At 48.9% G+C, this 57478-nt stretch carries 59 protein-coding genes and 1 CRISPR repeat array (2 of these 60 only partly in view); of the genes, 15 read left to right on the forward strand and 44 right to left on the reverse strand.

What is annotated here, in order from left to right; translation table 11 throughout:
* Together MTBMA_RS00820 and MTBMA_RS00825 are read left to right on the forward strand one after the other, a co-directional pair.
* Positions 1-1372, forward strand: partial view of an ATP-dependent DNA ligase gene (locus tag MTBMA_RS00820; RefSeq protein WP_013295003.1) — the 3' portion only. Its footprint begins 284 nt before the window's first position; the window shows 1372 of its 1656 coding nt (coding positions 285-1656); its start codon lies off the left edge, out of view; it ends in the stop codon at positions 1370-1372.
* A gap of 48 nt (positions 1373-1420) precedes the next feature.
* Complete coding sequence (locus tag MTBMA_RS00825) at positions 1421-1822, forward strand: exodeoxyribonuclease VII large subunit (RefSeq protein ID WP_148215519.1); 402 nt, start codon at positions 1421-1423, stop codon at positions 1820-1822.
* 1 nt (position 1823) lies between these two features.
* Here MTBMA_RS00825 and MTBMA_RS00830 read toward each other — a convergent pair whose 3' ends face one another.
* On the reverse strand, positions 1824-2342 hold the full coding sequence (locus MTBMA_RS00830; protein ID WP_013295005.1) for a beta-class carbonic anhydrase: 519 nt from the start codon (positions 2340-2342) through the stop codon (positions 1824-1826).
* A gap of 24 nt (positions 2343-2366) precedes the next feature.
* Here MTBMA_RS00830 and MTBMA_RS00835 point away from each other — a divergent pair, with 24 nt between their 5' ends.
* Positions 2367-3794 carry a glycosyltransferase family 39 protein gene (locus tag MTBMA_RS00835; protein ID WP_083772510.1) on the forward strand — a complete coding sequence of 476 codons (1428 nt, stop codon included), beginning with the start codon at positions 2367-2369 and terminating at the stop codon, positions 3792-3794.
* A gap of 71 nt (positions 3795-3865) precedes the next feature.
* Positions 3866-5239: a phosphoglucosamine mutase gene (gene glmM / locus MTBMA_RS00840; RefSeq protein ID WP_013295007.1), complete on the forward strand. Its 1374-nt coding sequence runs from the start codon at positions 3866-3868 to the stop codon at positions 5237-5239.
* Here glmM (MTBMA_RS00840) and MTBMA_RS00845 read toward each other — a convergent pair.
* The 14 genes from MTBMA_RS00845 to MTBMA_RS00910 all read right to left on the reverse strand — a co-directional run bounded on the left by MTBMA_RS00845 (position 5236) and on the right by MTBMA_RS00910 (position 17710).
* A complete protein-coding gene (locus tag MTBMA_RS00845) occupies positions 5236-6369 on the reverse strand; it encodes a tetratricopeptide repeat protein (protein ID WP_013295008.1) in 1134 nt (377 codons plus the stop codon). The two genes, glmM (MTBMA_RS00840) and MTBMA_RS00845, sit on opposite strands and share 4 nt — an antisense overlap.
* A gap of 17 nt (positions 6370-6386) precedes the next feature.
* Entirely contained in the window at positions 6387-7082 is a 696-nt protein-coding gene (locus tag MTBMA_RS00850) for an anaerobic ribonucleoside-triphosphate reductase activating protein (protein ID WP_013295009.1), read from the reverse strand.
* A 5-nt stretch (positions 7083-7087) separates the two neighbouring features.
* Complete coding sequence (hisC, locus tag MTBMA_RS00855; protein WP_013295010.1) at positions 7088-8188, reverse strand: histidinol-phosphate transaminase; 1101 nt, start codon at positions 8186-8188, stop codon at positions 7088-7090.
* A 48-nt stretch (positions 8189-8236) separates the two neighbouring features.
* Positions 8237-8701, reverse strand: coding sequence for a gamma carbonic anhydrase family protein (locus MTBMA_RS00860; RefSeq protein ID WP_013295011.1), 465 nt, complete (start codon positions 8699-8701; stop codon positions 8237-8239).
* Between the two features lie 13 nt (positions 8702-8714).
* A complete protein-coding gene (gene glmU, locus MTBMA_RS00865) occupies positions 8715-9980 on the reverse strand; it encodes a bifunctional sugar-1-phosphate nucleotidylyltransferase/acetyltransferase (protein ID WP_013295012.1) in 1266 nt (421 codons plus the stop codon).
* A gap of 4 nt (positions 9981-9984) precedes the next feature.
* Positions 9985-11328: a phosphoglucosamine mutase gene (gene glmM / locus MTBMA_RS00870; protein ID WP_013295013.1), complete on the reverse strand. Its 1344-nt coding sequence runs from the start codon at positions 11326-11328 to the stop codon at positions 9985-9987.
* Position 11329: 1 nt separating this feature from the next.
* Positions 11330-12559: a 2,3-bisphosphoglycerate-independent phosphoglycerate mutase gene (locus tag MTBMA_RS00875; RefSeq protein WP_013295014.1), complete on the reverse strand. Its 1230-nt coding sequence runs from the start codon at positions 12557-12559 to the stop codon at positions 11330-11332.
* A 31-nt stretch (positions 12560-12590) separates the two neighbouring features.
* Positions 12591-13274 carry a TIGR00297 family protein gene (locus tag MTBMA_RS00880; RefSeq protein WP_013295015.1) on the reverse strand — a complete coding sequence of 228 codons (684 nt, stop codon included), beginning with the start codon at positions 13272-13274 and terminating at the stop codon, positions 12591-12593.
* Between the two features lie 19 nt (positions 13275-13293).
* Positions 13294-13881 (reverse strand): 30S ribosomal protein S3ae, encoded by a 588-nt coding sequence (locus MTBMA_RS00885; protein WP_013295016.1) that lies wholly within the window; start codon positions 13879-13881, stop codon positions 13294-13296.
* 231 nt (positions 13882-14112) lie between these two features.
* Positions 14113-14442 carry a NifB/NifX family molybdenum-iron cluster-binding protein gene (locus MTBMA_RS00890; protein ID WP_013295017.1) on the reverse strand — a complete coding sequence of 110 codons (330 nt, stop codon included), beginning with the start codon at positions 14440-14442 and terminating at the stop codon, positions 14113-14115.
* 1 nt (position 14443) lies between these two features.
* Complete coding sequence (locus MTBMA_RS00895; protein ID WP_013295018.1) at positions 14444-15004, reverse strand: flavodoxin family protein; 561 nt, start codon at positions 15002-15004, stop codon at positions 14444-14446.
* Between the two features lie 8 nt (positions 15005-15012).
* A complete protein-coding gene (gene mtnP, locus MTBMA_RS00900; RefSeq protein WP_013295019.1) occupies positions 15013-15798 on the reverse strand; it encodes an S-methyl-5'-thioadenosine phosphorylase in 786 nt (261 codons plus the stop codon).
* A gap of 15 nt (positions 15799-15813) precedes the next feature.
* Positions 15814-17262, reverse strand: a complete 1449-nt coding sequence (locus MTBMA_RS00905) for an RtcB family protein (protein WP_013295020.1) — start codon at positions 17260-17262, stop codon at positions 15814-15816.
* 25 nt (positions 17263-17287) lie between these two features.
* Entirely contained in the window at positions 17288-17710 is a 423-nt protein-coding gene (locus MTBMA_RS00910) for an archease (protein ID WP_013295021.1), read from the reverse strand.
* 125 nt (positions 17711-17835) lie between these two features.
* On the opposite strand from MTBMA_RS00910, the gene MTBMA_RS09050 reads away from it, so the two are divergent.
* Positions 17836-18006 carry a hypothetical protein gene (locus MTBMA_RS09050; protein WP_013295022.1) on the forward strand — a complete coding sequence of 57 codons (171 nt, stop codon included), beginning with the start codon at positions 17836-17838 and terminating at the stop codon, positions 18004-18006.
* Here MTBMA_RS09050 and MTBMA_RS00915 read toward each other — a convergent pair whose 3' ends face one another.
* The gene (locus MTBMA_RS00915) at positions 18007-19131 is read right to left on the reverse strand and encodes an ORC1-type DNA replication protein (protein ID WP_013295023.1); all 1125 of its coding nucleotides are present in this window, start codon (positions 19129-19131) and stop codon (positions 18007-18009) included. It lies immediately after the preceding gene.
* A gap of 332 nt (positions 19132-19463) precedes the next feature.
* Complete coding sequence (locus MTBMA_RS00920) at positions 19464-20162, reverse strand: 6-hydroxymethylpterin diphosphokinase MptE-like protein (RefSeq protein WP_013295024.1); 699 nt, start codon at positions 20160-20162, stop codon at positions 19464-19466.
* Between the two features lie 203 nt (positions 20163-20365).
* Between MTBMA_RS00920 and MTBMA_RS00925 the strand changes: the two genes are divergently transcribed.
* A complete protein-coding gene (locus MTBMA_RS00925) occupies positions 20366-21523 on the forward strand; it encodes a pyridoxal-phosphate-dependent aminotransferase family protein (RefSeq protein ID WP_013295025.1) in 1158 nt (385 codons plus the stop codon).
* 56 nt (positions 21524-21579) lie between these two features.
* On the opposite strand, the gene MTBMA_RS00930 is transcribed toward MTBMA_RS00925, so the two are convergent.
* Positions 21580-23154 (reverse strand): thiamine pyrophosphate-binding protein, encoded by a 1575-nt coding sequence (locus tag MTBMA_RS00930; protein WP_013295026.1) that lies wholly within the window; start codon positions 23152-23154, stop codon positions 21580-21582.
* A 69-nt stretch (positions 23155-23223) separates the two neighbouring features.
* Between MTBMA_RS00930 and acs the strand changes: the two genes are divergently transcribed.
* Positions 23224-25185, forward strand: coding sequence for an acetate--CoA ligase (gene acs, locus MTBMA_RS00935; RefSeq protein WP_013295027.1), 1962 nt, complete (start codon positions 23224-23226; stop codon positions 25183-25185).
* A 5-nt stretch (positions 25186-25190) separates the two neighbouring features.
* On the opposite strand, the gene MTBMA_RS00940 is transcribed toward acs, so the two are convergent.
* Positions 25191-25643 (reverse strand): dCTP deaminase, encoded by a 453-nt coding sequence (locus MTBMA_RS00940; protein WP_013295028.1) that lies wholly within the window; start codon positions 25641-25643, stop codon positions 25191-25193.
* Between the two features lie 90 nt (positions 25644-25733).
* Here MTBMA_RS00940 and dmpI point away from each other — a divergent pair, with 90 nt between their 5' ends.
* On the forward strand, positions 25734-25919 hold the full coding sequence (dmpI, locus tag MTBMA_RS00945; RefSeq protein ID WP_013295029.1) for a 4-oxalocrotonate tautomerase DmpI: 186 nt from the start codon (positions 25734-25736) through the stop codon (positions 25917-25919).
* 9 nt (positions 25920-25928) lie between these two features.
* Here dmpI and MTBMA_RS00950 read toward each other — a convergent pair whose 3' ends face one another.
* The 15 genes from MTBMA_RS00950 to MTBMA_RS01020 form a co-directional block, all read right to left on the reverse strand.
* On the reverse strand, positions 25929-26906 hold the full coding sequence (locus MTBMA_RS00950; RefSeq protein ID WP_013295030.1) for a GAF domain-containing protein: 978 nt from the start codon (positions 26904-26906) through the stop codon (positions 25929-25931).
* A 111-nt stretch (positions 26907-27017) separates the two neighbouring features.
* A complete protein-coding gene (gene ftsY, locus MTBMA_RS00955) occupies positions 27018-28097 on the reverse strand; it encodes a signal recognition particle-docking protein FtsY (protein WP_013295031.1) in 1080 nt (359 codons plus the stop codon).
* Positions 28098-28523, reverse strand: a complete 426-nt coding sequence (gene pfdA, locus MTBMA_RS00960; RefSeq protein WP_013295032.1) for a prefoldin subunit alpha — start codon at positions 28521-28523, stop codon at positions 28098-28100.
* A 4-nt stretch (positions 28524-28527) separates the two neighbouring features.
* Complete coding sequence (gene rpl18a, locus MTBMA_RS00965; protein WP_013295033.1) at positions 28528-28758, reverse strand: 50S ribosomal protein L18Ae; 231 nt, start codon at positions 28756-28758, stop codon at positions 28528-28530.
* 3 nt (positions 28759-28761) lie between these two features.
* Positions 28762-29430: a translation initiation factor IF-6 gene (locus MTBMA_RS00970; protein WP_013295034.1), complete on the reverse strand. Its 669-nt coding sequence runs from the start codon at positions 29428-29430 to the stop codon at positions 28762-28764.
* Between the two features lie 14 nt (positions 29431-29444).
* Entirely contained in the window at positions 29445-29690 is a 246-nt protein-coding gene (locus MTBMA_RS00975) for a 50S ribosomal protein L31e (RefSeq protein WP_013295035.1), read from the reverse strand.
* A 13-nt stretch (positions 29691-29703) separates the two neighbouring features.
* Positions 29704-29859, reverse strand: coding sequence for a 50S ribosomal protein L39e (locus MTBMA_RS00980; RefSeq protein WP_010877221.1), 156 nt, complete (start codon positions 29857-29859; stop codon positions 29704-29706).
* Positions 29860-30462 carry a DUF7411 family protein gene (locus MTBMA_RS00985; RefSeq protein WP_013295036.1) on the reverse strand — a complete coding sequence of 201 codons (603 nt, stop codon included), beginning with the start codon at positions 30460-30462 and terminating at the stop codon, positions 29860-29862.
* Positions 30459-30794 carry a DNA-binding protein gene (locus MTBMA_RS00990; protein WP_013295037.1) on the reverse strand — a complete coding sequence of 112 codons (336 nt, stop codon included), beginning with the start codon at positions 30792-30794 and terminating at the stop codon, positions 30459-30461. The genes MTBMA_RS00985 and MTBMA_RS00990 overlap by 4 nt, the downstream gene beginning before the upstream one ends.
* 30 nt (positions 30795-30824) lie before the next feature.
* Positions 30825-31259, reverse strand: coding sequence for a 30S ribosomal protein S19e (locus tag MTBMA_RS00995; RefSeq protein ID WP_013295038.1), 435 nt, complete (start codon positions 31257-31259; stop codon positions 30825-30827).
* Between the two features lie 10 nt (positions 31260-31269).
* A complete protein-coding gene (locus tag MTBMA_RS01000) occupies positions 31270-31503 on the reverse strand; it encodes a YhbY family RNA-binding protein (protein WP_048901160.1) in 234 nt (77 codons plus the stop codon).
* Positions 31448-31867: a ribonuclease P protein component 4 gene (gene rnp4 / locus MTBMA_RS01005; protein WP_013295040.1), complete on the reverse strand. Its 420-nt coding sequence runs from the start codon at positions 31865-31867 to the stop codon at positions 31448-31450. The genes MTBMA_RS01000 and rnp4 overlap by 56 nt, the downstream gene beginning before the upstream one ends.
* 122 nt (positions 31868-31989) lie before the next feature.
* Positions 31990-32514, reverse strand: a complete 525-nt coding sequence (locus tag MTBMA_RS01010; RefSeq protein ID WP_013295041.1) for an adenylate kinase family protein — start codon at positions 32512-32514, stop codon at positions 31990-31992.
* Complete coding sequence (locus MTBMA_RS01015; RefSeq protein WP_013295042.1) at positions 32514-33290, reverse strand: sulfide-dependent adenosine diphosphate thiazole synthase; 777 nt, start codon at positions 33288-33290, stop codon at positions 32514-32516. The genes MTBMA_RS01010 and MTBMA_RS01015 overlap by 1 nt, the downstream gene beginning before the upstream one ends.
* 62 nt (positions 33291-33352) lie before the next feature.
* On the reverse strand, positions 33353-34447 hold the full coding sequence (locus MTBMA_RS01020; protein WP_013295043.1) for an OBG GTPase family GTP-binding protein: 1095 nt from the start codon (positions 34445-34447) through the stop codon (positions 33353-33355).
* Positions 34448-34577: 130 nt separating this feature from the next.
* Here MTBMA_RS01020 and MTBMA_RS01025 point away from each other — a divergent pair, with 130 nt between their 5' ends.
* Positions 34578-34955, forward strand: coding sequence for a CBS domain-containing protein (locus tag MTBMA_RS01025; protein ID WP_013295044.1), 378 nt, complete (start codon positions 34578-34580; stop codon positions 34953-34955).
* Between the two features lie 73 nt (positions 34956-35028).
* Here the strand turns inward: MTBMA_RS01025 and MTBMA_RS01030 are convergent, their stop codons facing one another.
* The 5 genes from MTBMA_RS01030 to MTBMA_RS01045 all read right to left on the reverse strand — a co-directional run bounded on the left by MTBMA_RS01030 (position 35029) and on the right by MTBMA_RS01045 (position 42056).
* The gene (locus MTBMA_RS01030) at positions 35029-37569 is read right to left on the reverse strand and encodes an STT3 domain-containing protein (protein WP_013295045.1); all 2541 of its coding nucleotides are present in this window, start codon (positions 37567-37569) and stop codon (positions 35029-35031) included.
* A 135-nt stretch (positions 37570-37704) separates the two neighbouring features.
* The gene (topA, locus tag MTBMA_RS01035) at positions 37705-39840 is read right to left on the reverse strand and encodes a DNA topoisomerase I (RefSeq protein ID WP_013295046.1); all 2136 of its coding nucleotides are present in this window, start codon (positions 39838-39840) and stop codon (positions 37705-37707) included.
* Positions 39841-39857: 17 nt separating this feature from the next.
* Positions 39858-40013 (reverse strand): hypothetical protein, encoded by a 156-nt coding sequence (locus tag MTBMA_RS09055; RefSeq protein ID WP_171770388.1) that lies wholly within the window; start codon positions 40011-40013, stop codon positions 39858-39860.
* 10 nt (positions 40014-40023) lie between these two features.
* On the reverse strand, positions 40024-41499 hold the full coding sequence (gene serB, locus MTBMA_RS01040; RefSeq protein ID WP_013295047.1) for a phosphoserine phosphatase SerB: 1476 nt from the start codon (positions 41497-41499) through the stop codon (positions 40024-40026).
* An 11-nt stretch (positions 41500-41510) separates the two neighbouring features.
* Positions 41511-42056 (reverse strand): TATA-box-binding protein, encoded by a 546-nt coding sequence (locus tag MTBMA_RS01045; RefSeq protein WP_013295048.1) that lies wholly within the window; start codon positions 42054-42056, stop codon positions 41511-41513.
* A 256-nt stretch (positions 42057-42312) separates the two neighbouring features.
* Between MTBMA_RS01045 and MTBMA_RS01050 the strand changes: the two genes are divergently transcribed.
* The 6 genes from MTBMA_RS01050 to fen all read left to right on the forward strand — a co-directional run bounded on the left by MTBMA_RS01050 (position 42313) and on the right by fen (position 47661).
* Positions 42313-42708, forward strand: a complete 396-nt coding sequence (locus tag MTBMA_RS01050) for a hypothetical protein (protein WP_013295049.1) — start codon at positions 42313-42315, stop codon at positions 42706-42708.
* A gap of 3 nt (positions 42709-42711) precedes the next feature.
* Positions 42712-43245, forward strand: a complete 534-nt coding sequence (gene cyaB, locus MTBMA_RS01055; protein ID WP_013295050.1) for a class IV adenylate cyclase — start codon at positions 42712-42714, stop codon at positions 43243-43245.
* A gap of 279 nt (positions 43246-43524) precedes the next feature.
* Positions 43525-44700 carry a homocitrate synthase family protein gene (locus MTBMA_RS01060; protein ID WP_013295051.1) on the forward strand — a complete coding sequence of 392 codons (1176 nt, stop codon included), beginning with the start codon at positions 43525-43527 and terminating at the stop codon, positions 44698-44700.
* Positions 44701-44764: 64 nt separating this feature from the next.
* Positions 44765-46021 carry a homoaconitase large subunit gene (gene hacA / locus MTBMA_RS01065; protein WP_013295052.1) on the forward strand — a complete coding sequence of 419 codons (1257 nt, stop codon included), beginning with the start codon at positions 44765-44767 and terminating at the stop codon, positions 46019-46021.
* Between the two features lie 100 nt (positions 46022-46121).
* A complete protein-coding gene (locus MTBMA_RS01070) occupies positions 46122-46664 on the forward strand; it encodes a chorismate--pyruvate lyase family protein (protein WP_013295053.1) in 543 nt (180 codons plus the stop codon).
* 10 nt (positions 46665-46674) lie between these two features.
* Positions 46675-47661, forward strand: a complete 987-nt coding sequence (fen, locus tag MTBMA_RS01075; RefSeq protein WP_013295054.1) for a flap endonuclease-1 — start codon at positions 46675-46677, stop codon at positions 47659-47661.
* A 120-nt stretch (positions 47662-47781) separates the two neighbouring features.
* On the opposite strand, the gene MTBMA_RS01080 is transcribed toward fen, so the two are convergent.
* The 5 genes from MTBMA_RS01080 to MTBMA_RS01100 all read right to left on the reverse strand — a co-directional run.
* On the reverse strand, positions 47782-49746 hold the full coding sequence (locus MTBMA_RS01080; protein ID WP_013295055.1) for an IGHMBP2 family helicase: 1965 nt from the start codon (positions 49744-49746) through the stop codon (positions 47782-47784).
* Positions 49747-49820: 74 nt separating this feature from the next.
* The gene (locus tag MTBMA_RS01085; protein WP_013295056.1) at positions 49821-50441 is read right to left on the reverse strand and encodes a DUF2119 domain-containing protein; all 621 of its coding nucleotides are present in this window, start codon (positions 50439-50441) and stop codon (positions 49821-49823) included.
* A gap of 10 nt (positions 50442-50451) precedes the next feature.
* Positions 50452-51705, reverse strand: coding sequence for an adenosylhomocysteinase (gene ahcY / locus MTBMA_RS01090; protein WP_013295057.1), 1254 nt, complete (start codon positions 51703-51705; stop codon positions 50452-50454).
* 632 nt (positions 51706-52337) lie between these two features.
* Positions 52338-54689: a CRISPR direct-repeat array (repeat unit 30 nt; unit sequence GTTAAAATCAGACCAAAATGGGATTGAAAT).
* 81 nt (positions 54690-54770) lie between these two features.
* Positions 54771-56960, reverse strand: coding sequence for a CDC48 family AAA ATPase (locus MTBMA_RS01095; RefSeq protein WP_013295059.1), 2190 nt, complete (start codon positions 56958-56960; stop codon positions 54771-54773).
* A 267-nt stretch (positions 56961-57227) separates the two neighbouring features.
* Positions 57228-57478 carry the 3' portion of a prephenate dehydrogenase gene (locus tag MTBMA_RS01100; RefSeq protein ID WP_013295060.1) on the reverse strand. It continues 1054 nt past the right edge of the window, so 251 of the gene's 1305 nt are visible here — the last part of the coding sequence; the start codon falls outside the window, past its right edge; its stop codon occupies positions 57228-57230.

The following is a 57478-nucleotide window of genomic DNA, read 5'->3' on the forward strand; positions in this document are numbered from 1 at the left end:
GAAACTCTTCTCAAAGAAAACCCAAACTACCTTCTTTTCGCAACCACTCACGGTTGAATTTGTTTATGATAAACTGCGCTCACTGGCATTTGTAACAGGTGAAAGGGCCCAGTCAAGGAAGATAGGTATACTTGTTGAGGTCCTATCCCAGGCAAAGCCACTTGAGGCACGTTACATCACCAGGACGGTCCTTGAAGAACTCCGGGTGGGGGTTGCAGAGGGAATTATAAGGGATGCCATCTCCAGGGCCTCAGGAGCCGACCCTGCGCTTGTTGAGAGGGCCCACATGCTCACCAATGACCTGGGTATGGTGGCTGCCGTTGCAATGGAGGAGGGTAATCCGGGCCTTGAAAAGCTGAACCTTGAACCTGGAAGGCCTGTAAAGCCAATGCTTGCACAGCTTGCTGAGAGCATAGAATCTGCGATAGAGGATCTTGGAAGGGCATTCTGTGAGACAAAGTATGATGGTATAAGGGTCCAGATACACCGAAAAGGGGACGAGATATCTATTTTCACACGGAGACTTGAAAACATAACCGCGGCGGTCCCTGACATCCTTGAGGGCGTTGAAAGGGCGCTCCCGGATGAAGACTACATAGTTGAGGGTGAGATCATCGTTACAATTGAGGGCAGACCCGCTTCCTTCCAGTACATACTCCAGAGGGTCAGGAGAAAGTATGATATAGAACGATTGAGGAGGAAGGTTCCCCTTTCCCTCTTCCTCTTTGACGTCCTCTATTATGAAAGACCCCTTATCGACGAACCACTTAGGGAGAGGAGGAGGGTTCTTGAGTCAATCATCTCTGAGATTCCAGGGGAGATTGAGGCGAGCCGGATGGTTGATGTGGGCCCTGATAACGTTGATGAAGCCCTGTGGCTCTTCAGGGAATCAATAAGGGAGGGTCATGAGGGTATAATGATAAAGGACACAGAGTCACCATATATACCGGGTATAAGGGGTAAAAAGATGCTTAAATTCAAGGCCGAACCCGAAACACTGGACCTCATTGTGGTTGGTGGCACCTATGGCCGCGGAAAAAGGGCCCACCTTATTGGTTCATACCTTCTGGCTGCAAGGGATGATGATACAGGGGAGCTTGTGACGGTGGCTCATGTTGCAACGGGACTGGATGATGAAACCCTCCAGGAACTCTCAGAGAGGATGGAGAACCTTGCCATTGAGCGGAAGGGCAGGAAACTGAGTGTCAGGCCTGAGATAATACTTGAGGTGGCCTACAGTGAAATAGTCCGGAGCCCTGAGTATGAGAGCGGCTACTCCCTTCGTTTTCCTGTTGTAAAACGCATAAGGGACGATCTAAGCCCTGAGGACATTGATACGGTTTCCCGTATAGAGTCAATGTTCAGGGCTTGATGCGGAACTCCAGTAATATTTAAATATTCATATGTATTACATAATATCATGGGTTTCATGCTGGATGACAGGGCACTGCTTATCATCTCGGTCTTACTTGGAATCGCCGGGTTTATTGGAATGATAGTATCATCAGCATCACTCACACCCCCCGTCGTTAGAGTGTCAGATCTGGACAGGGCCATGATGGACAGGGAGATTACGGTTGAGGGTACAGTGATGGCGGTTCATGAACTCGAATCCGGGACTTTACTTTTAAAAATAAATGATGGGACAGGGACGGTAACAGCTGTTGCATTTAAATCCGTCTCAAAGGACATGGAACTGAGTCCTGAAATCTTAAGTGGAATGAGGATCCAGGTAACAGGAAGGGTTAAGGAGTATCATGGATCACTGGAGATCGTTGTTGAGAAACCATCATCCATCATGCCAAAATCATTTGGGAGTTAGTTCACTCATCGATGTGCAATGGTTTCAGTTCACCTGTGGCTATGTCAATTATAAGACCATGGACCTTTACTGATTCAGGTATAAGTGGCGATGAACGCAGCCTCCTGATGCCCTCAATCACGTTTTCCTCCTCATCGACTATGGGGTTCAGTGTGCTGAGGCTGAAATTTTCAATGACATCCTCATCAACACCAAGTTTCCTCATCTCTGATACTATGCGGTCCCTCTCAAGGCGTGTCATACCACAGTCTGTGTGCCCCACTATGATTATCTCCCGCACACCAAGGGCGTATATGGCCACTGCAGCTGACCTCACAGCACCATCATCCACGATGTTACCTGCATTCCTTATTATCTTTGCATCACCCCTGCCTATGCCGAGGGCCTCCTCAAGGAATCCTGTGAGCCTTGAGTCCATGCAGGTGATGATACAGAGACCCTTCGCTGGGTTTGCGCTCAGAAGGGATCCTTCTTCCTTAACAAATTTTCTGTTTTCAGAGAGGATATCCTTAATAACCATGATAACCAACCTCATTCTATGCCCATGAAAAGCATAGCGGGAATACCGATAGAGATTGTCAAGAGGAACTCCAGTGTGATATTGACCCTTCTACCTCCAGTCTTTGCATTCCTCCTGGCACTCGTACCATCCCTGAAGTACAGCACCCCACTTACATGGGATATCTACTACCACGTACATAACGCTATGCTTTACATGGATAGGGGCATCGTGTTCTGGGATCCACTTACATGTGCCCCTTACGGGAGACCCATCTGTTATCCCCCCCTCTTCCATATAATGCTGACTCTCCTTGTTAAAATCACCGGTCTTGGTTTTTTAACTGTGGCAAGGTTCATACAGCCTGTGATGGCATTCCTGATTATTCTGTCATTTTCTTATATTGCAGGAAGGTTCTATGGATCTCTCGCAGGATTTTTGACCGGAATGCTTTCAATTTCAAGCCTGTTCTTCTTAAGGATAATCATGCCCATTCCAGAAGCCCTGGCCATGATATTCTTGCCCTTTTTTGTTTATGGTTATTGCATTTCTATGGAAAATGATTCTAAACTTTATCCGGTCTTCACAGGCATCATCCTTGGCGTGCTGATGTTAACACATCTCTTATCCGCCGCAATGGCCCTTGCAGCGGTGTTAATCTCAGCGCTGGCTTTTCGAATCAGCAGGCACGCTGTAAAACCTCTAAATCTCCTGTTAATTATCCTAACGGGTTTCGTGCTGGCGATTATCTGGTACGCGCCTCTTCTAATTAAATATGGGTTTTTCTTCAGGCCACCACCGGCAGACCCACTTTCCATTGTGGGGTACCTGAACCATTTAGGGGCGTTGCTCACAGTGCTTGCACTGACAGGATTAATCTGCGCACTTAAAAGAAGAGAGAGGAGGGATATTCTTATGGCCAGCTGGTTCATATTTGTTCTGGCCCTGAGTGCCGGTTACACTGTTGGATTGAAGGTCCTATCGGATAGAATACTGTACTTCGCACTCTTTCCTGCAGCAGCAATGGGGGCCAGCATATTCAATTCAATGAAGGTGGCTGATAGCAGGTGGCCTGTTTATGTTCTGGTCCTTTTCATCTCAGTTTACTCCCTCTGCAGCGGCTACGGAATTGCAAGCACCGTGAAGCCGGAGGTTTCTGAATCTGAACTGGAAGTTGCCCAGTGGTTCAAGTATAATGGGGACCATAAAACCGTTGTAGTGTCTGATTACCATATTCAGCCGTTAATAGTTTCTATTGCAGGGCAACCGGTATCTGCAGGTGGCTATGCCCCGGGATCTAAGGACACGATTGATGCCCGGAAATATACTATCACCTTTGATTATACAGAGGATGACATCAGAATAGATAGGGTAGGTTATATAATTCTTGACACTAAAAACAGGAAAACGCCCCCGTATTCACGGAAGGTCTACAGAAACATGGATTTTGTGGTTTATAGAGTGGAAGTTTAGGATATTTTGTGGTTTATGTGGCGGAAGTCTATCAGGCTCCTTGCGATCAATAATCATATGAGGTTATAAAAATGAAGAGGCTCTTCGGTACATTTGGTGTTAGGAGACTTGCAAATGAGGTTTTAACCCCTGAATTCGCATCTAAACTTGCAGCAGCATATGGTTCCATTGTAGATGGAAAAATTGCTGTTGGAGGAGATACAAGGACATCCACTGTCATGATAAAAAATGCTGTTATATCCGGCCTTCTATCAAGTGGATGTGATGTTGTTGACCTTGGGATACTGCCGACACCAGCGGTCCAGTATGCGGTGAGGAATTACTATGATGGGGGTGTTATCGTAACCGCTTCCCACAACCCCCCAGAGTACAATGGGATAAAATTCGTTGACGGTGACGGTATAGGGATCCCTGATGATATGGAGGAGGAAATAGAGGATATATTCTTCCAGAAAAAATTTAAGAGGGCTTCATGGAATGAGATAGGCCATCTAACAGTCAATCAGGGCATAATAGATGAGTATCAGGAGGAGGTTATAAGGAGGGTCGATGCAGAGGCCATCAGAAAGAGAAACTTCAGGGTGGTGGTTGACTGTGGCTGCGGCGCTGGATCCTACACAATGCCATACATCCTCAGGAAACTGGGCTGCAGTGTTGTAACCCTTAATTCCCAGCCTGATGGGTTTTTCCCTGGTCGTGACCCTGAACCTGTCCCTGAGAACCTTTCTGAGCTCATGGAGACTGTCAGATCAACCGGGGCTGATCTGGGGATAGCCCATGATGGCGACGCCGATAGAACAATATGTATAGATGAGAAGGGCGAATTCGTCCTCGGTGATAGGACCTTTGCCCTTGTTGAGAAGAGGATGCTCCAGGAGAACGGCGGCGGAATAATAGTTACGACAGTCGCGACATCCTCAGCAATATACGACGTGGCAGAGGAGAACAACGGTGAGGTGATTGCAACCGCTGTGGGGGACCTCCTTGTGGCCAGAAAACTTAAAGAGACAGGGGGTCTGTTTGGGGGCGAGGAGAACGGTGGTCTGATATTCCCTGACTTTGTATATGGAAGGGACGCTGCCCTTACAGCCGCAAAAATCCTTGAGATAATGGCACATGAAGGAAGGCCCCTCTCTGAACTTGTGTCAGAGCTTCCATCATATTACTCCGAGAAAAAGAAGGTAAAATGTCCCGATGAAATCAAGGGGGATGTCATGAAACTGGTGGCTGAAATGGTGAGCACTGAACCTGGTGTGAGGGATATAGATACAACCGATGGCGTTAAAATCTTCAGGGACAGTGGTTGGGTTATAATAAGGCCTTCAGGTACAGAACCAATATTCAGATGCTTTGCAGAGTCAGACACCCAGAAAAATGCCACTAAAATGGCTGAATGGGGAATATCCCTGGTGGAAGAGGCCATTGAGAAACTCGGGAAGGTCTAGAGGTTTTCAAGGCACTCCTCCATGAGTATCTCTGCATCCTCATTTTCAGGGTTTAACTGGAAGGCCCTGCTGAATGAATCCAGGGCCTCCTCAAATCTTTCAAGTTCCAGCAGCGCAACACCCAGGTTGGTCCAGTAGACATCATTCTCTGGATCCATTTCAATGGCCCTTCTGTAGCATTCAGCGGCCTCTTCAAATCTTTCAAGCTCAAGAAGGGCGTTGCCCTTACGGTTCCAGAGATGGGGGTCCTGTTCATCTTCAAGGGCCAGTTCAAGGGCATTGTTGTAGGATTCAAGGGCATCCTCCATCCTTCCAAGTTCTGAGAGCAGGTTTCCCCTTGCTGTCCATAATTCAGCATTCCGGGGGTCCCTTTCAATTGCCTTCTCATAGAATTCAAGGGCTTCAACCGGTTTTTCAGCCACCTCGAGCATAACACCCCTCCAGTAAAGCAGGGCAGGGTCATGGGGCCTTATCTTCAGGGCCCTTGAACTGGCCTCAAGCGCCTCATCCACTTCACCCGCATTCAGGAGGGTTATGGCCATGTTGTTCCATATATATGGATTTTCGGGATCTATTCTTATGGCTCTCCTGTAGTTTTCAAGGGCTTCATCGAATCTCCCAAGCCTTGTGAGATTGTCTGCCAGTCTGTTGAGCACGTAAACATCGTCAGGGTCAATGCGGAGGGCTGCAGTATAACAAAGGCGGGATTTATTGAATTTTCCTGAATCAAAGAGTATGTCAGCCCTCCGGGTTATCATGGCCTTTTCATCGATCTTTTTGCCCTCCCATTCCTCCACTGGCAGTTTCCTGAACCTTATAACCTGGAATTCGGTTTCATCATCCACGTCACCCTGATACATCCTTTTGAATTCTTCCTCCAGTTCCCTGGCGTCCCTGAAACCATCCTCCCTTGCCAGTTCATCGTTTTTCCTGAGCTCACCGAACCTGACGGTTTCAACGTCTGTGACCACTGCCTCGAATACCTTCTCTCGGTCCTTGGAGACAAGGTTCCAGTAACAGTGAAGGCGATCACCCGCCCTGAGGGGTCTCTTCCATTTCCGGCGTATTGTCATGGTCCTTTTTCCGGTTACAAGGTCAATGTCCCTGCTGCTGAATGATAGTATGGGCAATTTGGTATCTCCCCCGATTACTGAATTTCTTCCTCTCCAAACTCCTCGGTACGTATCTTAACCTTCCGGAAATATTTTTTAATCTTCAGGGCAAGTTCCCTGAGCATGCGTGGTGATGGGGGCTCAAGGTCCTTCAGTTCTTCATCCAGGACAACCCTGTTTCTGAACTGCTGGATAACGTAGATGTCACAGTCTATGGACTCTGCGATAATCTTAAGGTCCTCCCCGTCCATGAGGCCAGGCACAAAGGTTGTCCGGCACTCAACAGTAACATCTGAGCCTGCAAGAAGACGGAGACTCTCCCTCACACCATCACATCTCGCACCTGCAAGTTCCCTGTAACGGTGGAAGGGGGCCTTCACATCCACTGCAACATAATCAAGTAAGGGCAGCAACCTCCTGAGGGCCCCAGGGGAGTAACCGTTGGTGTCAAGCTTTGTATGGAGTCCCAGGGAACGTGCGTGCTGTAGTACTACCTCAACATCGTCCACCTGGAGGAGGGGCTCGCCACCACTCACCACGACGGCATCAACAAAGTCTGTGTATTTCTCCATATCCTCCAGGATATCTGAGAGATCAGCCTCCACCCCTCCATCTATGAGTTCAGGGTTATGGCAGTAGGGGCACCTGAAGTTACACCCTGCTGTGAATATCACAAGGGAGAGTTTACCTGGATATTCGAGGGTTGAAACTGCCATTGAACCTATTTTCATTGAAATCACGAAATGATCTCAGCGAGAACCTCAAGGAACCTTTTATCCTCCTCAAGGGTTCCAACACTCACCCTTATCCAGTACTCATCGAGACCTGAAAATGAGGTACAGTCCCTCACGATGATCCCCCTCCTTAGAAGCTCCTCTGCAAGTTCAGCGGCGGTTTTACCCGTACCCCTCACATCAAGGAGGATGTAGTTTGCATATGATTCAAATACCCTGAGGCTTTCAAAATTTTTAAGTTCCCCATACAGGTATTCCCTGCTCCTTATGGAGTACTCTGCAGATCTTTCCAGGTATTCCCTGTCCTGAAGGGTTGCAAGGGCCGCTGCATGGGATGGCCTTGTGAGGCTGAATACCGGTTTAACCCGGTGCATGTAATCTATAACCTCGGGGCTTCCGAGGCCGTAACCTATCCTCATGCCTGCAAGACCCATGACCTTCGAGAAGGTCCTCATTATAAAGATGTTCTCATGGTCAGATAAGAGGTCCACGTTGCTGACACCTGCAAATTCAAAGTAGGCTTCGTCAACAACCACAAGGGCGTCTGTGGACTCTGCAACAGCCTTTATATCCTTCTTATCTATAAGACCGCCTGTGGGGTTGTTGGGTGTGCATAGAAAGACCAGACGTGTTGAGTCATCAATCGCATCAAGGACCGATTCAAGGTCAAGGCGGTTCTCCTCAACATCCCACCGCGCATGAACGGGTCTCGAATCATGTGCCTGGAGGGTGTATTCATAGTACATGTATGATGGCATCGGCACAACGAAGGCTTCTCCCGGGTCAATGAATGTTCTACCCAGTACATCAATGATCTCATCTGCACCGTCACCACCCACTATGACCTGGTCTCCATCTACGCCGGCATAATCTGCTATGGCTTCATGGAGGTCTTCAAGGTTTGATTCAGGGTACCTGTGGGCGGATTCGAGTTCCCTCTCCATCGCCTTAACCGCGGCTGGCGATGGACCCAGGGGGTTCTCATTGGACCCCAGCTTGATTATATCACTCTCTCTGAGGCCATAATTCTCTGCTATCTCCTTTATGGATCTTCCAGGTACATATGGCTCCATTTTATCAATTACCGGACGAACTCTGACCATAGAATCACTCTTCAACTCATGTTTACAGTTATAGACCCTGTTCGATTTTCAGTCTTTATATTCCTGCGCAAGGTGGAAGTACCTCTCTGCATTCTCCCTTATGGACTCTATCTCATCATCATTGAGCTCCCTGACGGCCCTTGCAGGAACACCCATGATGAGACTTCGGGGCAGGAAACCCTTACCTGAGGTAACAACCGCGCCTGCACCGACAATTGAATTTTCAGCCACAAGGGCTCCGTTGAGGATGGTTGAATTCATGCCCACCAGCACATTATCCTGTATGGTGCAGCCATGGAGAACCGCGGCGTGACCCACAGAGACGTAATCCCCCACCTTCACAGGGTATCCTCTGCTTGCATGGACAACACAGTTATCCTGAATATTGGAACGGTATCCTATCCTTATGGGTTCTATGTCACCCCTCAAAACAGCGTTGTACCACACAGATGAGCCATCACCTATCTCCACGTCCCCGATTATTCTGGCGCCTTCAAATACACGGTAATACACGGTAAAACCACCATCAGTCCCTTATAATGTACTCCTGTTTGAGTATCACAAGTTTATCAGAGGGCACATCCTCGTATATGACGCAGCCGGCACCAATACGGGAACCCTTCCCAACCTTGACACCGGGATTGAAGCTTGAGTTTATACCGGTCTTCACACCATCCCCGAAAACCGCTCCAAGTTTCCTGCGGCCCGTGTCCACAGACTCCTCCTTGACCCTCATACGTACCGGCCCATCATCAAAACGTAGATTGGCTATATTGGTACCGGCTGCTATGTTGCAGTCTGCACCTATGACAGAGTCACCCACATAGCTGAGGTGGTTAACGTTGGTACCATCCATTATGATGGAATTCTTGATCTCAACAGCATTACCGATGCTCACATTATTACCTATACATGTATGGGCACGGAGGTAACAGTTGGGTCCAATGTCACAGTCTTTACCGATGTAAACAGGGCCCTGGATGTAGGTACCTGACCTTATAATGCTTCCATCACCCACCACCACCGGGCCGTGGATGGTCACACCATCCTCCACTTCACCATGGATGGACCTCTCAAGGCCCTTCATGAGCTTTTCACTGGCATCCAGGAGCTCCCATGGCCTTCCAACATCTATCCACTCCCTCTCTGATACTATGGCCCTTACTGGGAGGTCATCCCTCACCTGCATCATTATGGTATCTGTTATCTCGTACTCTCCCCTCCGGGATAGGGGGGTCTGCTCTATGTAATCAAAGACAGCTGGACTGAACACATATATACCGGTATTTATGAGGTTCCCGGCATCGACATCAGGGGACGGTTTTTCGATTATCTCCCGTACACGGTCACCCTCAAGCCTGACAGCCCCAAAGGAACTGGGGTCGGGAACCTCACGGAGAACCATCAGGGTTTCGGGTTTCATATCACCGTAGGCGGATATCAGATCACCCACAAGCTGCGGGTCGGTTATTATGTCACCGTTCAGGACTATGAACTCGTCACTCACCATACCTGCGGCCTGGCCTATTGCATGGGCTGTTCCAAGGCGTTCATCCTGTTTCACGTAGCTTATGTCAACCCCAAATTCGGATCCGTCCCGGAAGTGGGACCTCACCACCTCCTCACGGTAACCGGTTATCATGATTATCTCACTGACACCGTTATCTCTGAGGGCATCCACACTGTACTCCACCATTGGTTTGCCTGCAACCGGCAGCATGGTCTTGGGCCTTGTAAGTGTGAGCGGCCGCATTCTTGTACCCTCACCAGCAGTCAGGACGACAGCCTCCATATCATCACCCTATCATATTTTCAAGGTAGGCACGGGTCTTCTCATGGATCTGACGGGCCTCCTCGTCGGTCTTGCCCTCAAGGGTTATCCTTATATAGGGTTCTGTTCCTGAGGGCCTCACAAGAACCCAGCTTCCATCCTCCATTGATATACGGACCCCATCTATCGTATTGATCTCTGCAGCGTCGGCGAATTCACGGCTGAGTTCAGAGGCCACCATCTCCATCACGGCTCCCTTCCTATCATCGGGGCAGGGAACCTTATCCCTTATATTGGGGTAGGATGGCACCTCATCCAGGAGCACCGAAAGGGGACCCTTCCGTGAGATGAGCTCGGCCACCCTGAGCGCCGATAGTATCCCATCGGGGCACATGCAGAAGTCAGGGTGCAGCCAGGTCCCTGATGGCTCTCCTCCGAAATCAGCACCCTCCTCTGCGATGGAGTTTGCCACATGGACATCACCCACCCGTGTCCTTATGACCTCGCCGCAGTCTCCAAGGCATTCATCCACACAGAGGGATGCATCCACGGTTGTGATGATCTTTCCCCCTATCTCCCTTGCCATGAGGGCCAGGAGTTTATCGAAACTTGCAAACCTTCCCCTGTCATCCACCGCAACCATCCTGTCGGCGTCTCCATCATGGGCTATCCCCAGATCAGCCCCGGTTGATCTGACAGTCTCCATGAGCTCAGATAGATTCTCAGGGACAGGTTCAGGGTCACGACCAGGGAAAAACCCATCAGGCTGGGAATTAAGGGTCACAACACTGCAGCCGGCCATCCTGAATATGAGCGGTGATAGGTGGGAGGCTGCACCGCAGCCACAGTCAATTACCACCTTTAGGGGTCTTTCAATGCTGACCATTCCAGCGACGGCATCAGCATAGTCATCCCTGAAGTCAGCTTCCCTCACTGAGCCGAGGCCATCCCACCCCCTCCTATTAAATTCTCTAGAATGAATTATTGATTCTATGATGCGCTCCTGAGATGGGCTGTAGGCCATTCCATCAGGGTTCCAGAGCTTTATGCCATTGTAGGGTGCGGGGTTGTGGGATGCCGTTATCATTACACCGGCGTCGGCACCCAGTCTTGAAGTTGCGTAACCAACAAGGGGCGTCGGCACCATTCCGAGTCTGATGACGTCACAGCCACACTCGATTATCCCTGCAATCAGGGCACTTTCAAGGAGCTGGCTGGATGTTCTCGTGTCGTAGCCAACAACGACCTTACCCCCTCCCAGGTGGGTTGCAAGGGCCCTTCCAACATCCACTGCAAGTTCAAGCGTCACCTTCTCCCCGAAACGGCCCCTTATGCCAGATGTTCCGAATAATCTCTTTTCCTTCTTCATTTTAAGCCCCGAATTTTTCCTTTCTGTTCATGAGGTCAAGGAGTATGTCCATGACATGAGATCCCCTTATCCTGCAGAGGCCACCAGCAGCCGCGGCCCTCTCACTGAATACACTCACATCATCAACCCTGACCTCTGGCCCGTTTATTGTGATGGGGACAGGGTCCCCTGTGTGGTCCATGACAGATACCGGTGTTGAATGGTCTGCAGTGAGTATGAAGTAGATATCATCGCGTATAAGGTCACCGAGGATGGAGTCAACCCTCTCTATGAACTCAACCTTACCCTCAAGGTCCCCATCATGACCAGCCTCGTCTGCACCATCTATGTTTATGAGCAGGAACTCGTATTCGTCATCAAGGGCATCCTTTATCGCATTCTTTATACTCTCCAGGTCGGTGTCTGTACCCCCTGTGGCCCCTTCAACATCAATCACATCCATTCCTGTGATGTGCCCTATACCCCTTATGAGGCCTGTCTCAGCGATGCAGGCTGCTTTCAGACCGTAGCGGTCCTCAAATTTTTCAACGTCAGGAACAGCACCCGCACCCCTTGGCAGTATTATATTTGCAGGCGCCTCTCCATTTCTGATTCTTTCGGTGTTCACGGGATGGTCCCTGAGGATTTCATAGGATTCCCTCACCAAATTGTTAAGTATATCGGCGGTTTTCTGTGATTCAGGGGATCCATCAAGGGCTTTCACCTTCTTAGGGGGTTTTCCTTCAGTCTTGGGATCTGCATCTGATACATTATCACCCAGCCCGGGGCCCCTGAGGACCAGGACGGCCCTGTGGCCTGTTGACTCCCTGAAGATTATTTCAACGTCCTCAAATCCATCCAGGGTCATTGAGTTGATGGCCTCTGCTATCTGGGATGTCCCTGACCTTATTCGCCCTGCCCTTCTGTCGGTTATCACAAGGTCATCGTCTGCGGTTGCAAAGTTGCATCTGAATGCAATGTCCCCTGGCCTCACATCCAGCCCCACACCTGCGGCCTCGAATGGACCCCTTCCGGTGTATACACTGTAGGGGTCATATCCCAGTATGGAGAGGTGTGATGTGTCGCTTCCTGCACGGACCCCTGGTCTTATGGGATCCATTATACCATTGATACCTGAACTGGCCAGCCTGTCCATATTAGGGGTTTTTGCGGCCTCAAGAGGTGTTTTACCTCCAAGGCTTTCAATGGGGCGGTCGGCCATTCCATCTATTATCATTATTACCCCTTTCATGATTCACCTACCTTCCTAGATTTATGGATCTCTATGCTAATAAAATTCCTATAACTGCCCCTGTTACCGTTGCAAGGAGGTTAACATGCTCATTGTTGAGGTACTTCCTTCTCTCAAGGACGGCCCCCAGGAGGCTGTCCATGAAGCAGCCCACAGTACCTGCAATCACGGCTATTTTCATTGATTTAAATGGATCGGGACAGACACCAAGCAGAAACGCTGATAAACCAATTATACCGGCCCCTGCTATCCCTGCGGCGGTTCCAACAATGGATATACCCCCATCTGTTCCGGGTTCCACCCTTTGGAGTGTTGTTATGAGGCGTGGTGTCTGCAGAACACCGATTTCACTTGCCATGGTATCAGCGGTCGCTGTTGCAACGGATCCTATGAAACCTCCGAAGAATCCATCATAGTATCCAAAGGCAGCCATTACAAAGGGCACTATTCCGTTGGATATAACATTCTTGGCACTTCTTGTTCCCTCAAAAACTCCAATGGATTTCTTGTATTCATGCCTGTACTTTGTTGAAAGAAGGCCAAGGATCAGAAAAATAAAAATGAGGATCAACCAGTTAAAACCGGCAGATAATATTATGAGCAAACCCATAAGGACCATGAAGAGGGATCCCCATACATCAAGCGCACCTCTCTGATATGTTAAAAATCCAATGAATACGCACAGAAGCACGTATCCAATGTTAAGGTCTGTCATGGGGGTCCCGGTCCATGTTTCAGGCTGGTTCCTCTAGAACCCTTGTTTTTATTATCTCAACCCTCTTGAGGGGGTATATCTTCTTTGCCTGGTGGTATATCTCTGAGGCGATCTTTCCTGTTACAATGCCCTCAACGAATTCCTCGAAGGTCTTTTCAGAGGCTATCTCCTTCACGTGTTCCTCTATGCTCTGCCTCATGTATTTCTGCTGTGAGGACTTGGCCCTCCTGATTGTTATGGCCAGTGGATGGACCTTAAGCTTGTAACCATCCTTTGTTTCAACTATAACCGGGGCATCGACCCTGCTTGTACCCCTCCTTATCATGCTCCTGACGTAGTCTGTTGTGACCTGATGACCTATGAATTTGGTGGTCGCCTCACTTCCGGCAACGTTGTTTATCTGGAACTTCAGTTTGACGTACTGCTTTGAAAAGTCGCCTGTCAGTTCCCTCATTGTTGCCTCAACCCTCCTCTTGAGGAGGAAATCAGGGTCCCTTGATGGTGTTGTTCCTATATCGTTTTCTCCAAACATTTTAGGACTCTTTATCACATACCATTTCTTCTCTTTCCATGTATCACGTACTCTCCTTCTTCGAGCCTTTGCCATTATATCACCTTAAATTTAACACCGTAAAAACAGCTGGTTTAATATAATTCAAAAAATTCATCTTAACTGGTTAAACCATGATAGGAAGTTTCTACACCGCCAGTTATGAATAGTCTATAATTATGATGAGGCAGTATTTAAACCTTGACATCATGGGGGTATATGGTTCACCTTAAGCGGGGATTCACCTGCTGTGCGGGGTCCACTTCTGTGGGGGTGCGTCCGGGATCTTCAGATGGTGGAGTTCATGAATTCGAAGTGCCTCACCCACCTTTCCAGGACCTCACCAACCGGCCCCTCGTCGGCCACAAATTTCAAACCGGCATCCTCGATTCCCATCTTCCCTTTCAGGCCCACCTGGATGGCTATTACAACATCACAGTCCATTATGGAATCAAGAACCTTTCTCCACTGATGCTTATCACTTTCAGCGATATCAACAGTTCTTTCCTCTACGAATTCCATTTTTCCATCGCTGTAGTCATATATTAAAAGTTTTGATGCCCTTCCAAAGTGGAGGTCCACCTCCTCCCCGTTGGAGGAGGCGACTGCTATCCTCATATTACTCCCCGCTTTGAATCCTCTTTATGAGTTCAGCCACGTTCTCCCCAAAGCGCCTTATGGTTTCCATTCCCTCATCATCATCCTCAACCTCGCCCGGGGCCCATCCAAATACCATGTTCCAGTAGGTTGAACCGGGGACTATCATGTCATTTATGAAGTAGAACATGAGGAGTTCCTGTATCGTTGCTGTGTGGCCTCCCCGCCTTGCAACAGCAATGGGGCCCCCAACCTTCCAGCTCAGGAATCCGTCTGAGACCCTTGAAACCATTCCGATACGCTGCAGGGCTGACATGAGGTCACCCCTGGCTGTGCCAAAGTAGACTGGGGTTGCAACTATCAGGCCCTCGGCATCCCTTATCCTCTCGATTATCCCGTTGAGGCCATCATCGATCTTGCAGCGGTGCTTCTTTGCACAGCTGAGGCAGGCACGGCAGGACTCTATATTCATCCCCCTGAGGGATACTATCTCACATTCAACACCACGACTCTCCACCGCATCCCTGCAGTGCTCAAGGACCATCATGGTGTTGCTTTCTTTCCTTGGACTTGCAGATATCATTAAAACCTTCAAGGACATTCCTCCATATTTTCATTAACATCAGCGCCGCTGAGGGCACTCTGACAGCTACAGGCAGGGTTTTGGGGGAGCCTTGAAATTGCCCCCTCAAGTGTGTCGATGAGATCCTCCCTCCTCTCCTCCATAACCTCAAAGACCTCTGTGATGGTGAGCTTTGAGGGGGATATGGATGCAGCGTAGTTTGAGACCAGGCATATGCTTGCATAGCACATCTCGAGTTCCCTTGCAAGCACAGCTTCGGGGATTCCAGTCATCCCAACAACTGTGCCCCCGAGTGACCGGAACATCCTTATCTCGGCGGCTGTTTCAAACCGCGGCCCCTCGGTGCAGACGTATACACCCCCATCAACTGCACCAGAGGACTCCACCAGTGCAGAGCGAAGGTCCCTGCAGTAGGGCTCCGTCATATCCACATGGACGGTCCTCTCATCATAGAATGTTGAGGGTCTGTTTTTTGTGAAGTCCAGGAAGTCGTCCGGGACGACAAATTCACCGGGCCCTATGGATTCTTCAAGGGAACCCACAGCGTTTGTTGCCAGTATCTGTCTGACACCCAGTTTCTTCAGGCCCCAGATGTTTGCCCTGTAGTTGACCATGTGGGGCGGGCTCTCATGGCCCCTGGAGTGCCTTGGCATGAATGCCACATCCCTGTCATGAAGCCTGAAAACTGATATTTCAGGTGTTCTGCCGTATGGTGTCTCCAGAGATTCCCTTCCGATTATTCTTCCATGCTCCACTATCTCGTATACCCCTGTGCCTCCGATGAGCCCTATCATTGATTCACCGCCAGACTATCCCTTTGCGACTCCCAGTGGGAGCATCCTTGCAACAAGCATGGATATGCCGGTCTCGTGGGCTGTCCTGACCACCAGGTCAACATCCTTGTAGGCACCGGGGGCCTCCTCTGCAACCACTGGCATGGATGTTGCCCGCACATAGATGCCCTCACTTTCAAGTTTCCTCTGAACCTCCTCTCCACGGTAGGTTTTCTTTGCACCTGCACGGCTCATCTTTCTCCCTGCCCCGTGGGCGGTCGAACCGAAGGTTTCCTCCATTGCAACCTCTGTTCCGTGGAGCAGGTAGGATGATGTCCCCATGGTACCTGGAATTATGACCGGCTGACCGATCTTTCTGTATTCACCGGGAATCTCCTTTCTGCCCGGTCCAAAGGCCCTTGTGGCTCCCTTACGGTGGACGAAGAGCTCTGTATCACGTCCCTTTACAGTGTGAACCTCCCTCTTTGCTATGTTATGTGCCACGTCATAGACGATCTCCATCTCCATGTCCTCTGCGCTCATCCCGAAGACACTTTCAAAGGACTCCCTCACCCAGTGGACTATCATCTGACGGTTGGCCCAGGCATAGTTGGCTGCGGCTGCCATGGCCTGGAAGTAATCCATGGCCTCATCCGAGTCCACCGGGGCGCAGGCAAGCTGCCTGTCAGGTATGTTTATCTTGTACCTCCTGTATGCCTTGTCCATAAGCCTCAGGTAGTCTGAGCATACCTGGTGGCCGCATCCCCTTGAACCTGAGTGTATCATAACGGCGACCTTGCCGGGGCTCACACCGTAGGCGGCGGCAGCCTCCTCGTTGAATATCTCATCTATCATCTGGACCTCGAGGAAGTGGTTACCTGATCCAAGGGATCCAAGCTGGGGTATGCCTCTCTTCTTGGCCTTATCACTGACCTTATCTGCACTGGCATCCTCCATTTTGCCGTTCTCCTCCAGGAATTTGAGGTCCTGATCCCATCCGTATCCATTTTCAATGGCCCATTCAGCCCCGTTTTCAAGAACCTCATCGATTTCACCGGGCCTGAGCCTTATCTTTCCCTTACTCCCAACACCTGATGGTACATTGGTGAAGAGGGTGTTTATAAGTTCCCTTATCTTTGGCCTCACATCCTCATGGTCCAGATTGGTCCTGACCATGCGGACACCACAGTTTATGTCGAATCCAACACCCCCAGGGCTTATGACTCCTGTGCGGGCGCTGAATGCACCCACACCCCCTATGCTGAACCCGTATCCGAAGTGTATATCTGGAAGTCCAATTGAAAACTTCTGGATCCCGGGGAGACATGCAACGTTTGCAACCTGATCAACAGCCCCCTTCTCAAGGTCCCTGAGGGCCTCATCCTTCAGGAATATTCTTCCAGGAACCCTCATTCCCTTCTTGTATGATGTTGGAACTTCCCAGACGGATTCTCTTACCTTAACCAGATCTTCCCTTATATCCATACGCATCATCCTCTCTAATTATAAATCACAGGTCCAGAATAACTCTCGCCTTCATCAACCCATTCTCTTCAAGGATATCCATCATGTGAAAGGTCACGGCTTTAACCTCATCACGCCTCTCATGGTGGTCCTTGATCACCTCTCCCGAGGCTTTACCTCTAAGCCGCAAGCCATCATCATCTTCATCTATCTTAACTTTGAACTTACTGAATAAAATAAATTCAGTGTCATGTATAAAGAGGAGTTCATCAATCCAGTCATAGAGTAGCGAAACCATATCCTCGGATTTTATTTCCACCCTCCTGCTTTCCTCTGCTTTGACAAGTGATGTGTCTGTCATTATCTCGAACATTGCAAGGGCGGCGTTTTCAAACACCTCCTCTGGTGTACGGCCATAGGCCCAGTATCCTGCATCTGCAGTCACATCAAAGAATTCAAACCTTTTCATGGGGGACTCTCCATTTATCTGATTCAGAGGGGCCACTCTTTATTTCATTCACTGGTTAGTTTTCAGATGCTCTCTATCTCTTTTTTTAAATAAATCTCCGGTGAAGATGATAGTGGAGTGGTAGTATGTACAGTCTCAGGAAACCAAACAGTATCAGGAGAAGGGTCTGGCTGCTGACGGTGGCCGGTGTTGATCCAAGGTCATTCATCTTGATTTCAGTTGTGATCTCTGTCGTAGTGTGGGGCCTTCTCATGGTGGCGGTAGGGGCCAACTCCAACTGCCCTGCAGGGGTCTGATCAGTCAAGGCACCTCTTAAGTTCATCCCTGCTGAATCTGGGGATCACAATCCTTGAATTACCACGAACACCCTTACCTGTCAGTCTCGTGTCAATGAGCCTCAGAAATTCAAGCTTCTCAATTGTCCTGTTGAATGACGAGTAACTTGCCCCTGTCCTCTCATGGAAGAGCTCATAGAGCCTGCCGGCGGTTATGTCGTCATCCTCGGCCTCAATCATACTAATGAGAAACTCCTTTTCCTGGCTGCTGAGCGTCCTCACGGTGTGCATGAGGTTAACCGGCCCGGCGCTCCTCACACCCCTTTCAAGGTGTTCCTCTGTTATTAAAGGTGATGCATCGGCCTCTGCAAGGTTGCCGCATACCCTCAGGAGGTCTATGCCGTAGCGCAGGTCCCCGGTATCCACGGTGTGATCGGTTATTCTCTCTATGAGTTCATCTGAGATCACGCCTGGATAGAAGCCCACCCTCACACGATCTCTGAGGATATTGAATATCTCCTCGCGGGTGTAGGGTGGGAATATGATCTCCTGGGGTATGAATATGGAGTTGACGTTTTTATCAAGGGCGTACCTGAATTCAATGTCAGATAAAACCGCAAATACACCGGTTCTAACACCATCAAACACCTCATGGGCCCTCAGTATATCGTAAAGGACCTTGTTGGCGTTTTTACTGTAAAAGAGGTGGTTTATATCATCCAGGGCCACCACCAGCGCCCTGTTTTCACTGGCCAGGTGCTGCATTATCGCCTGGTAGATCCTGGAGAACGGCACACCTGTTTCAGGGGGCTGGTGACCGAATATCTTGCTGTAGATCTGTGAGAAGATACCGAATCTTGTGGTGTGAAGCTGACAGTTTATATAGCAGCAGACAACGTTTTCGGATGTTGACTCAACCATCTCAAAGATCTTCTTGATGGCGGTGGTCTTACCTGTTGCACAGGACCCCAGTATGATGGCATTCACGGGCCTTCCATTCCTCAGAGCAGGCCTTATGCAGACTGCAAGGGCCTCCATCTGGGATTCCCTGTACCTGTAGTTTTCAGGGACATAGTCTGGGTCAAAGGCATTCATATCCCTGAAGATGGTTTCATCATGAAGCAGTATATCCCTTATATCCTTCATATCCTTCACAGCTTATTTTAAATGGGCATGTAGATTTTTTGCAGGAGCACATCAGGATCCTCAGAATGATTTATCTGGTAACGACCTAATAAGGTTTTATCTGGATCAGCCCGCTTATAAGAAGATATGCTGGATCATTTAAAATCAATAATTAGACTCACCTTATTGATTGAACTTGTTGTTAGATGAACTGCAGGCCCTCACAGCAGCATGAATTCAGACCCTCATAAACGTATGATTTATAACCGTAAAGAATGCTCGCAGACATAGTATCTGGCCATTTCTTTCATATTTCAATTGACATGGGTACCTGTGTGGCTTCCATAAAGCAGCTACCATTTCTCTATCTGAATCCTTCCATTCCTTTCAATCCACTCTATCAGTCTCTCAGCATATTCAAGTTTGAGCCTCTTAACTGGATCTGCCCTTCCTGTTTCAGAACCCATATCAGGCCTTGAGTACCTGGTTACAACCTCACCGAAATCCATCCCGGCAAGTACCACGGTTTCTGCACCGAGCGCCTCTGCAAGGAAAACGGCCCTGTCACCATCCGTGAAGCCCCCAAAATTGTATATGCATCCATAGGGGACACTCTGGGTTGTCCCTATAAGGTTCTGGAGGCGTGGAAGATACTTCCTGAGCGCCTCAAGGTTGTTGCCGTGGGCATGAACCACCAGGGAGGCCCCCCTCCTGTTGGCCTCAATTATATCCTCCATTCTACCGTCAAGGTCCGTCACGATTATATGGGGGATTAAACCCTCCTCAAGAAGCGCTGTTGTCGCGCCATCTGCCGCCACTATGGTAACATTCCCTCTGACCTCTTTGAATCTTTTAACGTGTTTCCTGAGTGATGGCCCAGCACCGAATACGATGAAGTCCAGTGAGGGAACCGTGAGGCTTTCGGGGCCCGGACAGCCATGTTCCCTCAGGAAGGATTCCAGGTAGGATGCAGACTCCTCATCGGCCTTCCTGCTGAATCCAAAGTCATCAAGTATTCGCCCATACCATTCGAGCCAGACTTCCATTTCCATGGGACGAATCTATCAGGGGGGATATATGATTCTTTTGATCAGACACACACTTTCTGGTTCCATCCAATGGCAGAGCCCGGTGACCTCCGTGGTCCTCCAACTTGAACCTTATGGCATCATCACATGTGTAAATCTTTTTAAATGCACGGATTAAAAATAAGTACAGGTTACAGAATCCACTTGAATCTGGAGGTTTTTTGGAAATGGATGAAACACTGCTTATGATCCCCGGGCCAACACGGGTGGCCCAGAGAGTCCTTAAGGCAATGTCAGAGAACATTGTTAACCACAGGAGCGCACTGTTTGGTAAAATACTCACTGAAACAACTGAGATGATGTCAGATGTCTTCAGGACAAACAATAAATCTTACCTGCTAACAGGGTCGGGGACGGCTGCCATGGAGGCGGCGGTTGCAAACATCATCGAACCAGGTGACAGGGTCCTGAACGTTGTTGGAGGCAAATTCGGCCAGCGGTTTGCACAGATAGTTGAGGCCTTTGGCGGGGAACCAATCAGGATAGATGTGGAGTGGGGCAGCGCCGTCAACCCCGATGAGATTGGATATACGCTTGAGGAGAATGATGATATAAAGGCAGTTACCGTTGTCCACAATGAGACATCAACCGGTGTTGCAAACCCAATAAAGGAGATAGGTAAGATAATGGCGGATTACGACGCCCTCTACATAGTTGACACGGTCTCGTCTCTTGGTGGGGACGAGGTTGATGTTGACGGCTACGGCATAGACATCTGCGTGACCGGCTCACAGAAGTGCCTTGCAGCCCCGCCTGGCATGGCAGCCATAACACTCAGCGACGACGCCTGGAGGGTTGTTGAATCAGTGGATAACCCCAGGACATACTACCTGAACCTCAAGAAGTACAGGAAGAGCGGGGATGCCGAGCCACCTGAAACCCCCTACACACCCGCAGTCTCACTGATATACGCAATGCATGAGGCACTTCAGGTGATAATGGAGGAGGGACTCAGCAACAGGATAAAGAGGCATAAGCTGGCGGCTGAGGCAACCAGGAATGCCATAAAGGCCCTCAACCTCGAACTCTTCCCTGATGAATCGGTATCATCAACCACAGTAACGGCCGTTAATCTCCCTGAGGGCGTCACCGATGGGGAACTCAGGGGGACAATGAGGAACAAGTACCACGTTGAACTCGCAGGGGGCCAGGACCACCTCAAGGGCAAGATATTCAGGATAGGTCACATGGGTAACATAACCCACAGGGAACTTATAACAACATTCTCAGCCCTGGAGATGACCCTAAGGGAGCTGGGCTTTGAACTTGAAATGGGAGAGGCAGTGGCCGCGGTTGCTGACACCTACCTCCCTGAGGATGTCTGAACTGGATTATTTTTCTTTAATTCTTTTTCAGGCCAAAAATTCCTTTTTTTCTCCAGTTAAGGATCTAGATCTGGAAGCGGTATGTTCTCCTCTTCAACCATTAACTCCACGAGATAGGGTTCTCCTGAATCAAGGCCCCTCTCAACGGCCCCTGCAACTTCACCAATTTCATAAACCCTCTCTGCACATATACCATATGCACCTGCAAGCCTCACAAAATCAGGGTTCCTCATCTTAACGGAGTAGCTTTCACCGTATTTCATCTCCTGCCACTGCCTTATAACATCAAGCTGCCCGTTGTTCAGTATGCACATGGTGATTCCAAGGTCCAGTTCAGCCACGGTCCCGAGTTCCTGTATGGTCATCTGGAAACCCCCGTCCCCTGCCACCAGCAGAACATCGTCGTCTGGCCTTGCAATTTTGGCACCCACTGCAGCAGGCAGGCCATACCCCATGGGTCCAAAGCCCCCGGAGAAGAGGAGGCCGCGTTCCCTGAGAACCCTCCGGTGGAGGGTGACCCAGGTTGTGTGGCTTCCCGCATCACTGACCACAACCGCATCTGGAGCCGCATCTAGGATGCTGCGGACGGCTGAGGAGGTCCTGAGGATTTTCTCTTCGCCAGCAGGTAAATCATAGAGGGGAGGATTTTTGACTCTGAAGCCATAAAGTTCCCTTAACCATCTCACAGGATGTTTCACGCGAATACCATGCATCAGGAAGTCCCTTACATTCATATTTAACCTGAAATCGCCCCTCAGGACATTGGGGTCTGTATTCACGTGTATAATCCGGGGGTTACCAATCGCCGCTGAGGTCCTGTCCGAGAGCCTTGAGCCGAGCACGAGGAGAACATCACATTCCCTTGCAGCATAGTTTCCTGTGGGAGTCCCCCTTGTCCCCGCCATTCCAAGGCAGAGTGGGTGGTCCTCAGGGAGAACACCCCTCCCACTGTAGGTCGTCACAACCGGGAGCAGGTTTTCAGTGATAAACTTCCTGAACCCCTCAACGGCCCCGGCCCAGATTATACCCGCACCTGCCAGGACCAGGGGCTTTTCTGCTGACCTCAGAACTTCAATGACATCATCAAGGCATGGTGTTTTACCTGGTGTGCTGGGGGGTTTTTCAATGGTCCCCACCCCCTCCTCAAGCACATCCTTGGGGAGGTTGATGTGCATCACCCCGGTGACTCCCCTCTCAAATGCATCGAGGGCATCAAGGAGTGCAAGGGCAGCATCCTCCCCATTACGGGCGGTTCTACTTTTCTTCACAACTGGACTGAAGACACCCTCTATGTCTGCTTCCTGGAACCTGCCCCCACCTTCACCCCGGGGCAGGTCCCCTGTTAGGGCTATGAGGGGCACAGAATCGGTGTTTGCAGCAGCCACGCCCATCACAAGGTTCAGGGCCCCGGGGCCACCGGTGGCCACGCATACACCTGGCCTTCCAGAGGCCCGGGCGTAGCCGTCTGCAGCATGGACAGCTCCCTGTTCGTGCCTCATGAGAACATGCTGAATCTCCGATTTTCTGAGGGCCTCATAGAGGGGGAGTATCTGTTCACCGGGATGCCCGAATATGTGGGTGAAACCTACCTCCTCAAGCATCTCTGTGAGGATCTCTGCGCACACCTTCATGACTTCAAGTATATTCTGCCAACTATTTAAATCATGAAATAAAAAAATTACCATAAGTGGGGGTTTATTATGAGCGGGCAGCTAGATTCTCTCCTTAAGGAGGAACGAATTTTCAATCCAGATGATGAGACAGTTAGAAACAGCAATATAAGGATCTGGATGGATAAACATGGCATAGGGGATTATGATGAGCTCCTTGAGAGGGCAAGGTCAGATCCTGAATGGTTCTGGGATGAAATGGCATCTGAACTTGAATGGTTCAGTCCATACGAGAGGGTCCTTGAATGGGAACCACCCCATGCCAGATGGTTCACAGGCGGAAGGTTCAATATAACCTACAATGCACTTGACAGGCACGTGGCTGGCCCTGAAAAGAACAGGGTCGCCTATATATGGGAGGGTGAGGATGGTAGCGTCAGAAAACTCACCTACTATGACCTCTACCGTGAGGTTAACCGTCTTGCCAATGCACTGAAGGGCATGGGTGTCAGGAAGGGGGACCGTGTGAGCATCTACCTTCCCATGGTACCGGAGCTTCCGGTTGCGATGCTGGCATGCGCAAGGATAGGGGCCGTTCACAGCGTCGTATTCAGCGGTTTCTGGGCCAAGGCGTTCCGTGAGAGGGCTGCAGATGCAGAGGCAAAGGTTGCAATAACTGCAGATGCATTCTACCGGAGGGGTAAGGTAATAAGGCTCAAGGAGACCCTTGACATGGTGGCAGATGACATTCCATCACTTGAGAAGGTAATAGTCGTTGACAGGCTCGGGGAGGACGTGAACATGGTTGAGGGGCGGGATGTGCGCTGGGAGGATGCGCTTGAGGGAATGAGTGATGAATGCCCCTGTGAGGAGCTCGACCCTGAGGACCCCCTTTTCATACTCTACACATCGGGCACCACAGGAAAACCCAAAGGGGTGGTGCACACACATGGGGGCTACGCAGTTGGTGTAAGTTCCACCTACCGCTTTGTATTTGATGTAAAGGAAAGGGACATATGGTGGTGTGCAGCGGATATAGGGTGGATAACAGGTCACAGCTACATAGTCTACGCCCCCCTCATTGAGGGTTCAACATCGGTTATGTATGAGGGGGCCCCTGATTACCCTGACCCTGGAAGGATATGGAGCATGATTGAAAGGTACGGTGTGACCATATTCTACACCGCCCCCACAACCATCAGGCTCTTCATGAAGTACGGGAACAAGTGGCCTGAAAAGTATGACCTCAGCACCCTCAGGCTCCTTGGATCCGTGGGTGAACCCATAAACCCTGAGGCATGGATGTGGTACTACAGGACGATTGGTGGTGGCAGATGTCCAGTGATGGATACCTGGTGGCAGACAGAGACCGGGATGCACATGATAACACCCCTTCCTGTAACACCACTCAAGCCGGGGTCTGCAGGAAAGCCCTTTCCCACCGTGGTGGCTGATGTGGTTGATGATAACGGTGAGAGCATACGTGGAAGCGGGGGGCACCTGGTTATAAGGACACCCTGGCCTGCGATGTTCAGGACACTGTTCAGGGAACCTGAGAGGTATGTGGAGGCATACTGGAGCACCTTCCCGGGGGTTTACCTCAGCGGGGATGTTGCAAGGATAGACGAGGATGGCTACTTCTGGATACAGGGAAGGGAGGATGATGTCCTCAATGTCGCAGGTCACAGGATAAGCACCGCAGAGGTTGAATCGGCCCTTGTAAGCCACCCTGACGTTGTTGAGGCAGCGGTGGTCGGAAAACCTGATATACTGAAGGGTGAGGAGATAGCGGCATTCGTGACACTCAGGGGCACCGTGAAGCCGGCACCACGCCTCAAGGGCGTTCTGAGGGAGCACGTCAGGAGGGAAATAGGGCCAATAGCAAGTCCGAGTTACATTGAATTCGTTGAGGACCTGCCAAAAACACGTTCAGGTAAGATAATGAGGAGGGTTATAAAGGCCCTTATAAGGGGTGAAGACACCGGTGATCTGAGCACACTCTCAAACCCCGAGTCTGTGAAGATGCTTGAGGAGAGGCTTCAGACAATTTAATCCAGTCAGTCCTCCTGGTAGCTCCCGCTGTACCTCCCAGAACCCTTGACAGGGAATACAACTCCCTGCGCTATCCTCTCACCCCTTTTGATCCTGTACTCATATTCACCACAGTTCTGGACAAGGAACTGGAGCGTCCCCCTGAATCCAGGGTCCCCAACCGCGGTGTGGACCGATACAAAGGATCGCAGCAGAGTTGACCTTGGAAGGTAAAGCATTGCATAACCCTCAGGTATCTCTATCCTTCTATCAACACTCACAAGATAGGATTTCCCTGGTTCCAGTGTGTATACAGGAGGATCCAGCCTTTCAAGGGGTGGCAGATTCTTTTCATCGTCAATCAGTGAACCTGGACCTGCCTGCCGGTAAACCTCATCAACACGGAGGTCAATCCCAGCCGGCTGTACCAGTTCCTTGAAATCCGGAAAAAGTCTTATTAACTCCTTTTCTCCGATCATATTTCATTCCTCTCTGTTTGATACTGTGATATAAGCTTATCCAGTTTAAGACTTATTAGATGTGACTCCATAGTTATATCTGGTGGTACCATGCCTGTTATTCAGATAAGCTGCAACAAGCTGACAAGGGAAAAGAAGAGGGAACTTGTAAAACGCATAACAGAGGTCTCAAGTGAGGTGATGGGCCTTCCAGAGTCAACCATAACAGTACTCATAAGGGAGGTCCCACCTGAGGATGTTGGTGTTGGGGGGATACTCCTCTCTGACAGAGATTGACAGATTTTTTTAATTTTCAGCTGGAGAATGATCAATTAAAAATACTGTTACAGTGTCCTCTGAGGTTTTAACGGTTCTCAATTCCAGAAACTTCACAGAATCCCCGTTACAGTACTGAAGACGTTCCCACCTGGAATCATCACCCCTCTCAGCTGCCCTGACCACCTCTTTTAAATCATCCTCATGAAGACCGCTGAGCACATCCTCAATACGCTCACCACCTGCAGTCTCCAGGCCGGTTAAGACTGAGGCTGCTCTATTGAGTTCATCAAGCTGGATACCATCCCCAACCCTGAAGTTGAGTATGGCCAGAGGGGTTGATTCAAAAATTTCCCTGAATAATTCCTCCCTTCTTTCAAGTTCAGTTATCCTTTTATCCATTTCACCAAGGACAATTTCAGATTCAAGGCGGAATGATATGTCACCTGCAAGTTCACCTAGGAGTTCCACCTCTTCAGGGTCGAATGAACCCTTCTCTGAGGAGTAAACGGTAAGGGCCCCTATGTTCTCGTCCCTGACCCTGATGGGAAGTCCCATAACAGACATGTACCCCCTGTCAATGGCCTCATCCCTCCACGGCGCGAATGATGGATCATTCTCTGTATCCCTTATAATTACGGGTTTCCCCTCCTTTATGGACCTTCCTGTGGGCCCCTCACTGTACCTGCCCTCACCCCAGCTCACCCTTATGGATTCAAGGTATCCCTCATGGAACCCATACTTGGTGGATTCCTCGGAGTGTGCTGATAGAAAAACAACAGGTATATCAAGATCCTTTATCCTCTCTGCAGCCTCAACTCCACTCATGGGGCCTCTGAGGATTATGTCCATGAGAATAAGGTCTGGCCGGTGTTTCTCTGCAAGTTCAACTGCAGCCTCCCCGCTGTGGGCAATTCCGATTACATCGTAACCCTGGAATTCCAGTTTCCTCTGGAGATCCATTGCAGTTATTGCCTCATCCTCAACCAGCAGTATCCTTGCAGTCATATGGAAACCCCCCTCCATGGGAAATAGAGATCGCATTGTATAAAAATAGATCACATTGTATAAAAATTTTTGGATAATGTGGAGGGATGATGCTGATAAACTGAGAATCAGTCAGGTAAACAGCTGATCGGCCATCCATTCTGGCCTGAATTCCATGATGTCATCATAGCCCTGACCTGTACCGAGGAATATTATGGGCTTACGGATCATGTAACCAATGGATAATGCTGCACCGCCACGGGCATCGGCATCGGCCTTGGTGAGTATAACGGCATCTATGCCCACTGCCTCATCAAATTTGGTTGCCTGTTCAATGGCATCGTTACCTGTAAGGGCATCACCAACAAATAATATGAGGTCAGGCTTCACAACTCTCTTTATCTTGGCCATCTCATCCATGAGGTTGACGTTTGTCTGCATTCGCCCCGCCGTGTCTATTAGGACAACATCCTTTCCCTGGGCCTTCGCATGGGATACTGCATCGAAGGCCACCGCAGCAGGGTCAGCCCCCTTGCGGTGGCTTATAATTTTAACACCAAGTTTATCTGCGTGTTCATGTATCTGCTCTATCGCCCCTGCACGGAATGTATCTGCTGCAGCCATAACAGGTTCAAGACCCATCTTCATGAAGTACCTGGCCACCTTGGCGATGGTGGTTGTCTTACCTGTACCGTTTATACCCACGAACATTATAACAAGGGGCTTCCTTTTTTCTGCAAGTTCTCTGATTTTAACTCCATCAACACTCAGAACATCCATGACGGCCTTTTTAAGGGCTTCCCTTGTGTAGTCTGAGATCTCGGTACTCCTCTTAACCTTCTTACCAACCAGCTCCTCCCTGAGTTCCTCAACGATTCTTTCAGCCACTTCAAGGGCCACGTCACTTTCAAGGAGGGCCATTTCCAGTTCCCAGAGGACGTCCTCAACGTCCTTCTCTGATATCTTCTTTTCCCTGAAAAATGAAAGGAAACCTGAGCCCTCTTCATCGCTCCGGTCATCGGTTTTATCATCCTCTGATTCTGGAATGGGAGTCTCAGATTCTGTCTTCTCGGTTTCAGCAGCTGCCACAGGCTCAGGGCGGCTATCTTCTGGGGAAACCTTCTCATCCTCAGATGGGGCTTCAGCACCTGAGACCTTTTCGGTGATCTTCCCCACTGTTTCAGTGAATTTTTTCTTCAGAGATTCAAACACTTACTCCTCACTTCCCCTTACCCTTTTAAGGAGTTCCTCTGCCTGAGGAGATAACTTGAGGATGATGTCGGTTATCTTGCGGAGGTTCTCACCCATCTTCTGGAGTGTTGCCTCAAGTTCCTTCTTCTGCGAGTCGATGGTTTTCATGGCGTCCTCAAAGTTCTTCTTTATGGCAACACCAGCACCAACACTCATTATGACCTCGCTTGTCTCCTTGAGTTCTGCCTTTATGAAGGAACCGGCACCAACAGGTACAAGGGTTTCGGAGCCTTCCTTTTCCTGGATGTCCTTCAGTGTGTTTTCAAGTATCTCCAGTTCACTGATCGTTGCCCGGACAGCCTCCATCTGCTGCTGGATGAGTTCTGCCTGGCTCTGGTAAATGTTGAGCTGGTTCACTATCTCCTCAAGTTTCTGCTGGTCTTCCATGGGATCACCTCTGGACCAGCGCCCTGACCACCGGGTCCTCTACCTCCTCGGGTGATATCTCCTCTATCTCCTCAATCATAACCTTGCTTCTCGGAACCCTGTGTTTACTTCCGAATTCTGAGTAGAGTCTTTCGTAGATCTCCTCTTCCTTTATTGCCTTGAGTTCCTTTGTGAATGGCTGAAGTTTATCACCCATCTGGAACTTTCCTTTAACCCTAAATATCTTCGTTTTCATTTTTCATCCCTCAAGAAAACCTAAAGCTTCTTCTATCCTTGCAAGTTCAGGTCCTGTGGTTTCTTCACCCACAAGGACACCATTTGAGTTGGCTGCTGAGCAGGCACCTACCAGTGCTACCCCATGGTTGACGGTGCCAACATCTGCCTCCACTCCCAAAGCCCCCTCAATAACCCTCATTTCATCCTCTGAGGTGTGGGGGTGCAGGAGTGCTCCGCGGTTGGTCACAGCCCCCAGGGATCCTATGATGTTGAGGCCTGCAACTGTGGATACCTTAACATCAACCTCAAGAACATCCCCTATAACATTCAGGGCATCCTCTGATAGCAGTGGACTTGCAACAGCACCATTATCATTGGCCAGAACAAGGTTGCCAACTGCTGTGAACCTGTCGGGGATGCGGGTAACCTCAAGACCTGCAGCCATGAGCGCCTCAACTTCACGGTCCATGGCCTGGTTTGAAACCACGAAACCGTTTGAATTTCCGGCTGAAAGCGCCCCGTTGAGGCTGCTGCCACTGAGGGATGTCCTCAGGACTTCAACTTCAAGGGCCTCCCTCAGTGCATCCTCAAATTTTGGGGATGCATTCACAGGTATGAGGGCCACACTGTCAGTTACAGAGATGTAGACTCCAAGGTTGGGGTTTCCGCTGAGGTTGATCCTTCTGATCATAATCCACCATTTTTTTATTCTTCGAGAATGGCTTCCACCACGCCGTCCTCATCCTTGACGGCTCTGACCTTTATCCTGGGGGGAATCTTCTGGATACCCCTCTCCCAGATTTTTTCGTTGATGGATTCATCAATTTTAACAGTGTCTGTCTTCATGTGTTTCATGAGAAATTCCCTGACAATCTTAACAGCCTTCGGTGCTCTTATGGTTCTTGGAACTTCCTTTGCCTTCCTAAGGGGTATAACGTAAATTCTCTCCATGTTAAGATCCCTCCTACACCTTGAGTTTGGTCCTTCTCCAGTGCCTCATCTTTGGATGGCTTCTGACCCTGTAATTGGTTTTAACCATCACCCATGCGGGCACCCTTCTGTTCTGTCTGTTAGCCTTCGCCATTCTAAGTTTTCTGGCAACATGTTTGTTTCTACTCATTCAGCATCCTCCTTGCTGTGAATCTTTCCAGCCAGTCACCCTGGTCTGGAAGTGAACGGGGAAGAATGTCTCTGATCTGCAGCCCATCTTCTCCATGAGGAGGCGAACCTCAACCTCATAGTCGGAGCTGTTTTCAGGATTACTCTTCTCCCTTTTAAGCGTGAATAACTCTGAAGCGAATCTGTTGATGGTCCTGTGACCAAAACCATCAAGGTTCACGTATTCAACATCCCTACGGTCTTCAAGGCTCTGTATTTCATTTCTTGTAAGCTTGGGGGTCCTGTCGTCACGTCGCGTTCCATCAGCAACCAGATCGTACTCAACTGCAGCGGCCTCAACGGCGCTTCTGTGTATATGCATTATACCGTTATTGGGGAACCCATCATTTATTATCATTTCAGTGGCTTCCCTGAGCACATCCCCACTGAGTTCAAGGACCCTGTGTTTAAAGCCCAGGGCATCTGCCGCCATGGATGCGGGCCTCCAGGAATCATAGACACCAAAGTTCACAGTTACAAGTTCAGCCTGGATCCCCATCCTCTGGAGCATCACAGCCATCAGTGAGCTGTCCTTACCACCACTGTAGAGTACGCATGCATTCATTTTCTACTGATCTTTATCTCCCTTTTTTTGCCAGAAACTCTCTTGAGCAACTCCTTGAGCTGTTCGTCTGTTATCTTTGACCTCACACGACCCATCTGGGCCAGCTGTATCAGCTGGAGTTCTATCTGCTCAACGAATTCTGGCCTTGTAAGCCTCAGATTCGCAAGACGGCTGCGGGCTTCAGGGGTGAGTATCTGCATCATTATCTGTTTCTTCTGCATTTCAAGCTGCTGACGCATCTGCTCCTGGGCTTCAGTTTCCATTGCCTGCTGCTGTGCCCTCTGCTGGAGTTCCAGCATTTTTTTGCGACGTATTTCTTCGAGGTCTGTCAATTAGAAAACCTCCCAGGCCCCTTCAGGTTTTCAGTAATTTTCAAGGCCTTCAACTTCTTTTTTTACTTCAGCAGCAGCCTTATCCAGGAATGAACGGCCTTCAGGTGTTATGACTCTCCCACCATCCTCCTTTGTTATGAGGCCTGATTCCTCAAGCTGCTGAAGGGCTCTCCTTATTATCGCACCGCTTCCCCTTCTGAACCTTTCTGGACGTGAACCCCTATCCTTTTTACCACCGTAGTGGGTTCTGAGGCTGTTAACACCCACGGGCCCGTCGATATAGACCCTCCTCAGAAGGGCAGCTGCCCTCACATACCACCAGTCAGGGTTCTCGGGCCTTCTTTCCTTGTGGACACCTGTCTTGACAAAGTTAACCCACTCAGGGGATTTAACCTTACCATCCTTAAGGTCCTCGGCAACCTTATTTATAAGCAGATCTGCTGGCACATCATAAACTGTAGTCATATTTATCCTCCTAAGATCTTTTTTTGAAAATTATTGCCACATTTCCTCTTAAATCTATGAGCTCAGAATTTGTTTTTTCAACTATCTCGGTAATATAGCTTTCTTTTTCTGAGGCCACTGTCCTGGCAAATCTTACCTTTATAAGTTCATTTGCCTTTAACTGCCTCCTGACCTCTTCAATGAGACTTTCAGTCACCCCGGCCTTTCCCACGTTTATTGTGAGCGCCGAAAGTGACCGGCTCATCAGCTCCTTTTTTGATGGTGTGAGACTCAATTTTATTTCTCCTTTTCTCCTTTTTTTCCTGAATGTAGGGGAATCTCATGATGTGACCGCACTCATGACACCTAAAATTAACCTTCCCACCGGATATCCTGACGGTGCAGTTTGAACCTGGTTTGAGGAAGCTGTAACACCTCCTGCAGAACCTCCTTCTCCACTCTCTGGGAATCCTTACACGGTACTTCATGGATATGTTTCTTGCAAGTTCGGTGTACCTGTGCGATCTCCCCGGGTTGGCTGCAAATTCACGGTCAGCCATTCTGAAGAGGATGTCTATTCTCTCACGGGCAATCTTCAGCATCCATCCGGGTCTCTTTCCTCTCCTCAAGGTTTAACCTCTCACAACGGAATAGAACATCCCTGATCTTGCACATTAAGATGGTGTTGTAACTTAAGCACAAGAAGAATATTATAAGTGGTTTGTGTTTCCATATTTAAAAAGCTTTTCCATCAACCAAGGAGCCATCCTGAGAAGTCAACCCCACCCGGCGGGCACACCCTGGAACCACTTATAATATCCATAATGATCTCTGCAACCTCCCTGGCTGATCTGCCGGTTGTATCAACCTCATGGACCCTATCACCATGGATCTCAACAGCCTCCACCAGGCAGACGTCCAGGGCCTCGGCCTCAAGGTTTTCAGCGATCTTCTCCTCAGGGTAACCCCTTGCCTTAAGGCGCCCCTCAAGGATTTTGGGGTGGAGCCTCAGCACTATCACCATACTGCAGCAGCTGCAGAGGTGGGAGAGGTGACCCTCGAGTATGGCACCGTCACCCTCAAGGCCCTTAACGTGGCTGCAGAGGGATTCAATGTCCACCTCAAGGTAACCACGGTCAGGGTTCCTTCCAAGGATGAAACCCTCCTCCAGCGCAAGTTCACCCACAGAAAGGACTCTGAAACCGGAATCCCTGAGAATTTCAGCCACGGTACTCTTACCAACACCGGGGGTGCCTGTTATGCAGATGGGCCTCATTATTTCAGCTTTTCAATTATCATCTCTGCAACCCTTCGACCTGAGACCAGCATACCCCCGAATATGGGGCCCATACGTGGGGCGCCGTAAACTGCGTTGCTCGCCATACCGGCCACATAGAGGTTGGGGTAAACCTCACGGGTGTTCTCTATGAGGGCGGCCTCACCCACATCTGCCCACATTGACCTCTCACCCTGTATCCTGCCATCAGCTGTGTTGAGTTCAGGGCCTATCTTCCGCTCCACAACCTTCACTATCTCACAGTCATGGCCAGTTGCATCTATAACCGCCCCCGCCCTCACGGTGAGGGGATCAACGTGGAGTCCGGCCATCTCAACAGAGCTCCAGTTAAGCACAAGACCCGTTATGCCCTCATCACGGATCATAACATCCTCTATGCTCATGAGGTTGAATATCTTGAGTCCTGCCTGGCATGCCCTTGAGCAGAGGGTTGATGTTGCCTCAACAGAGTCTGCAACGTGGTATCCCTCATCATAGGGTCTTGACCTTACACCGAACTCATCCAGGATCTCCTTACCCTCATCCTGGACAACGATCTTGTTGAACATCATACCGCCTCCCCACATACCCCCACCTATGGAGAGTTTTCTCTCAAACAGGGCAACCTTCAGGCCCGCCCTTGCAAGGTAGTAACCTGCTGTAAGTCCGGAGGGTCCCCCTCCACCAATCGCAACGTCCATGTCCATGTAGTCCAGGAGTTCCTCCATGTATCCTTCAACAATGGCTCTTGAAATTTTTATATCATCAAGTTTCATCTTCACACCTTCAAATGATATGTGTTCATGATACACATTTTAATTGTTCCCCGGATGGGAGTTCACTTCTTTATGATGATCCTCAGCACATCCTCATCGTTGAGGACATGGTCGATTCCGACCTTCTGACCGTCAAATTTAACCGAGCTGCCCCAGACCCTGGCGTGCCGGAATTTACGGACAAAGTCTCTGTGGAGTTTCTGACACACGTCACCAACGGTTGAACCCTCTTTAATTATTAAAGGCTCACTGTAGTCTGCCTTCTGTCCCTGTGGCTTCATGTATATCCTTATAAGCCCAAGGCGGTTAAATATTTCCTCCCTGAGCCCATCAATGTTCAGTTTCCTGTCTGCAGATATCAGCAGGGCGTCAGGGAATTCATGCTTTATATGGTTCAGATAGGATTCATCCACAAGGTCTATCTTGTTTATAACTGTGATGGCAGGTATGTAGGCACGGTTTGCCTCCATAACATCTATGAACTGGTCAACGGTTATATCCTCCCTTATGAGCACATCGGCATTGTGGATGCCATACTCATTGAGCACAGAGCGTATGATCCTCTCATCCAGGTGGGTCAGTTCAACTGTTGATGATAGCTTCACCCCACCCAGCTTTCTCCTCTTCACGGTCACATCAGGGGGCGTCTCGTTGGGCCTTATGCCAACATCACGAAGTTCACGTAGGATCACATTCATGTGGTCCGTGTTGAAGACATCAAGGACTATGACTATGAGGTCAGCGCTCCTTGCAACCGACAGTATCTCCCTTCCACGGCCCTTACCGCGGGAAGCACCTGTGATTATCCCGGGTATGTCGAAGATCTGTATCTGGGCCCCCCGGTACTCCATCACACCAGGTACTATTTCAAGGGTTGTGAACTGGTACTCCCCAACCTTTGACTCTGCATTGGTGAGTTCGTTGAGGAGGGTGGATTTACCGACAGAGGGGAAACCTATGAGGACAACGGTGGAGTCCCCTGACTTTTTTATATGGAATCCCTTCCCCTTCCCTGAGGACGACCTTCGCTGGAGTGCCTCCTCCTTCAGGCGGGAGATCTTTGCCTTCAGTTTCCCTATATGGTGTGCTGTGGCCTTGTTGTAGGGGGTCCTCTGTATCTCCTCTTCTATCCTTTTGATCTTCTCCTCGATATCCATAATACTCACATGAACATTGTTGAAGCGGGGCAAAATCAGTGTAATCATTCAATGTTCTCTAATCCACATTATTAAATATTTTCCCTTATAATTTTATATCATAAGATTCATAATATACCACGGTGATTTTATGAGGGTTGAGGACGTTATGGTTACAGATGTTGACACCATTGACATATCGGCCAGCCTTGAGGATGTTCTCAGGAACTATGTTGAGAACGGCAAGGGTAGCTCGGTTGTTGTCAAGGATGGTGTCAAGGTTGGAATTGTAACCACCTGGGACGTGCTTGAGGCAATTGCCGAGGGGGATGATCTTGGAGAGGTCAAGGTATGGGAGGTCATGGAGAGGGACCTTGTCACAGTCCCGCCAGGGGCAACCCTGAAGGAGGCCGCTGAGAGGATGGTCAAGAACGTTGTCTGGCGCCTCCTGGTTGAGGATGATGACGAGATAATCGGTGTGGTCAGTGCAACAGACATACTCAGGGCCAAGATGGCCAAACGCTACTGAAAATTAATATTTTTCTTCAATTGTGTGGCTAATTGATTTTTATACTTGCTGTTTTTATGGGTAAAAAATATGGTTATGCTGCTGTCCACAGCAGCACACCTGGTTCCTGATGAAGGAACTTAAAGGATGTCTGGTTGAATCCACCCAGCAGGAACAGTTTCGTGAACACCGCGTCTTCCAGTTCCCTGTTCATTATCACAGTTGTGTACTGATTTCCGCTTCCAATGACAATGAGGCTGAGCTGGGCGTTGCTGTCCACAATCTCATTTCTGACAAGGAGGTTACCATCAATTATTATGAGTTTGTGGGGGTTTATCCTCTGAACGGTCCTGTTGTTACCGATGGCTATCGTTGCGTTTGTCGTATTGCCTTTCTTCTCTATGATGGTTCCAACCAGGTTGTCCTCCACCATTGTGTTGACGGTCTGGATCACGGTTGTGTTGTTCACAACCTGGGGCTTTGAACTTCCCATTGATGGATAGTAGCCGTACCTTGACCCTGTTTTCTTCTTGAAGTCCCAGGTTCCGAAATATGTCCACCATGGTGCCTTTCCGAGCATGTCAGAGCTGAGTACAAGCACGAAGGGCTTTGGTTTTGATGGGTGTGAGTATCTGAGTACACTGTCAGCCTCCTTCTCTGTGAGGCCGTAGCGTCCCGTCATGACTGCCCTGGCATCATCCCTTGAAAGTCCCAGGGTGGATGTCAGTATCTCGGCGGTTTTACCACTGTCATTTGTGTAGTTGTCGAGGGTTTCATAGGCAAGGTCCCCGCTGGATGATAGCATTGTGAGTATGCCCCTTGAGAGTGTCTCGTTACTGGTTGTCAGCGCCTTACCGATCCAGTAAGCCCTTGGGGTGTTCTGTGAACCACCGTCGAATGTCACGGGCCTGTCGGCTGCAACAGCAAAGAGGTGGCCGAAGTCCCACCATGACATGACCACGGTGTCCTTGCTGGTGTTCTTCTTGATCCATTCCATTGATTTCCACATCCCATCATCTGTGCCTGGGGCAACAGCTGATGTCAGTGAATGCGCTCCGCTCACAGAGGGGGCCACCACCGCCAGGACAACAAGGGCCATCATGACAGGGGCCCTAACCTCTGGCTTCCTGACCACGTATATGAATCCAGCTGCAATCACCCCTGCAAGGAGCTTAACAGCAACTGAGACACCGAAGGGCATTGCAATGGCGATTGCGGCCACAAAGGCAACCAGTGCAATGGAGGATGTTGTCTTAATATTTTCTCTTAGGTATTCAACCAGGAATCCAGTGAATATCCCTGCTGAGAGTCCCAGGGGTATTGCAAAGGTTGGTATGAACCTTGAACCCTTCGTGACAGCGTATCCACTCATCACCAGCCATACGGCCATGAGGACAGCGTATAGGAGATAACGGTGCTTCCTTTCGCTGTCGGAGGGCTTGATTTTTTGCCTTTTAATGAATTTGCTCTTCTTGCCTGCCTTAATCTTCCTGTCAGCTTCCTTAACCTGAACCTCTGGCTCTCGGTATTTCCACAGGAGGGCTCCGACACCCAGTACACCGAGAAGGAATACCAGAAGGCCACCAACACCACCGACAACTGATCCCTGTCCTGGCATGAAGAGGTTCTTTGCCCCGGCCCCTGTGGTTATGAATTCAGGGATCTGCAGCTCTGAAACTGACACATACACGTTGGGGTAGGCTGTTGTCTGGGCCGTTGCCTGTATCTGGGTGGTGCTCACAAGACCCGTCACGGCACCGGCCAGGCTGGAAAATCCTCCGAATATGCCTATGAGAATCCCGCCACCTATGAGGAGAACCAGAAGTGGGAATATCTCGCGCTGATGCAGCAGCCAGTCAACCTTACCCGTGAACTCTCTATCTGGTTTCTCACCCAGAACGTACCTTGAGATCACGGAGTAAACTATGATGAAGGCCACCAGAACGGCCAGATAGAATATGTAACCGACCCATGCAGCTGAGAATACAAGCACTGAAACTGCAGCTGCAAGCGCATAGGCTGTTTTCCTTTTCAGGTCCACTGCAAGCATGCTCTCTGTGAAGAACCAGAACACCAGCAGTGGAAGCACGAAGTTGAACATGTCGGTGTCAAAGAAACCGGCGTAGGTGTGGGCAACGTAGGTGGGGACCAGTCCAACCACAAGGGCTGCCGCAACACCGCCGTAGTCATTGGTGATTCTCCTGACGAAGAGGTAGGCAGGGATTACGCAGAGGGAACCTATTAGGGCCCCCATCCAGAAGGCCACCTCCTTGAGGCTGAAGTCTCCAAAGACGTTTGCCACCCTGTAGGCAGCGGAGGTTATGTACACTATGAGTGGAGGGTAATCAACGGGTCTTCCAGGGGGGTAGTAGGAGTGGAGGTCGTAGGGTTTGCCATCGACAAGGGTATCCCCCATTATGCCCTTGGTGAGGTAATTCATTGTGAGCCTGTAGTTGTAGTAGGAGTCCATCTCACTGAAGTATGGCAGTCCATCTGAGTCCTTATAGAAGTCCTTTGCAGAAGCAGGGACCCCTCCAATGTTACTGGCCTCGGCCCTTATATAGAATACGGCTGAGAACAGCAGTATAATTATTATGAAGGGCTTCAATTTTTCAAGCAAATTTCTGATATCCATTTAACCGCCTCTTTACCTTAACTTGGTAATAAATTCAGGAACTTATGGATGATGTATACTCTTTAGTTCAGTAAATACTTATAAACTTTGATCTGTCTCCAGGCTGAGGCAGTGTCCCGCTGAAAATGTAGCCCATCATGCAGCCGGAACATCGTCAACCGAGCAGGTGAACCGACACCTGGGGAATCCCTTGCAGCCCACGAACTCACCGTAACGCCCTGAACGTTTTATAAGATCGGATCCACACTCAGGACACTTACCAACAATTTCTTCACCTTTGGACTCCTTCTTCCCACACGATGGGTCAAGGCAAGCCCTCTGACGTGGCCTGCCATAGGATATCATTGGAAGGCCGCATTTTTCGCAGCGACTTTTAAGTACACTGGCCCCCCTAGGAAGTGAATACACTGTCCTGCAATCAGGGTAGCCTGAACACCCCACAAAGGTGCTTTTGTTTCTGGGGGAATATTTTATGACAAGATTCCTGCCACATGCAGGGCATTCACCCACAACCCTGCTGTCCTGATAGGCTTTATAGAGGTCCCTGCCTATGTCCTTCATGTTCCTCTCAATATCACTGAGTATGGATTTAACCTCCTCTATGGCCTCATCCACCACCCTGTCGCGGCTTATCTTCCCCTCCATGATCTCCTCGAGCTCCCTCTCAAACTGCCTTGTGAGTTCCTCACTGGTTATCTTCTCACAGTACTTTGTGAGGGTGTCAATTATGTTCTCACCCAGGGGGCTCACACGTATTTTCTTACCCTCAATGTACTTCCTGTCATAGAGTTTGGCTATTATATCGGCACGGGTTGACTTGGTTCCAAGGCCCCTCTTCTCCAGTTCCCTTATGAGTGAGGCTTCGTTGTATCTGGCTGGAGGTTTTGTCTCTTTCTCCAGGGTGGATACCCCCACAACGCCCATAACATCGCCCTCGGATATATCAGGGAAAACCTCATCTTCAATTCGGGTGTAGGGGTAGCTGTCCATCCATCCCCTCTTGCTCACCCTCTTTCTTGAGAAACTGAACTCCTCTCCTCCTATTTCAAGGTCGACCCTCATTGTCTGTAGAACGGCATCCTCACCGAATACGCTGATGAAACGGTGGACGATGAGTTCATAGATCTTTCTTTCATCACTGGAAAGATCTGATGGGAGAAGACCTGTCGGGTGTATTGCAGGGTGTGCATCATCCACCTTTTTACCCTCGTGGGGTTTGAGGGGTTCACTGAGCCCTTCAATGTGCGCACCGAAACGGGGGTCCTCTGAAAGTCTGTCCAGTATCTTACGGTAACCTATGCTTTCAGGGAGTTTCTGGGATGATGTCCTGGGATAGGAGGTGTAACCCTCGGTGTAGAGGTTCTGTGCGATGGTCTGGGTCTTCTTGGGGCTGAATCCAAATACACGGTATGCCTCTGACTGGAGTGATCCAAGGTCAAAGGGCACAGGCGGTTTCCTTACGGTGTCCCTTACCTTCACACCTCTGACCGAGGCATCGCTGCCACTACACCTCTCAAGGACCTCATCAACTAGGGGGCGCTGGAATATCTTACCCCTTCTGCTCTCTGCCACGATCCCCGATTCCAGTTCTGCCTGGATTATCCAGTAGGGGACCGGTTCGAATTCCCTTATCTCCTTCTCCCTTTCAACGAGTATAGCAAGGGTGGGGGTCTGAACCCTCCCGGCAGATAATTTAATGAAGCGGTTGGTGGCCTCCTTCACGGATTTCATGAGGGACCTTGAGATGTTAACACCAAATATGAAGTCAAGGATGTGCCTTGCAGCGCCGCTGTCCACCTGCCCGCAGTCAAGTTCTATGGGTTTCTCATATGCGCTCTGTATCTCCTCCCGTGTGAGGGTTGAGAACTTCATCCTGACGGTTTTCTGGAGCGCATCCTCGCCGCAGCCATATCTGATGGCGTTGAAACCGATGAGTGTACCCTCTATGTCGTAATCACAGGCATGTATGTAGCGGTCAGCGCCGGCAGCGAACTTTTTTATTACATTGAGGTAATCCTTAACGTAGTTCTTCTTCTTATCAATCTCATGAAGGGGCGCCCATTCAAGGTCAAAGAAGTGCTCTTCTCCGGGTTTACTCGGGCGAAGTGAATAAAGGTGACCAACCGCCGATACGATGGTCACCCTTTTATTGCCTTCAGAATATTCCCAGTAGGACACCTTCCTGTACTTCTTTCTCTCCGCATCTGGAAAGAGTGCTCCTGCGATCTTCTCTGATGACTTGGGCTTCTCACATATTATAACTTCGTGCATCTTACCACTCAGAATCGTCACCTGTAGAATCCATAGAAGTCACTGCAGTAGCTGCACATCGGGTACTTACCGTAATGATAATGGCTTGAGTCATCGGCGTTTATGTTGAACTTCTTATGGCATATGAAGCACACTTCTATCTTTTCTTCGTCTGAGGACTTCCCTTCACACATATATGATCCCCTAAACGATCCTGTGCTTCTGAAGAAGAAGGATTTCATCCTTTGTAAGCTTTTTGCCCTCTTTGAATTTCTCATATATTTCACGGGCTCTCTCCTTCTCCTCAAGATCCCTTTCACGGGTGGCCCTTCTTTTAACATTTCTATTTTCTGATCTGAGGGCGTTGATCCTTTCGTTTATCCTCTTAATTTTGCCAAGGGTTGACTTGAATTCCTCATGTTTCTCTGAGGCCATCCTGCGGAATTCAAGAAACTTCTCATGGGCTTCATCAGCCTTCTTACGTATCTCGTCTGTCTTTCTGAAGTACTCAAGCATCCCCTCATGATACTTCTGGGCCTCCTCTGAAAGTGAGACCACCTTCTCGTGGTATTCCTCTGATTTCTTCCTGAGTTCAAGGGCCTTCTGTCTGGTCTCCTCATCCTCCTGGATCTTCATGAGCTTCTTACGTAGTTCATTGGCGGTCTTGACCAGTTCATTCTCCTTGTTAATGTCAAGGACCCTTGTTTCTATGATCCTATCTATCCTACGGATCTCGTTCTCTATCTTTATCCTGTCACGCCCACCGGATGACCACTCAAGCTTCTTTATCTCCTGGTTTATCTCGTCCCTGAGCTTCTTGTTCTCTTCAACCTTTGCATTTATCTCATTACGTCTGTCCCTGAGTTCAACAGCCCTGTTGAGGGTTTCACGAAGTTCGGTGTTGAGTTTATCCCTGAGTTCCTTCATTTCACGGGCCTTTTTATTCAGTTCATCCCTTTCAGATGCCAGGCCTGAGAGCTTCTCCTCGTATTCATTTTTAAGGTCCATTACCTCATCGTAGCCGAGTTTATCCAGCTTATCGTCCACCTCAGCTATTTCCTCGATGATGGGCAGTATTTTTCTGAGATCCCTCTCCTCAACCACGGCGTCAGCCTTCTTCCTGAGCGCAGGTTTTGCATTGAATGCTATCCCCAACCTGGCCGCCTGTATCATGGATATGTCGTTGGCGCCATCACCAACAGCAACACATTCGCTGGTGCTTATACCCTCCTTATCGAGGATTTTACAGAGAACATCATACTTTGAGTTTTCCACAAGAGGGCCGCTCACTTCACCGGTCAGCACACCGTCCTCTTCATGGAGTCTGTTGCAGAACAGATAATCAATACCAAGCTTATCTTTGATGGGTTCGGCCACCAGGTCAAAGCTTCCACTTATAACCGCAACACGGTAACCCTTCTCCTTGAGGGTTCTGATGGCCTCCTCGGCACCCTCCATGAGGGGTAATTCCCCTGCAACTGCCTTTATATCCTCAACCGCTGTCCCCTTGAGGAGTTTCACCCTCTCCCTTATGGAGGATTCAAAGTCAACATCACCCTGCATGGCCTTTTCGGTGATCTCCATTACCTCCTCCTCGACTCCAGCGATCTTTCCTATCTCGTCTATGGCTTCCCCATCAATAATGACATTGTCAAGATCGAAAACTACAAGTTTAATCAAAAATATCACCATTAAATCAGATCTAACTCGGCAAGCCTTGCCTTGGTCTTTTCAACTCCAAGCTTAGCGTCCTCAGCACTCTTGGCACCTGTGCACACAACCTTCCCTGAACCGAAGAGCAGCAAGACAACCTTGGGTTCATCCAGCCTGTAAACAAGGCCAGGGAACTGTTCAGGTTCATATTCCGTGTTCTCAAGTCCCAGGGCAACGGCCTCAAGGTTCAGTGGTTTCCCGAGGTTTGCCGAGGCAACAATGTTCTGGATCTTTATCTCAAATTCCTCGGGTATATCAGGGTCCATGGTCCTCATCATATCAACTGTGAGTTTTATGGCCCTCTTGGAATCCTCAATGGATTTTGCACCTGTACATACCAGTTTACCTGATCCAAAGATCAGAGCAGCAGTTTTAGGCTCCTTTAATTTGTATACAAGACCAGGAAACTGTTCTCGGTTAAAATCAACATTTTCAAGGGCTTCAGCAACTGTCTGGAGATCAATGGATTTCCCAAGGGTTGCAGAAGCAACAATATTTTCTATCTTGATATCCACATCTGTCAACTAGATACCTCCCGGTGAAGTTTAAACCTACATATAAATTTAAATGCACCTATATTAATATTGACGTAAAAAACTAGTTATTATAGATAATAATATATTTAATAATTCAGAGGGTGCATTGAAATCATTCACACCCTTCTGGCTGTTCCCTGTAAAATTACTCACCCCTTTATAACACAATTTAAATAATTTGATTTTCATAGTGATAACATATACAGCATTCTTTAGGACCCAGGGTCCTTGCTGGGGGGATGATGTGGTTATCGATCCGAGAATCTACAAGGAACAGGTTGAGGAACTTGGAGTTGAGGGACTTGAAATAAATCCCTCAAACAGGGAGGAGGCCCTTGAGCTTCTGGGGGAGGTTGAAGGATACATAAAAAACCTTAAGAGGATAAGGTACAATCTCCATATGGACATGAGGATCATCAGAAGGCAGTACCTTGAGAGAATGAGGGCCCCTGAGGTGAAGGGAGACCTGCGCAAGAGAAAGAGCATCCTGGATGAAAGGGACGATATCCTCGGTCCATATGAGGGTGTTGACAGGATCATAGATGCCCTCCTTGAAGAACTTGATGAATCGGCACAGTTTTTAAGGGAATACACTGGACTTGAGGATACCTCTGTATCCAGTGGTATTGAAGGGTGGTAGAGTTTGATAGAGGTTGAGGTTAAGGCTAAAATTTCCAGTGGGGATGAGGTAAGCGAGCGCATAATATCACTTGGGGGGCGCCATGTTTCAGATGAGGAACAGACTGACATATACTTCAATGCCCCCCACAGGGACTTTGCAGAGACCGACGAAGCGCTGAGAATAAGAAAAACAGGTGAAAGGACATTCATAACCTACAAGGGTCCCAAAATTGATGATAGGAGCAAGACCCGGAAGGAACTGGAGGTTGAGGTTGCAGACGCTGAAACAGCAGCAGGGATACTGGAGTCCCTTGGCTTTCGAAGGGTTAGGGATGTCTTGAAGGAGAGGAGGACCTACTCACTCGAGGATTTCACCATATCCATTGACACCGTGAGGGGCCTCGGGACCTACCTTGAAATAGAGAGGGACCTACCTGATGGCAGTGACTACGGGGATGCCCTCAGCGAGATATTTGAGCTCTACAGAAAACTGGGGGTAAGCGAGGGATTCGAGAGAAAATCCTACCTTGAACTTCTTGAGGCTGAAGCTGAATAGGCTTGGGTCAGGCAGAATCTGGGTAATCTGGGCTTCTTGAGCTGAAGATGGTTACACTTCATGAGCATGGAGGCTGAAAAGCGCCGGACAACCACAGGCAATTAAAACCAGCACCCGCCGTAACTGCCCATTATCCACATCTGAACTACAGGACAACCACCACCAGATAAGGCATGTGGCCGGAAGACGGCTGAACTCTCAAACCTTTTATACTTAAATATCAAATTTAAATTAATACTAGAGTCTTCATTTTAATAAATCAGTTAAGGTGGTAATCCCTTGAAATACTTCGTCAGTCCCTTCAATAAGGAAGCTGAATTAGAATTTCCCGATAAGATCACGATTTACGATACAACACTCCGCGACGGGGAACAGACCCCAGGGGTATGCCTCGGAACCGAGGAAAAACTTGAAATAGCCAGAAAACTGGATGAACTTGGCATACACCAGATAGAAAGTGGTTTCCCAGTCGTATCAAAGCAGGAAAAGGTTTCAGTAAAGACAATAGCCAATGAAGGCCTCAATGCAGATATACTGGCCCTGAGCAGGACAAAGAAGGAGGACATAGACGTTGCAATTGACTGTGACGTTGATGGTGTTATCACCTTCATGGCCACATCTGACCTCCACCTCAAACACAAACTCAAACTCACAAGGGAGGAGGCCCTCAACGTGTGCATGAACTCCATAGAGTATGCAAAGGACCACGGCCTCTTTCTGGCATTCTCAGCAGAGGACGCCACAAGGACTGACCTGGACTTCCTCAAGCAGATATACAAGAAGGCTGAGAGCTACGGGGCAGACAGGGTCCATATAGCAGATACGGTGGGTGCCATAAGCCCCCAGGGAATGGACTACCTTGTAAGGGAACTTCGAAAGGATATAAATGTTGACATAGCGATGCACTGTCACAATGACTTTGGCATGGCACTCTCAAATTCAATAGCGGGGCTCCTGGCAGGTGGAACCGCAGTTTCAACCACAGTTAACGGTATAGGTGAAAGGGCCGGGAACACATCCCTTGAGGAGCTTATAATGGCCCTGAGGATAATCTATGACATTGACCTTGGATTCAACATCAGCGTCCTCTATGAGCTGTCAAGGCTCGTTGAGAAGCACACCCGCATGAAGGTGCCTGAAAACAAGCCCATTGTTGGAAAGAACGTCTTCAGGCATGAGTCAGGCATACACGTGGACGCGGTGATAGAGGAACCCCTCACATATGAGCCTTTCCTCCCTGAGATGATAGGCCACCAGCGTAAGATAGTCCTGGGCAAACACTCAGGTTGCAGGGCAGTCAAGGCAAAACTTGAGGAGTACGGTATAGAGGTTACAAGGGAGGAACTCTGCAGGATAGTGGAGGAGGTAAAGAAAAACAGGGAGAAGGGGAAATACATTAACGATGAACTCTTCTACAGGATCGTAAGGTCTGTGAGGGGGCCTGTTGACTTCTAGGTGGCTGGAATGAACATAAGCGAAGGGATTGAAGGTATCCTTAGATAGTTTTCAGGTGGTTAAAATGAACATCACAGAGAAGATCCTTGCAGATGCAGCCGGAGTGGCTGAGGTCACACCCGGCGAGATAATAGAGGCTAGGGTTGACCTTGCAATGACCCACGACGGCACATCACCCCCAACAATCCGCACATTCAGGGAGATAGCCTCAAGGGGAGGCCCCGACAGGGTATGGGACCCTGAAAGAATGGTCATGGTATTCGACCACAACGTACCACCCAACACAATAGGGGCAGCAGAGTTCCAGAGGGTAACATCTGAATTCGCATCTGAGCAGGGAATAAATAATATCTTCAAGAACGCTGAGGGCATATGCCACCAGGTCCTCCCTGAGAAGGGATTTGTACGCCCAGGAATGGTCATAGTTGGTGCAGACTCACACACCTGCACATACGGGGCATTCGGTGCATTCGCAACTGGAATGGGCGCCACGGACATGGCAATGGTATTCGCCACAGGAAAAACCTGGTTCATGGTGCCTGAGGCAATGCGCATCGAGGTTACAGGCGAACTGCAGGGGTTCACCACAGCAAAGGATGTTATACTGAAAATCATAGGGGAAATAGGCGTTGATGGTGCAACATACCGGGCTGTGGAGTTCACTGGAAGCACGGTTGATGAAATGGACGTTGCCGGAAGGATGACCATCTGCAACATGGCAGTTGAAATGGGGGCCAAAAACGGTATAATGGAGCCCAGCAGGAGGATAATCCAGTATGTAAAGTCCAGGACAGGGAGAGACTTCCGGGTTTACCGTTCAGATGGGGACAGCCAGTACGTGGAGGACCACCACTTCGATGTCTCTGACCTCGAACCACAGGTTGCCTGCCCCGACGACGTGGATAATGTGGCACCTGTTTACAGGGTTGAGGGAACCCACATAGACGAGGCATTCCTTGGTTCATGCACAAACGGCCGCTACGAGGACCTCAAAATGGCAGCAGAGGTCCTTGGGGATAGAAGGGTCCATGATGATGTGAGGTTCATAGTTTCACCCGCCTCAAGGGAGATCTACCTCAGGGCACTGGAGGATGGGATAATAGAGACCTTCCTAAGGGCAGGGGCCATAGTCTGCAACCCAGGTTGCGGGCCCTGTCTCGGGGCCCACATGGGGGTCCTGGCTCCAGGGGAGGTTAGCATAGCCACAACCAACAGGAACTTCAGGGGAAGGATGGGTGACCCATCATCAAAGGTCTACCTGGCCAACCCGGCGGTTGTGGCTGAATCAGCAATTAAAGGGGTGATCAGTGCACCCGAATAGAAAATAAGGTGAATTCTTAAAGTGATATGATTCCATCACCATGTGATCAGCGCACCTGAATAAAAAAATGGGAAGACCCGCATTATGAGGGAGGCAGGAAATGGATGTCAATGTCTTGGAGGAGATTGAACGCATCGAGAGGATAATAGGGAGGCTCTCAAACACCCAGAAGATACTGCTATCAACAGACGGCTCGGTAACAAGGATACTTGACGTGCTGAGGGGAACAGTGACCATAAGGACCATAAAACAGGAATTCATACCATCAACTCCAGAAATCGCAGATAAACTCAGGATATCCCCCGGGGAAATGGTTAATCACCGGGTGGTTGTGATAGGGAATAATGAACCGCTAATACACGCAGTATCATACATACCACTATCAAGGCTTGAGGATGGCTTCAGAGAGGACCTCATAAGGGCGGATATACCCATAGGAAGGATACTGAAGAAGCACAGCATAGAATCCCGCAGGGAGATAGAGATCCTTGACATAGAAAGCCCCAGCAGAGAACTCAGGGAAATATTCAAAACAGACTCCCCCATGCTCACAAGGACCTACAACATAATCCACCAGGACGAGGTGCTCATAAGGATAAAGGAGACCTTCCCATTCGACTGGTTCAGGGAAGAATTCCGGTAACGGTGTTTTCATGGGAGTTAAATTAAAGGATATAATATCGGCAGAGAAGATAAGGCTTGATGATCTCAGGGGGCGCACCGTTGCAGTTGATGCAGCCAACAGCATATACCAGTTCCTCTCAAGCATAAGACAGAGGGATGGAACACCCCTCATGGACTCAGAGGGGCGGGTGACATCCCACCTCAGCGGCATACTCTACAGGACAGCGGCGGTGATGGAGAGGGATATAAGGATGGCCTATGTTTTTGATGGGAAATCCCATCACCTGAAGGGCGAAACAGTGACAAGGCGTATTGAAACCCGGAAGAAATCTGAAGTGGAATGGAGGAGGGCCCTTGAGGAGGGGGACATCGAGAGGGCAAGGAAATATGCTGTGAGGTCCTCAAGGATGTCACAGGATATAGTTGAAAGCTCCAAAAGGCTCCTTGAACTCCTAGGGATCCCATACGTCCAGGCACCGGGAGAAGGCGAGGCACAGGCATCATTCATTGTTAGGAGGGGTGATGCCTGGGCAGTGGCATCCCAGGACTACGACTGCCTCCTCTTCGGAGCCCCCAGAGTCGTGAGAAACCTCACACTCAGCGGAAAACTGGAGGAACCAGAGATAATTGAACTGGAATCTGCCCTCAGAAATCTTTCAATCACCCATGAACAGCTCGTGGACCTGGCACTCCTCGTTGGCACAGACTTCAATGATGGAATAAAGGGGATAGGCGCCAGGAGGGGACTCAAACTCATAAAGGAAAAGGGTGACGTATTCAGTGTAATTGAGGAGATTGATGGGGACATCGGAGGCGACCCCGAGGTCCTCAGGGGGATATTCCTTGAACCTGACGTGACCGGGGACTATGAACTGAGATGGAGAAAACCCGATAGGGATGGGGTCATAGACTTCCTATGCGGTGAGCATGGCTTCTCAGAGGAAAGGGTAATGGCTGCTCTTAAAAAAATTGAAGGGGCTTCATTCACACAGAAAAGCCTTGAAGACTGGTTCTAGGATCATGGACTCCACTAGTTATATGTAATAGGGGGGGTTGTCACCGGACTGGTTCTGAGGATCATGGACTCCACTAGTTATATGTAATAGGGGGGGTTGTCAACGGACTGGTTCTGAGGATCATGGACTCCACTCCCTCAGATCATCGCCTGATGGTTCATACAGGAATCCCTGGTCCCTGCAGTATTCAATCAGCCTCCGGTAGGAGGGGTGGGATGAGAGGGTACCTGTATCACCTATTATTATGAGTTTGCGCCTTGCCCGTGTAAGTGAAACATTGAGCCTCCTGAGGTCCCTGAGGAAACCTATGTTACCTTCACTGTTACTTCTAACCATTGAGATGATGATGACCTCCCTCTCACGTCCCTGGAAACCATCCACACTGTTAACCTCAACACCGGTCATGGAGGATATCAGGTCCACCTGGTCGTCGTAGGGTGTTATTATACCGATCTCCTCTTCTTTCACACCCATCCTGATGAGTGCACCAGCGATTATAACTGCAAGGTCAGCCTCAAGGGGGTTCTGGATTGATGTTGATCCCTTCAGCCTCCTCTCACCCCTCCCAACCTTTGAGGTATCAATAAAGAGGACAGGGTCCCTTTCCGCAAGTTTTCTGTGAGGCATTGAGTCAGGGATCTCAGTGGATATAACATCCAGTACTGAGATTTCCTCAAGGGAGGGATGGGCCCTTATCCTCCCCCCATAGAACTCCCTGTTCGGGAACTCCATTATGGCAGGGTTCATACGGTACTGGCAGTTCAGCATCCATGAATTCTCAGGGTATGAACCTATGAGCTCCTCAAAGAGTGTCACCTCCAGTTCAGAGGCCTCAGGGTTCAGTATGGTTGGCGGAAGCTGCCGGTGGTCCCCTGCCAGCACGAACCTTGGTGCACGTGAGAGTGGTATGAGTATGCTGGGGATTGTGGCCTGGGATGCCTCGTCGACAATTGCAACATCGAACTTCACATTATCTATGTACTCGAGGGCCGCAGATGAGTTGGTTGCAAGGACAACCTGGCTGTTACGGATTATCCTGTCAACGATTTCAACTTCAATCTCCTGCATCTTCCTGTGGAGTTCATCTATCTGCTGGTTGACCTCTATCCAGCGGGCCATGGATATCATCACATTTGGGGATATGCCACGGGCACCCCTCCTCTTTGTGGCGTTGATCATTATCTGACTGTCTGTGAGCCCCCTGCGCAGCTGGGGGGTGGGTTTATGGTGCCTTTCACGTTCCTCAATGAGCCCGTCAATCCTCTCCTGGTATTCGAGGACCCTCCTGTACTCGGGGTGGTTCTCAAGTTTATATGCAAGTGTCTCCTGCAGGTTTGTCCTGGAGACCCTCTGGGGGTGTCCTAGACGGACACATCTCAGATGACCCGCGATTCCCTCAAGGAGGTTATCAACTGCAGCGTTGCTCTCAGCCGTCACAAGGACACGGTTACCTCTCCTGACCTCCTGCCTTATGAGTTCATGGAGTGTACGGGTCTTTCCTGTACCGAAGGGTCCGTGTATAAGGAAGAAATCATCTGAACCCAGGGCCCTCATTATAGCCTCCCTCTGTGACCTGTTGAGTTCAGGGTCCACTGGTTCAAATTCAACAATCTGGTGACCAGATGGCTTTTCATCCCCCAGCAGAAACCTTAAAACCCTGAACACATTCCTGCCGGCACCCCTGAGGTTGTCTATCATCCTCTGGAATGTTATATCGTTGGCGTAGAGGTCCACCCTGACGTTCCTCAGGGCCCAGCGGGGGACACTTTCAAGGGCAACCACAATGAAGCGTTTACCCTTCGCCGCCACGGTACCTGTGAGGTCACTTCTGAGGGGGTTTCCACGGCTTATCAGGACAAGGTCACCCACTGATATCTGGGTATCTATGGGTTCCCTCCTCCCGTATTTCACGAGATGGAATCCAAGTTCACGCCCGGTTACCTTACCGTTAAGGCCATTTATGGCCCTCCCTACCCTTTCACGCTTCTGGGGGGATAACCTCCTTATCTCATTCATCATGGCGTTTATTTCCGCCTCCCTCTCCATCTCAACAAGTTTAATAAGCCTCTTTATGTATGATTTCACACTGATAGTATCCACCCCGGATTTCACCTGAGGTAATCCAGTACCTCATTTTCATTAAATGATTTTCCATTCATCTAGAAGGGGGGGTATTCCCCGAAGAACTCCCTGGCGTATCTCCTGGCGGTTTCAACCTGCTCAGGGTATCTCCTGCCAAGGCGCTCTTCCAGTTCTTCACGGGTCTCTGATGAGGCAACGATCTTCAGGAAATTCACGTAAACCTCAAGTCCATCAGCTTCATCCCTGGGACTCCTTAGACAGGGCATCTCAATGGTCAGGCAGATATCCTCGCGTTTGAAGAGTTTCTTGCGTATGTGGGGTGATACCGACCCTATCAGGACACCCCTCTCCAGTTCTATGAGGGGAGGGACACCATCCCTGCTCCTCCTTGAGGGATCCGTTAACCGGCCGTAACTTTCCTCCCTGTAGCAGTGGGCCTCCAGGTATGTTGATGGCCGGTACTTCTCTATGAGCCCGATTATCTCCATTCCCTGCTGGCTCATGTAATAATTGGGGTCAAGTGTGCTCAGGTACTCTGTGGGGTTGCAGCTGTATATTATCAGCTTTCCCCTCCTGATGTCATTGAAACCAAGCCTCTTGAGGGCCCTTATAGCTGTGAAGCCCTCCTTTCCATGCACACCACCAACAAAGAGCCTTACAGGACCTTTGCCCTTATCTATCATCCTGAAGAAACCCAAGTTCTTCCTCCTATGTCCCCTCTTCCCAGTTTTCAAGGTACCTTATCTGTTTCTCTGTCAGTTCATCGATCTGGATTCCCATGGCCTCCAGTTTCATCTCCGCAACCCGCATGTCTATCTCATCAGGGGCCCTGTATACGCCGGGTTCAGGTTTTTCACTGAGGAGGTGTCTCGCTGATAGTGCCTGCATTGCAAAGCTCATGTCCATTATCTCTGCGGGGTGACCCTGACCCCTCTCTGAGGCAAGGTTCACAAGTCTCCCCTCGGCAAGGAGGTATAATTTGCGCCCATCAGGCATGATGAAGACCTCTATGTCCTCCTTAACCAGCCTTTTTTCCTCGGATAACCTTTCAAGGTCCTTCCTGTTTATTTCAACGTTGAAGTGACCTGCATTTGCCATCACACAGCCGTCCTTCATGTTCATAAAGTCATCACCCGCAACCACATCGGTGTTTCCTGTTGCAGTTACGAGTATATCCGCATGTTTAACGGCCTCTGATACCTTCATAACTCTGAATCCATCCATACGGGCCTCAAGTGCCCTTATGGGGTTAACTTCGGTTACTATGACGTTCGCGCCAAGACCCTGGGCCCTCAGGGCTATTCCGCGCCCGCACCATCCATAGCCACACACCACAACGGTTTTGCCTGCTATGAGCATGTTGGTGGTCCCCATTATGGAGTCAAATGTGGACTGCCCGGTCCCGTAGCGGTTGTCGAATAGGTACTTTGTGTAGGCGTCGTTCACGGCCATGACTGGAAATTCAAGGGCACCATCGGCTGCCATGGCTTTTAGTCGGTGTATACCTGTTGTTGTCTCCTCACAGGCACCTATTATCCCATCCAGGAGTTCCCTCCTTTCCCTGTGGACCAGGAATATCATGTCCGCCCCGTCGTCTATGAGGATGTCGGGTTCATGGTCCAGGACACGGTGTATGTTTTCATAGTACTCCTCATTGGTTTCACCGCGCCAGCCGTACATGTTGAGGCCCATTTTTGCTCCAGCGGCGGCTGCATCGTCCTGGGTTGATAGGGGGTTGCAACCTGTCATGGCAACCTCTGCACCGCCCGCCAGGAGGGTGAGTCCCAGGTTTATGGTCTTTGGTTCTATATGGAGGCATGAGGCTACTGTGATCCCCTCGAATGGTTTTTCCTCTGAGAAGTCCCTTTTGATCCTTTCAAGTACAGGCATGTGTTCCTGAACCCACTGGATCTTCTTTTTGCCCTGAGGGGCAAGTGAAATGTCTTTAACATTATATGGCATGGTATCACCAGGTTAACTTAATTCATTGACTTTAGATAATAGTTGGAATGACCACTTAAAAATAGTTATGAAGAGGTCTTCTGGTGACTCTTCGCAGTATTTCATTATTTCACTTTCTCAATCCACAACAGAAGGCTGTTAATGATCCATATAATTGCTTAAATTTTGTTTTTTTAGATTATAAAGATTTAAAGGATTTTGATTCAATAATTGAAATTCCGATAAACTCTTTGAAATCATAAAATATTTTTAATGATTCTAATGATCATATATCACGCTAAAAATTATTTTTAAAAATTTTAATCCAATTAAATTATTTTTTGAGACCATTAAAGGGATATCCTCCAGAAGTTTTTGACCATTTTCCAGCCAGCATTTTATAATAACCCTATGTTATTTTAAGCTTATTTTATAATTAAAATGTCTCATAGTTCATTTTTAACTTTTTATCTCGCTAAAATTCTGATTTTCATTTTTTAAATTATTCATGATCTTTATTTTTTAATTATAAATCCCAACAGCAAGTCGTCTGTCAATATAAATGAACTGCATTATTGGGGATCGACAAATTTATAAGTCTGAGAGAAGAAACCTTAGAGTGATATAGGTCAAATAGAGAAAAAATCCGCCCTGTTAAAATCAGACCAAAATGGGATTGAAATGAAGAAAACGTTGAGGCTCCTGGAGCTGCTGACGCGGTTAAAATCAGACCAAAATGGGATTGAAATTCACAGAGTTCACACCACAAAACGAGAAAGTCAGAAGTTAAAATCAGACCAAAATGGGATTGAAATCACTCTCAACTGCGGATGCGGAGTCACCTATCAAATGAGTTAAAATCAGACCAAAATGGGATTGAAATTTTTTGGGGGTGGGGGTGGTGTCCCCCCTAGATTAGGTTAAAATCAGACCAAAATGGGATTGAAATGAATGATTCATTCGTCCGGTAGAAGTAGATGAAAGCGTTAAAATCAGACCAAAATGGGATTGAAATGGTTTCATGTTTCCGCTGAGAACGAGGAAATTCGCGTGTTAAAATCAGACCAAAATGGGATTGAAATTCTATGAATCTTTCACGCACCCACATGTGACCGAGTTAAAATCAGACCAAAATGGGATTGAAATTGGATTTCCTTGTATCTTCTGAAGATTTCATCGTATGTTAAAATCAGACCAAAATGGGATTGAAATACAATCAGCAGGCACCCTTGCATGGATCAAAGCACTCGTTAAAATCAGACCAAAATGGGATTGAAATTCAAGATGGTCTGTAATGACTCCTCCGCCTCCCATAATGAGTTAAAATCAGACCAAAATGGGATTGAAATAAACTACCCCTCACCGACCCAAAACAGATCACACCAGGTTAAAATCAGACCAAAATGGGATTGAAATTGGTCGGATCAGCAACCATAACAAGCCCTTTCTTAAGTTAAAATCAGACCAAAATGGGATTGAAATCTTCCATACCAGCATGTAGTATATTACCCACACCAGGTTAAAATCAGACCAAAATGGGATTGAAATCGAGGTAGTCAGAGGGATAGATGAGGACCTATACAGGTTAAAATCAGACCAAAATGGGATTGAAATTGGAGGAACCCGTAGAGATAGAACTCGAGGACTGGGTTAAAATCAGACCAAAATGGGATTGAAATAGACAGGAACGCGGAGAAAATCATCCGCGTCCAGAGCGTTAAAATCAGACCAAAATGGGATTGAAATTGAGAATGACTTCCAGGACAAAAGCATCCAGGCACTTGTTAAAATCAGACCAAAATGGGATTGAAATTGTCATGGTGTTTTGGATGATTGCGCCCGGTTTCTGTTGTTAAAATCAGACCAAAATGGGATTGAAATTCTTCGATTAGGCTGGCTTTGAGTTCATTGTTTTCTGTGTTAAAATCAGACCAAAATGGGATTGAAATTTTCTTCACAAGGACACTCGCCAGCCGCATACTAGAGTTAAAATCAGACCAAAATGGGATTGAAATTGTACAGGTTTCCGTCCTGGTCTTCGTAGAAGTGGAGTTAAAATCAGACCAAAATGGGATTGAAATTCTTTCCCTTGGATCTCCGCATCTCTGCGGAGATCTGTTAAAATCAGACCAAAATGGGATTGAAATCAGCAAAAGCAGAAGGAATCTACAACCCAGTTGCAAGTTAAAATCAGACCAAAATGGGATTGAAATACTCAAAGTGATTACTCTATCTCTCTGAATTGTAATGAGTTAAAATCAGACCAAAATGGGATTGAAATGAATAGGGTCTTTTGATATAGTCCACCATAGTGTTTCGTTAAAATCAGACCAAAATGGGATTGAAATAAGTCTACAAAGACACAGACAAAACCAACAAATATGTTAAAATCAGACCAAAATGGGATTGAAATCCCCGTGGCCTGGTTGTACTCGTATTGTGTTTCGAATGGTTAAAATCAGACCAAAATGGGATTGAAATGAGGATCGTGCAGATTTCGTGAGAGAAGGTATTCAGTTAAAATCAGACCAAAATGGGATTGAAATCAGGGCAGAAGGTTAAGATAACCCCCCATCTTAGGTTAAAATCAGACCAAAATGGGATTGAAATGAGCAGGTAATCTGCTGGTAGGAACTGTGTCTTGTTCAGTTAAAATCAGACCAAAATGGGATTGAAATGATAGTTCCAGGGCGTTTTCGAGTTTCCTTTTGTTAAAATCAGACCAAAATGGGATTGAAATTTGTGAGTTCGCGGGCTAATTCTAGGGGTGGTTTCGTTAAAATCAGACCAAAATGGGATTGAAATTCATCTATGATCACATCTAATTGGTGCTGCCTGAGTGGTTAAAATCAGACCAAAATGGGATTGAAATCAAAAATAAGAAAACAAGGAAGCTACTACTATGTAGGTTAAAATCAGACCAAAATGGGATTGAAATCATATACCAGCTGATTATTAAGGGGGCAAGGTATTATGTTAAAATCAGACCAAAATGGGATTGAAATGCTTATTTATTGTGAATTTTCAAAAAAAACGTCCTTTGAATTAAAAATGTGTATAAATTCGTTTAAAAAAATTTAGAGAGGTTAATGGTACTGAACCTGTTCCTCAACGCCACCCTTTGGTTTTATTTTTTCCATGGCCTCAAGGAAGTGTTTCATCGGGACATCCTCCGCGTCCATGTTCTCTCTGAGTGTCAGCATGGCGGCCTCCCTGCAGACGGCTTCAATGTCGGCACCAACGTATCCTTCTGTCTTATCCGCCAGTTTTTCAAGGTTCACGTCATCTGCAAGCGGCATATCCTTGGTGTGCACCTTGAATATGGCGAGCCTTGCCTCCCTGTCTGGATCGTCGACCTTCACGTGTCTGTCGAATCTTCCAGGTCGGAGGAGCGCAGGGTCCAGGATGTCTGGCCTGTTGGTTGCGGCTATCACAGCAACGTCCTGTAGCTCCTCAAGTCCATCGATCTCTGTGAGGAGCTGGTTCACGACACGCTGGGTCACCCCTGAGTCTGCAGTGCTTCCACTTCTCACTGAGGCTATTGAGTCTATCTCATCAAAGAAGATCACGGTTGGCGCTGTCTGACGGGCCTTCCTGAAGACTTCACGAACACCCTTCTCAGATTCGCCCACCCATTTTGAGAGGAGTTCAGGGCCCTTCACGGCTATGAAGTTTGCCTGGCTCTCATTGGCGACTGCCTTGGCGAGGAGTGTCTTACCTGTACCTGGTGATCCATGCAGCAGGATACCCTTTGGCGGTTTTATGCCGAATTTCTTGAACCTGTCGGGGTACTTGAGGGGCCACTCCACAGCCTCCCTGAGTTCCTGTTTGGCGTCCTCCAGTCCACCTATGTCCTCCCATGAGACGTTGGGCACCTGTACAAGGACCTCCCTGAGTGCTGATGGTTGCACCTCTTTCAGGGCTTCCTTGAAGTCTGCCCTTGTGACTATCATCTTCTTGAGGACCTCTTTGGGTATCTCCTCATCGGCCTTTATCTCAGGCAGAACCCTCCTCAGTACTCTCATGGCGGATTCCTTACAGAGTGATTCCAGGTCTGCGCCCACAAAGCCGTGGGTTATCTCTGCAAGTTCATCCAGGTCAACGTCCTCTGCCAGTGGCATACCCCGGGTGTGTATCTGGAGTATCTCCTTTCTTTCCTCCCTGTCAGGGACGCCTATTTCGATTTCACGGTCGAATCTGCCGGGTCTTCTGAGTGCAGGGTCTAGGGCGTCTGGTCTGTTGGTTGCACCTATGACCACAACCTGGCCCCTGCTTTTCAGGCCGTCCATGAGGGTGAGGAGCTGGGCAACTATTCTCCTTTCAACCTCGCCACTCACGTCCTCCCTTTTGGGTGCTATTGCATCTATTTCGTCTATGAATATGATGGATGGTGCGTTTTCCTCTGCTTCCTCGAAGAATTCCCTTAGTCTCTCCTCTGATCCCCCAACGTATTTGCTCATTATTTCGGGACCGTTTATGGCTATGAAGTGGGCGTCGCTTTCGTTGGCGACTGCCTTGGCGAGGAGTGTCTTACCTGTACCTGGTGGTCCATGCATGAGGACACCCTTTGGTGGTGTTATGCCGAGCCTCTCGAAGAGTTCGGGCCTCTTGAGGGGGATCTCTATCATCTCTCTGACCTTTTTGACCTCCTCCTTGAGGCCTCCGATGTCCTCGTATGTAACGTCGACTAGGTTCTTCACGCCCTCCAGTTTGCTGACGTCAACGGGTTTTGACTGCATTTCCACCTGGGTTGTGGGCGTGACTCTCACGACACCCGCGGGGCTTGTTGATACGACTGCGAGTTTTATTTCCCCCAGGGGTGAGAGGTCCATGAAGTCCCTGAAGAACTCATCGAAGAGCCCTCCACCGGATATCTGCTGCCTTATCCCTGATACGATTATGTCCCCCTTGACGAGGACCCTGTTGAGGAATGCTGATCTTATATCTCCACGTATGATCACCTCCTGGTCAACGGGTGCCAGGACGACTTTCTGGGCGTCCTTTACCTCTGCCCTTCTCACTGTCACCTCTTCGCCGATGGATGCCCCTGCATTTTTACGGAGGTATCCGTCTATCCTTATGATTCCGAGGCCTATGTCGGACTGTGATGATATGACGGTTGCAGCGGTCAGTTTTTTACCCTCTATTTCGATTATGTCTCCATCGGAGAGACCCAGTTTTTCCATGCATGCGGGGTCCACACGGGCTATACCTCTACCAACGTCCTGCTGGGCGAGGGCCTCTGCAACCTTTAATTTTATTTCCTTTTCTGCCATACAACCCACCTCTTTTGTGTAATTATTATGATTCTGGTTAAATTTATAATTTAACTGAATATTTTAGTAAACTTAAGTTACTATAATATTGAAGTAAGTCATCATATATAAAGTTTTCGGTATATTTATATAGTAATAGCAGAAGCAATTAATACTTACCCGCTGGTCAACTTTAGCAATCTCTAAGAGGTAGGGGGCGCTGAATTAACAGCACCCTCCATCATACCCGCCGGTCCACTTTAGCAATCTCTAGGAGAGGTGTGGCTGCTATCTTATCCTGGCCCCCATACCCTCAAGGATTTCCCTGACCCTCTCGTAGTCCTCCCGCTTGAATACACGAATCCTGAGGGTTAAACTCACATGACCATCGGGTATCTGCGGGCCACTATAAACATCAACGACCTCTGAGCCAGCAACACCATCAAGAAGCCCTGTAAGGTACTCAATAACATGGGGGGCCACTGTATCTGGAAAAACAGCCGATATATCATAAACACGTGTGGGAAGGTTTTCAGCCT

The sequence above is a fragment of the Methanothermobacter marburgensis str. Marburg genome (assembly GCF_000145295.1).
GTDB lineage: Archaea > Methanobacteriota > Methanobacteria > Methanobacteriales > Methanothermobacteraceae > Methanothermobacter > Methanothermobacter marburgensis.

What these genes read in the sequence shown, in the direction of transcription:
- MTBMA_RS01070 (WP_013295053.1), top strand. Translation starts at nt 46,122, where the DNA reads ATGGATGTCAATGTCTTGGAGGAGATTGAACGCATCGAGAGGATAATA.
- MTBMA_RS00930 (WP_013295026.1), bottom strand. Translation starts at nt 23,154, where the DNA reads ATGAAGGTGTGCGCAGAGATCCTCACAGAGATGCTTGAGGAGGTAGGT.
- acs (WP_013295027.1), top strand. Translation starts at nt 23,224, where the DNA reads ATGAGCGGGCAGCTAGATTCTCTCCTTAAGGAGGAACGAATTTTCAAT.
- pfdA (WP_013295032.1), bottom strand. Translation starts at nt 28,523, where the DNA reads ATGGAAGACCAGCAGAAACTTGAGGAGATAGTGAACCAGCTCAACATT.
- MTBMA_RS00880 (WP_013295015.1), bottom strand. Translation starts at nt 13,274, where the DNA reads ATGACAGACCTTAACATTGGATACGTGCTTCTGTGCGTATTCATTGGA.
- MTBMA_RS00885 (WP_013295016.1), bottom strand. Translation starts at nt 13,881, where the DNA reads ATGGCAAAGGCTCGAAGAAGGAGAGTACGTGATACATGGAAAGAGAAG.
- MTBMA_RS00850 (WP_013295009.1), bottom strand. Translation starts at nt 7,082, where the DNA reads ATGAAAATAGGTTCAATGGCAGTTTCAACCCTCGAATATCCAGGTAAA.
- glmM (WP_013295007.1), top strand. Translation starts at nt 3,866, where the DNA reads ATGAAGAGGCTCTTCGGTACATTTGGTGTTAGGAGACTTGCAAATGAG.
- MTBMA_RS00825 (WP_148215519.1), top strand. Translation starts at nt 1,421, where the DNA reads ATGGGTTTCATGCTGGATGACAGGGCACTGCTTATCATCTCGGTCTTA.
- MTBMA_RS00950 (WP_013295030.1), bottom strand. Translation starts at nt 26,906, where the DNA reads ATGACTGCAAGGATACTGCTGGTTGAGGATGAGGCAATAACTGCAATG.
- hacA (WP_013295052.1), top strand. Translation starts at nt 44,765, where the DNA reads ATGAACATCACAGAGAAGATCCTTGCAGATGCAGCCGGAGTGGCTGAG.
- MTBMA_RS01000 (WP_048901160.1), bottom strand. Translation starts at nt 31,503, where the DNA reads ATGAGCCGGTCACTTTCGGCGCTCACAATAAACGTGGGAAAGGCCGGG.
- fen (WP_013295054.1), top strand. Translation starts at nt 46,675, where the DNA reads ATGGGAGTTAAATTAAAGGATATAATATCGGCAGAGAAGATAAGGCTT.
- MTBMA_RS01015 (WP_013295042.1), bottom strand. Translation starts at nt 33,290, where the DNA reads ATGAAACTTGATGATATAAAAATTTCAAGAGCCATTGTTGAAGGATAC.
- MTBMA_RS01010 (WP_013295041.1), bottom strand. Translation starts at nt 32,514, where the DNA reads ATGAGGCCCATCTGCATAACAGGCACCCCCGGTGTTGGTAAGAGTACC.
- MTBMA_RS00925 (WP_013295025.1), top strand. Translation starts at nt 20,366, where the DNA reads ATGGATGAAACACTGCTTATGATCCCCGGGCCAACACGGGTGGCCCAG.
- glmU (WP_013295012.1), bottom strand. Translation starts at nt 9,980, where the DNA reads ATGGAGGCTGTCGTCCTGACTGCTGGTGAGGGTACAAGAATGCGGCCG.
- hisC (WP_013295010.1), bottom strand. Translation starts at nt 8,188, where the DNA reads ATGGTCAGAGTTCGTCCGGTAATTGATAAAATGGAGCCATATGTACCT.
- MTBMA_RS00835 (WP_083772510.1), top strand. Translation starts at nt 2,367, where the DNA reads ATGAAAAGCATAGCGGGAATACCGATAGAGATTGTCAAGAGGAACTCC.
- rpl18a (WP_013295033.1), bottom strand. Translation starts at nt 28,758, where the DNA reads ATGAAAACGAAGATATTTAGGGTTAAAGGAAAGTTCCAGATGGGTGAT.
- MTBMA_RS00975 (WP_013295035.1), bottom strand. Translation starts at nt 29,690, where the DNA reads ATGGAGAGAATTTACGTTATACCCCTTAGGAAGGCAAAGGAAGTTCCA.
- dmpI (WP_013295029.1), top strand. Translation starts at nt 25,734, where the DNA reads ATGCCTGTTATTCAGATAAGCTGCAACAAGCTGACAAGGGAAAAGAAG.
- MTBMA_RS00915 (WP_013295023.1), bottom strand. Translation starts at nt 19,131, where the DNA reads ATGAAGGATATAAGGGATATACTGCTTCATGATGAAACCATCTTCAGG.
- MTBMA_RS00895 (WP_013295018.1), bottom strand. Translation starts at nt 15,004, where the DNA reads ATGATATCTGCAAGTCCAAGGAAAGAAAGCAACACCATGATGGTCCTT.
- MTBMA_RS00875 (WP_013295014.1), bottom strand. Translation starts at nt 12,559, where the DNA reads ATGAAAGGGGTAATAATGATAATAGATGGAATGGCCGACCGCCCCATT.
- MTBMA_RS00980 (WP_010877221.1), bottom strand. Translation starts at nt 29,859, where the DNA reads ATGAGTAGAAACAAACATGTTGCCAGAAAACTTAGAATGGCGAAGGCT.
- MTBMA_RS00940 (WP_013295028.1), bottom strand. Translation starts at nt 25,643, where the DNA reads ATGATCGGAGAAAAGGAGTTAATAAGACTTTTTCCGGATTTCAAGGAA.
- ahcY (WP_013295057.1), bottom strand. Translation starts at nt 51,705, where the DNA reads ATGCCATATAATGTTAAAGACATTTCACTTGCCCCTCAGGGCAAAAAG.
- glmM (WP_013295013.1), bottom strand. Translation starts at nt 11,328, where the DNA reads ATGAAGAAGGAAAAGAGATTATTCGGAACATCTGGCATAAGGGGCCGT.
- mtnP (WP_013295019.1), bottom strand. Translation starts at nt 15,798, where the DNA reads ATGATAGGGCTCATCGGAGGCACAGGGGTATACGAGATAGTGGAGCAT.
- MTBMA_RS01020 (WP_013295043.1), bottom strand. Translation starts at nt 34,447, where the DNA reads ATGGATATCGAGGAGAAGATCAAAAGGATAGAAGAGGAGATACAGAGG.
- MTBMA_RS00970 (WP_013295034.1), bottom strand. Translation starts at nt 29,430, where the DNA reads ATGATCAGAAGGATCAACCTCAGCGGAAACCCCAACCTTGGAGTCTAC.
- MTBMA_RS09050 (WP_013295022.1), top strand. Translation starts at nt 17,836, where the DNA reads ATGTACAGTCTCAGGAAACCAAACAGTATCAGGAGAAGGGTCTGGCTG.
- MTBMA_RS01030 (WP_013295045.1), bottom strand. Translation starts at nt 37,569, where the DNA reads ATGGATATCAGAAATTTGCTTGAAAAATTGAAGCCCTTCATAATAATT.
- MTBMA_RS09055 (WP_171770388.1), bottom strand. Translation starts at nt 40,013, where the DNA reads ATGTGTGAAGGGAAGTCCTCAGACGAAGAAAAGATAGAAGTGTGCTTC.
- topA (WP_013295046.1), bottom strand. Translation starts at nt 39,840, where the DNA reads ATGCACGAAGTTATAATATGTGAGAAGCCCAAGTCATCAGAGAAGATC.
- MTBMA_RS01095 (WP_013295059.1), bottom strand. Translation starts at nt 56,960, where the DNA reads ATGGCAGAAAAGGAAATAAAATTAAAGGTTGCAGAGGCCCTCGCCCAG.
- MTBMA_RS00910 (WP_013295021.1), bottom strand. Translation starts at nt 17,710, where the DNA reads ATGAAAAGGTTTGAATTCTTTGATGTGACTGCAGATGCAGGATACTGG.
- MTBMA_RS00995 (WP_013295038.1), bottom strand. Translation starts at nt 31,259, where the DNA reads ATGACTACAGTTTATGATGTGCCAGCAGATCTGCTTATAAATAAGGTT.
- MTBMA_RS00920 (WP_013295024.1), bottom strand. Translation starts at nt 20,162, where the DNA reads ATGGAAATGGAAGTCTGGCTCGAATGGTATGGGCGAATACTTGATGAC.
- MTBMA_RS01025 (WP_013295044.1), top strand. Translation starts at nt 34,578, where the DNA reads ATGAGGGTTGAGGACGTTATGGTTACAGATGTTGACACCATTGACATA.
- MTBMA_RS00985 (WP_013295036.1), bottom strand. Translation starts at nt 30,462, where the DNA reads ATGAATGCATGCGTACTCTACAGTGGTGGTAAGGACAGCTCACTGATG.
- MTBMA_RS00905 (WP_013295020.1), bottom strand. Translation starts at nt 17,262, where the DNA reads ATGGATATAAGGGAAGATCTGGTTAAGGTAAGAGAATCCGTCTGGGAA.
- MTBMA_RS00830 (WP_013295005.1), bottom strand. Translation starts at nt 2,342, where the DNA reads ATGGTTATTAAGGATATCCTCTCTGAAAACAGAAAATTTGTTAAGGAA.
- MTBMA_RS00890 (WP_013295017.1), bottom strand. Translation starts at nt 14,442, where the DNA reads ATGAGGATAGCAGTCGCCTCCTCCAACGGGGAGGAGGTGGACCTCCAC.